The organism is Parafrankia elaeagni, assembly GCF_000374165.1.
Classification (GTDB): Bacteria; Actinomycetota; Actinomycetes; order Frankiales; family Frankiaceae; genus Parafrankia; species Parafrankia elaeagni.
Genome location: NZ_KB893705.1, coordinates 1 through 57671, shown reverse-complemented (window position 1 = coordinate 57671; position 57671 = coordinate 1). Strand labels below are relative to the sequence as shown.

The window sequence follows — 57671 nt, the reverse complement described above, 5'->3', positions numbered from 1 at the left end:
GGACCGTGAACCACTCCGTCAGACACCCATCGGCATGTGGGGAGCGATTGTGACCGCTACGAGCGACGGGCACCAAAAGCATCGGGTCGTGATCATCGGCTCCGGTTTCGGCGGGCTGTTCGCCGCCCAGGCTCTGCGCCGCGAGCCCGTCGAGGTGACTGTCGTCGCTAAGACCACACATCACCTGTTCCAGCCACTGCTTTACCAGGTTGCGACGGGCATCCTTTCCGAGGGCGAGATCGCCCCGGCGACGCGTGAGGTGCTGCGCCGCCAGCAGAACGTACGGACCGTTCTCGGCGAGGTCGTCGGTATCGACCTCGCCGCGAAGACGGTGACGTCCAACCTGCTGGGGCGCACGGACGTGCAGCCGTACGACAGCCTGATTGTCGCGGCCGGCGCCGGTCAGTCCTATTTCGGGAACGACCACTTCGCCGAGCACGCCCCGGGCATGAAGAGCATCGACGACGCGCTGGAGCTGCGCGGGCGGATCTTCGGCGCCTTCGAGGTGGCCGAGACCTCGCCCGACCCGGCCGACGCCGCGCGCTACATGACCTTCGTGGTGGTCGGCGCCGGTCCGACCGGTGTGGAGATGGCCGGCCAGATCGCCGAGATGGCGCATCGGACGCTGCGCCACGACTTCCGGAAGGTCGACACCACCAAGGCCCGGATCATCCTCCTCGACGCCGCGCCGACGGTGCTCGGCACGTTCGGGGAGAAGCTGGCCGGCAAGGCCACCGCGAAGCTGGAGAAGATCGGCGTCGAGATCCAGCTCGGCGCCCGGGTCGTCAACGTCGACTCCCGCGGCATCGACGTCGAGGACTCCGACGGCACCCGGCGCCGGATCGAGTCCGTCTGCAAGATCTGGGCTGCCGGCGTCGCCGCCAGCCCGCTCGGCAAGCAGCTCGCCGAGCAGTCCGGCGCGGTCCTGGACCGCGCCGGCCGGATCCAGGTGCAGCCGGACCTGACCCTGCCCGGTCACCCCGAGGTGTTCGTCGTCGGGGACATGGCCACCCTCGACCGGCTTCCTGGTGTGGCCCAGGTCGCCATTCAGGGCGGCAAGTACGCCTCGAAGACGATCGCCACCCGGTTGCGCGGCGGCCCGCCGATGCGCAACTTCGAGTACAAGGACAAGGGCAGCATGGCCACCATCTCGCGCTTCAGCGCGGTGGCCAGCATCAAGGGCGTGCAGCTCAGCGGGTTCCTGGCCTGGCTGATGTGGCTCGCCGTGCACCTCGTCTACATCATCGGCTTCAAGCACCGGGTGACGACCCTGCTGCACTGGACGGTGAGCTTCGTCGGCCGCGGCCGCTCGGAGCGGACCGTCACCCAGCAGCAGATCTTCGCCCGGTCGGCGCTGCAGCGCCTCGGGGAAGGCTTCATGCCGACCCTGCCCGACGACTGGGCCTCCCGCGGCCCGTCCGCGGTGACCCGCCCGGCAGCGCAGCCGGGGGCCGTCCCCACGGCCCGGAAGGCGGGCGCGGACGCGCCCCGTCTCACTCCGGACGGCACACCGTCCGGAGGCGCGGCCTCGGGAAGCACCTCCACCGGCACCGCCTGACCACGGGCGCGGGCCGGACGGATCCGTCCAGCAGGCCCGGCCCCGGAGCCGAGTGCCCCGGAGCCGGGCCTGCTGCCGTCCCGGCTCGGGCCCCTCCTGCCCGTCCCCGCCCGCCGGTGAGCGACGCTGCCCGCGCGGCGGCGGTCAGGTTCCGGTCAGGAGGAGGCGAGGAAGCGGTCCAGCACGCGGACACCGAACCGCAGGGCGTCGACGGGCACCCGCTCGTCGACGCCGTGGAACATCCCGGCGAAGTCGAGGTCGGGCGGCAGCAGCAGCGGCGAGAAGCCGAAGCAGCGAATACCGAGGCGGGAGAACGACTTCGCGTCGGTGCCGCCGGAGAGCATGTAGGGGACGGCGCGCGCCGCCGGGTCCTCCGCCCGCAGCGCCGAGGCCATCGCCTCCACCAGCGGTCCGTCGAACCCGGTCTCCAGCGCCTGGTCGTTGACCACCCACTCGCGCCGCACCTCCGGCCCGAGAAGCTCGTCGACCTGGCGCAGGAACTCCTCCTCCTGGCCGGGCAGGTAGCGCCCGTCCACGTAGGCGGTGGCCTCCCCGGGAATCACGTTCACCTTGTGGCCGGCCGCCAGCTGGGTCGGGTTCACCGTGTTGCGGATCGTCGCGCCGACCATGCGGGCGATCGGGCCGAGCTTCGCGATCGTGCTCTCGATGTCGCCCGCGTCGAGCTCGATGCCCAGTGCCTCGCCGATCGAGTCGAGGAACACCCGCACCGTCGGGGTGACCACGATCGGGAACTGGTGGCGGCCCAGCCGGGCCACCGCCTCGCACAGCTTGGTGACGGCGTTGTCCTCGCTGAGCATCGACCCGTGGCCCGCCCGCCCGGCCACGGTGAGCTTCATCCAGGCGATGCCCTTCTCAGCCGTCTCGATGAGGTAGAGCCGCAGGTCGTCCGAGACCGTGTAGGAGAACCCGCCGACCTCGCTGATCGCCTCCGTGCAGTCGGCGAAGTGGTCGGGGTGGTTGTCGACCAGCCAGCGCGCCCCGAGGGTGCCCCCGGCCTCCTCGTCCGCCACGAAGGCCACCACGAGGTCACGCGGCGGACGACGGCCGGAGCGGGCCATGTCACGCACGACCGCGAGGGTCATGGCGTCCATGTCCTTCATGTCGATGGCGCCCCGCCCCCACAGACAGCCGTCGAGCTCCTCACCGGCGAAGGGATGCACGCGCCAGTCCGTCGGGTCGGCCGGGACGACGTCCAGATGGCCGTGGATCAGCAGCGGTGAGCGGGACGGATCCGAGCCCGCCAGCCGGGTCACGACACTCGTGCGGCCCGGGGCGGACTCGAGCAGGACCGGCTCCAGGCCCACCTCGGCCAGCTTCTCTGCCACGAACTCGGCGATCGGCCGCTCGTGGCCGTCGCCGTTCCCCCGGTTGACGGACTCGAACCGGAGCAGATCCCGACACAGGTCCACCACCTCGGACTCCGCCGTCAGCGCCGCGCCGGCGCCTGCCGCCTGCCCCGAGGTGGCCACCGGCAGGTCCTCGGCGGCGGGGACGTCAGGGGGATCGAGGGACGCGTTTGCCATGACCCCAGTCTGCCCCTCCGGTCATGCGTTCACCGGAGCAGGGACGTAGCGTCCCCAGAAGGCGTTCCGCGCCGGTTTCCGGCCTGTGAACGACCCGCGGTCGCCTGTCAACGACCCGCGATCGCCCGGCGCGCCGCCCGTGGCCGGCGTGCCATCCGGTAGGAGGACCCGGTCGGCAGGAGGACCCGTTATGACTGTGTACCGATGCCCGCGCGGCGACCTGGGCTGCGCCGCGGTGTTCCCGACCACCGGTGACCTGGACTATCACCTGAAGCTGGCACACGGGTACGGGCGGTTGGCGCGATTCCTCGCCAGCCTGTCGAGAACGACGGTGCTCCCCGGCGGGCCGAGGCCCGTCCGCCGGGTCCCGGACGGGCTCGAGGGCGGCCCGGGGACGCCCACCACCGCACAGGCACACCGCGACGACGCCGGGGTGGTCCAGACCCGGGTGCTGGAGCGGAACAGGCCGGCCCGGCACTAGGAACCGCGGTTCACCACGTCCGCGGCCGGACGGGTGGGTGCGCAGGGCCACCCGGGCTCAGGTCGCTCCGCCGATGCCCGTCGTCACCACCGCGTCCCCCGGGTCGTCATCACCGTGTCCTCCGGGGAGCCGGGAACTCTCCGGGGAACCAGCGGCCCGGTTGCGACGCCGGAGCGGAACGGCCAACGCGACCACGAGCATCAGTGCCAGGACAGCCCCGAGGGCGCCGGTGGGCACACCCACAAGCTTCAGCCCACTGAGCGAGACCACCACGACGACAGCCGGCCGGATAAAACGGCTGGTCGAGCTGCCCGCCGAGATCCGCGCGCCGAGATAGACGCCGGGAAGCGAACCGACGAGCAGCGAGCTGGTCAGTCCCAGCTGGAAGTCACCGAAGATCAGGTGGCCGAGCGACGCCGCCGCGACCAGCGGGACCGCCTGCGCGAGATCGGTGCCGACCAGCTGGGAGGCACGAATCGACGGGTACAGCGCGAGCAGCATGACGATGATGAGCGATCCGGAGCCGACCGAGGTCATCCCGACCACGAGCCCACCGACGACGCCGGTCGCCAGAGTCGGCAGCGGCCGGACCGTGATCGCGGCGGCATCCGCCACCGCGGGGCCGCGGCGGCGGTCCAGCTCCGACTTCGCCAGCATCGCCAGGGCCGCGATGATCAGAATCACGCCCATGGTGATCTTTATCCGGTGCTGGACCGTGTCGCCGTCCCCCAGCGCCCGAAGGATCAGCACCCCGCAGAACCCGGCGGGCACCGACCCGAGCACCAGCCAGCCGACCAGCCCCCGGTGGACGGTACCGCGACGCAGGTGAACCGTCGCCCCCACGGGCTTCATCACCGCCGACGCGACAAGGTCGCTCGAGACGGCCGCGAGCGGCTGTACGCCGAACAGCAGTACCAGGACAGGCGTCATCAGCGCGCCGCCACCCATACCGGTCAGCCCGACCACGAAGCCCACGAGCAGCCCGGCCAGGGCCACCAACGGGTCCATCTCCATCCAGACCACCTTCCCGGTAGGGAGACTACGCATTTCTCCCGACGGATCGGCGGATCATGGATGATCACCGGCGCTCGGCCCGTTCGGAGACGGATCCGATCGGCGGTCTCACCCGATCATCGGCACGCGCGCCGACGATCGGCAGCCGGCCGGGGACGGCGAGGGCTCCGTCCGCGCCGCCGGGCGCCCGCCGCCCGCTCGACACGACCAGAAAATGCCGTTAACCACAGGCACCCTCGCCACAAACAAAGATTCTTTGTTTGACGATGAATCCAACGTGGCAGGCCCCCTGCTGGTGCGGGGCCGCCGCACGTGGATCATTCATGGGGGAGTTATGAGAAAGTCCGCACCACGCAGGATTCTCGTCCTCGCGGCGACGGGCGCGACGGTCGCCGCCCTGGGCCTGGGCCCGGGCGCGGTTTCCGCGCAGGCATTCTGGGAGGACAAGGGCTACCAGAATGACTACGGAAAGGACTGGCGAGGCGACAAGGACGACTGGAACAAGGACAAGTGGGAGAAGGACCGCTGGGAGAAGGACCGCTGGGAAAAGGACAAGTGGGGTAAGGACCGCTGGGAAAAGGACCGCTGGGAGAAGGACAAGTGGGGTAAGGACCGCTGGGAGAAGGACAAGCGAGGCAAGGACGACTGGGACTGGGACTGGAACTGGTGATCTGCTGACCAGGCGGTTTCGGCACAGCTGAAATCGGACCGGGGAACGGAACGTGACGGCGACCGGCATGCCCCGGCGACCGCCGGCGCCCTTCCGCTGACGCGGCGTTCCGCTCCCCGGCGTCTGGCGATCATCCCAATGTCCGGTGGTCAGCCCACCTCGAGGCACCTCAGATGATCAGCTCACTGACGCCCCACGTCGCCACCATCGCGATACCCGCGCATATCTCCACGAACACCCCGACACCGAAGGCGACCGTCGCCGCCCACGTCGACGCCACGGCCTGGCCGGGATCGCGCAGACGGGCGAGTTCGGCCAGGTAGATCCCGGCGAGGCCGCCGACGAGCAGGCCGACGACAGGCACGACGAAGAACCCGATCACGGCGCAGACCGCGCCGACCAGCATCGTCCCGAACGGCGCTCCTGCCGCTGACGCGGCCCGACCCGGCAGCACGTACTTGGCGAGCGACCCGACGACGAACAGTGCGCTGATGACCGCCAGCACCAGCCAGCGCGCGGTACCGCCACCGTCCGCGATCGTCCACCAGACGCCGGCGCCCCAGACGACCAGCAGGCCTGGAAGCACGGGCACCAGGACACCGACGAGGCCGAGCGCCATGACCAGGGCAACCGCGAACAGCTCCACGCCGCTCATGGCGATGACCTCCCGACATCGGCCCGCCTCCGCGGCGGTGGGCCACTCACGCTCCGCCCTCGTGCCCCGCCCCGGCTCGGGGCACCGACACCCGCTCCGCCCGAAAATACCCCCCGCCGGGGCTGCTGACCGCCGATCAGGCCGGGCTCTCCTCGACCCTGCCCTCCGCCACGGTGAGCCGACGGGTCACCCGCACGGCCTCGAGCAGGCGCCGGTCGTGGGTGACCAGCAGCAGGGTCCCCTCGAATCCCTCGACGGCCTGCTCCAGCTGTTCGATGGCGGGCAGGTCGAGGTGGTTGGTGGGCTCGTCCAGCACCAGGCAGTTCACCCCGGCGCCCTGCAGCAGGGCCAGCGCGGCCCGGGTGCGCTCGCCGGGCGACAGCGACGCGGCCGGCCGCGTCATCTGATCCGCCCCGAGCCCGAACTTCGCGAACAGCGTGCGGACGTCGGCGGCCGTTCCTCCGGTGACCTGCTCGGCGACGGTGGCCGCCGTCGCCTCGCCCCGGAAGCGCGACCGGGCCTGGTCGATCTCGCCGAGGAGCACGCCCGAACCGAGCATGTGCTGTCCCGCGGTCAGCGGCTGGCGGCCGAGCAGCGCGGCCAGCAGCGTGCTCTTGCCTGCCCCGTTCGGGCCGGTGATCACCACCCGGTCGGCCCAGGCGACGGTGAGGTCCACCGGCCCGAGCCGGAAACCCGACCGCTCGACGACGGCACCGCTGAGGGTGGCGACCACATCTCCCGAACGGGGGGCGGTGGCGATGGACATGCGCAGCTGCCACTCCTTGCGCGGTTCGGCCACCGCGTCTCCGCTGTTCTCCAGCCGTTCGAGCTGGGTCTGCAGCGTGCGGACCCGGCCCGCGCTCTTGGTCGCCGCCTCGATCCGCGCACCGCGGGCGGACCGGTCCCCGTCCGGCGCCCGCCGCTTGGCCCGCACCGCTCCGCGCACCGACTGCTCGCGCTGCCGCTGCACCTGCCCGACGAGGTCGGCCCGGCGGTCGGCGAAACGCTCGTAGCGCTCCCGGGCCTGCCGGCGAGCCAGGCCGCGGGCCTCCAGGTAGGCGTCCCAGCCGCCCGCGTACCGGGTGACGGAGTGCTGGTGCCGGTCGATCTCGACGACCGCGTCGATCGTCCGGTCCAGGAACTCCCGGTCGTGGCTGACGACGACAAGTGCGCCCGGCATCTGCGTGACGTACTGCTCAAGCCGCTCCAGGCCGTCGAAGTCGAGGTCGTTGGTGGGCTCGTCCAGCAGGGTGATGTCGAAGCGGGAGAGCAGGACACTCGCGAGCGAGCCACGCGCCGCCTCACCGCCGGAGAGGGCCGCGGTGGGGCGGTCCAGCGACCCTGTGGGCAGGCCCAACTCGGCGACGACCTGCTCGGCCCGGTGGTCCAGATCCGCGGCGCCGAGCGCGAGCCACCGTTCCAGCGCCTCGTTGTAGCGGTCATCGGCGCCGGCGACGGACGCGGACAGGTCCGCGGTGGCCCGGTCGAGGGCTTCCTGGGCAGCCGTCACGCCGGTCCGGCGAGCCAGGTACTGCCGGAGGGTCTCGTCCTGGCGGCGGTCGGGTTCCTGGGGCAGCAGGCCGACGGCGGCGGCGGGCGGCGAGAGGTCGACCCGGCCACTGTCCGGCGGCACCTGGCCGGCGAGCGCCCGCAACAGGGTCGACTTGCCCACCCCGTTCGGCCCGACCACGCCGAGACGGTCACCGGGCACGACAGTGAGCGAGATCCCCGCCAGGACGACGGCGCCGCCTCGCAGCACAGTCAGATCGGACGCGACAAGAGTGGCGGACATGGCTCCAGTGTCGCCGGGGGCCGCACCACCCGAGCGGGCTGGTGACACCGCCGCCCGTCAGGCGGGCTGCCGGCCCGTCACGGAAGGGCCGGAGCACCCACAATGGGGCGACCATGCACTCTTCCTGCGCTTCCCGACATGCGCCTGAAATCGGGATCTCCACCACCGCGACCCGGGGCTCGAAATGATCATCGATCGTGCCCGGGTGGCCACGGCGCTGCCCGGCTACGACCTCGGACCCGAGCTCGGCCGCGGCGGATCGGCCGTGGTTCTCGCCGCGACCGACGACGCCGGCCGCCGGGTCGCGGTCAAGGCGATGGCGCTCGGCGCCGAGGAACGAGCCGTGTTCGGCGCCACCGGCGCCCCGAGGGCCGTCCCGGCCGCCGGACCCGACGCCGCGGCCGAGGCCCGGCTGCTCTCCGCGCTCGACCACCCGCACCTCGTGCAGGTCTCCCACCACCTCGTGCACGGGGAACTCGCACTGATCGTCATGGAGCTGCTCGACGGGGGCAGCCTGCAGAGCCGGGCCGCGGCCGGCGTCTCCGCCGAGACAGCCTGCGCGATCGGTCTCGCCACCGCCGCAGCGCTCGAACACGTGCACGCCCGCGGCATCCTCCACCGCGACATCAAGCCGTCCAACATCCTCTTCACCGCCGACGGGACGCCGAAGCTGACCGACTTCGGCATCGCGCACGCCCAGGGTCCCGGCTCCGGACGCCGCGGACCCGCTCCCGGGGGGACTCCCCGATACATGGCGCCCGAACAGTTCACCCTGGACGAACTGGGGCCTGCGACCGATCTGTACGGCCTCGCCGTGGTGCTTTACGAACTGCTCGCCCGCCGCCCGCTGTTCCACGTGCGGCCGCCGACAGCCGAGCACTGGGCCCGGCACCACCTCACCGTCACACCACGACCGCTCGCCGGCGTCCCGGAGCCGGTCGCCCGGGTCGTCGAGCGCGCTCTCGCCAAGGAGCCGGCGCACCGCCCGGCGGACGCGCGCGAGTTCGCGCTCGCCATGGCCCAGGCCATGGCTCGCTCCCGCGGCCCCGGTTGGCTCGCCCGCTCGGGCGTCCCCGCCGTCCTGGACGAGGCGGTCGAGGCCGCGGCCAGCCCCCCTCCCGCGTCGGCCGGGCCGGCACCGGACCACCTGAACCGCCCGGTCCTCACCGACCACGGGCTGGAGCTGGTGCTGGACGACGCCGCGCATCCGGTTCCCGCCCCGATCGACCACGGGCCGCCGGCCCTGCCACCGGCCCTGCCGCTCTCCTGCGGCGCTCCGCCCGTCGGGGGCACACCGTCAGGCGAGGACACACCACCAGCCGACGCCGGCCTGCCCGCGCAGGCCGCTCCGCCGGTTACGAGCGCTCCCGCCGGGGAGGCGGCGCCCACCGGTCCCACTCGACCGGCCGACACCGGGCCGGCAACGGAGCACCCCGCGCAGGCCACAGGGGGCGCTGTGCCCGCGGGTACCCCACCGGGCGCCGAGGCCTCCGAGCGGGACGTGGGCCCGCAGACCCGGACGGGCGCGGGCGGCCAGGCCGGTGCCCGCGCCGCGGTGCGGTCCGTGCCCAGCGCCGGGCACGGACCGGCGAGGCCTGGCGCTGCGGTGCGGCCAGGTGCGCGGACGGTGCGGATCGGCATCGCCGTGGCAGCGATGCTCGTTCTTGTGATGATCCTCTTCCTGACGGCATGACGGATCCGCCACCTCACGGTGCCCATCCGGAGCAGGCTGCCCCGCTGGCCAGAGAGGAGCGAATCCGGCGAGAGATGGAGCGGCGGCCCCGCGACCGTCTCGGCCGCCCGCTGCCGCATGGGTCAGTCGGCGTCCCTCCGTTGCCGGAGCATCTCCCGGACAGCCCGCGTGCGGTCCTGCGGACTGCTCAGAACCTCCTCGACGACGGTCTCTACTTTCAGGCCCACGAGGTGCTGGAGGCAGCCTGGCGAGTGGCTCCGAGCGCGGAGCGTGGCCTCTGGCGTGGTCTCACCCAGATCGTGGTCGGCCTGGTGCATGCCGCGCGTGGGAACCGCCGCGGCGCGGTCGCGCTGTTGCGACGCGGGCTGGCCGAACTCGAGCCCCACCTGCGAGAACTCTGCGAGACGACAGCGCAGGGCACGGATGGGACCCGACCCAGCCCGCGGTCAACCGACTCCGGCAGGGAGATACCGGTCGCCATGCCGCCCCCAACCACCGGACAGCCCCCAACCACCGGACAGCCCTCGACCACCGGAGAGGCGCTCCGGCCCGGCTGGACGCAGGACCTTGATCTGGTTGGCGTGGCGCGGTGGGCCACCACACAGCTCGCCCTGCTTGAGCGGGACTGCCGACCGGCGGCGGAACCCCGGCCACCCCGGCTCCTGAGACGCTGACCCGACAGGCGCCCTGACCGGGGACCTGCGCACACCGGCCGGCGGGCACAGCCGTTCCCGACCGTGTGTCTACTCCCGACTGCCCACCGGCGCCGGCGGCCCGGCAGCCCCGGCCTTCGCAGGGGGCCCCACCGGCGCGGTGGCGAGCTCCGCGACAGGGTCGCCGGGGGCGACCGCCTCCAGCAGCGCGAGGAAGTCCCCCTCGTCCCGGACGGGAATCTCCAGGCGCGCAGCCGCCCGGGCCTTCTCGGTGGCGCTGCCCGGGACATTCGTCACCAGCACGCTCGTCCGGCGGCTGACGTTCGCGGACACCTGCAGACCGGCCGCGGCAGCACGGTCGACGAGGGCGGCGCGCTCCGTCGTCGTCGGACCGGTGAAGACCACCCTCATGCCCTGGACCAGGGGCGCCCCAGGGGCCAGCGGGCCGGGGTTGTGGTACTGGCACGGCGGCGGCCGGCCCGACGCCGAGTAGCGCGGGGGGTACACGGCGATGCCCTCGCACTCGACGCCGCACCGTGTCAGCGGCAGCTCCAGGTACTGCTCCCTGGCCCGCTCGAGAATGCGTGGAAGCAGGGCGGCCAGCACCTCGGCGTCGTCCTCGGCGTCATGGGCGCGGCGCTGGGCTATCCCCCAGTGGGCCGCCAGTGCCGCCAGCCGCAGGCTCGTCAGCTCCAGGCCGAGACGGCTGGCGAGAGTCAGGGTGCACAGCCTCCACTCGACCGGCAGCGTCCGCCCGATGCGCAGTGCCTCCCCGGCGAGCATCCGCCAGTCGAAAGCCGCGTTGTGAGCCACCAGCACCCGGCCGGCAAGCAGGTCCGCCAGCTCGTCGACGACGGCGGCGAAAGTGGGGCTGCCGGCCAGCCGCTGCCTGGTGAGGCCGTGGATATGCACTGGCCCGGGATCGCAGCCGGGGTCGAGGAGGGTCGACCAGCGGCCCTCGACGGTGCCGTCAGGCGAGATCAGGACCACGGCTATGGACAGCACCCTGTCCCGCACCGGGGAAAGACCGGTGGTCTCGACGTCGACGACCGCGTACGGGTGGGTGAACCTGGCGGCGGAGCCGAGGGGGTCAGCATTCTCAGCACTCACAGCGGGGAATCATGACGCAGACCACCGACAGGACGGCGCCCCGCGGCCGGGTGCAGTGCGGCGGCTGCGCGATCCTGGTGCGACCGGAGTGACCCGGAGTGCCGCGCGAGGGAAACAGGCGGACCGCGGCAGGCCGTAATGTTATTGTGTTCCCGTTGTTTATGTGCCCGTCGTCACGCGTACGGACGGCCCGATTCGCGGGTGGCCCTCCGGCGCCGCGAGCGGCGGGAGACAGGGCCTGACAGGTGGTTGGCCCGGTGGTGCCCAGCAGGCCCCACCGGCCGTGCGCCGGTCGTTGTCGGGGACGACCAGGCGCATCCCGCACCTGTTGGGAAACACCCGGAGGCGCCACGGCGGCGCCGTCCGGTCAGGAGTGCGGGCCGAGATGCCGCGGCCAGGTGACACCCGAGCGGTTTCGGGACCAGGCGAGGGATTGGAGGGCGGGGGCGCACACAAAAAGGTGGGACGAATGTTCGTCATACAGCCCGACCACCCGCTTCCTCTACAGGAATCAGTCTCCGAGTCGACGCACCCCCTGCGCCGACTTCGCTCGCTGCATGGCTGGTCCTACGAAACCGTGGCGCGTATCGTCGCGGCCCGGGCACGTGAACTCGGTGTCGCCAGTATGGCGGCCCAGCGTCAGAAGATCTGGCGCTGGGAGAACCGCGGGGTGGTCCCCGATCGTATTTCGCAGCTCGCCCTCGCCCGGGAGCTCGGTGTGCCGGACCAGGAGGTGACGGCCCACCCGTGGCCGGCCTGGCTGCCCACGCTCGGCACACCGTCGTGCGCCCAGCAGATCGCGACGCTGCGCGGCATCCTCGAGCAGCTCCGGGAGGTGCTGCGCACCGGTGACAGCATGACGGCGGCGGTGCTGGTCGAGGAGGGCCTCACCGTCCCGGTCGACGATCTGGTGTTGGACACGACCCTGATCCGCAGCTCGGCCGTGCGCGTTGCGATGGCCCGTGCGGGCTGCCACGGCGGCCCGGCCCGCGCCGGTGCCAGCCGGCTCACGGTGGCGGGGCGCCGGGAGGCCGAGGCCCCCCGGCGCGACCTCGGTGAGCGGGCGCCCCACGGGCGGGCTGTGCGGAGATGACCGCTGCCCGCCCTCAGCGTGCAGCCACCGCGACCAGAGCGACGAGCATGACCGTGAGGCACACGATCATGATCCACAACGGAGTGCCGGGTCCCACGAGCATCCACCCGATCGGGAAATGCGCCTGCCGGGCGCCTCGGTGCGCTCCTCTCCCCCGCCGGGAGGCCTTCCGGCCTGCCGGCGCCACGACGGCCCTGGCCACGGGTCGGGCAGACGTGCCGACGGTCACCCTCTGGGCTGTCTGCCTCTGGGCTGTCTGTCGCCGGGCGTGGGCCCGCTGGGAGTGGGCCCGCTGGGAGTGGGCGCCGCCCGCCCGCCGATGCCGGGGCCGGGCAGGCCCGTGGTCGTCCGCCGCCGCGGTGGGCACCGGCGGAGTGGGCACCGGCGGAGTGGGCACCGGCAGGGTGCGGCAGGGCACGACGGACGTCGCCGAGCCCGTCCCGCCACCCGGGCGGCTTCCCCGGGAGGGAGCGCCACCGGGCTCAGCCCGCCCGGCGGACGATCCTGTTCGCACACGCCCGCTCGCCCCACCGGCTCCGCGCACGCCGAGACCTCGGGTCGGCCGTCCGGAGGCGCCGTGGCGGCCGCCGGCGCCAGCCGATCCACCGGCGCCCCCCGACCTGCCGCCGGCCTCGCGCGGCCGGCCGGACCCGCGAGGCGCGCCGCTTCCCCGCGGCGCGCCAGGTGCGCTGGGCTGGCCCGGATCCGTGGTGTCGGCACTGCCGAGGTGCTGGTCCTCCGTGCGCTGCCGGGGAACCGCGTACCGGGCCGGTTCCCCGGCAGCAGCCCGAGGCATGAAGGCCGACCGGCTCGCCGGAGTCGCCGGAGTCGCCGAGCCGGCGGTGCCGGAGCGGGTCGCCGCGGCCGGCCGGGGTGGCCGGCCGGGGCCGCCGGGGCGGCCCGGCGGTGCCGGCAGCGGGCTGGGGCCGGTGGAGTCCACGGAGTCCACCGGCCTGCGCCCGGGTGCCGGTACGGGTGTCGGCGCCGGGCTCGGAGCACGGACGATCGGCAGCCGCGGCCGGTCGTGTCCGTCGAGGTCGAGGATCCGGGGGTCGAGATGCGCGGTGGACAGCCAGCCCTCCGCGATCACCTGGTTGACCAGGGCTGTGAGATCCACGTCCTCGGTGTCGCTGCTGACCGTCGCACCGATGTCCGACATCGCGAGGACCTCGCGGAGCACCGCGGGGATGCCCGGGCGGGCCCGGGCGTTCTTCGTGAGCGTCCGGGCGAGAAGCCCGTAGAGCCGGCCGGGAACCCCGTCGAGGTTCGCCGGGTCGTGCCGGACGCGGAACAGCACCGCGTCGGCCGAGCCGCCCCCGAAGGGGGAACGGCCGGTGGCCGCGTAGGCCACCGTGCAGCCCCAGGCGAAGACATCCATCGCCGGGTCGCTGAACCGTCCACTGACCTGCTCGGGGCTCATGTAGGCGGGGCTTCCGACCGAGCATCCGGCACCGGTCAGCGAGATGGTGTCGGCGGCCTGCGCGATCCCGAAGTCGACGACCCGCGGGCCGTCGCGGGTGAGGAGCACGTTGGAGGGCTTCAGGTCACGGTGGACGACCCCGGCCTCGTGGATCGCGACCAGCGCCTCGGCCAGGCCCACCGCGAGCGTCCGCAGCGCGTCGCCGGCGAGCGGGCCGTGCTCGCGCACGTACTCGGCCAGGCTGGGACCAGCGAGGTACTCCGTGGCCAGGTAGGGCGGATCACCGTCGGGGTCCGCCGCCAGGATGCGGGCCGTGCAGGCGCCCGCCACCCGGCGGACGACCTCGATCTCGCGCCGGAAACGCGCGCGGAACTCAGGATGATCGGCGAACTCCGCCCGGATGACCTTCACCGCGACCGGCGGGCCGTCCGGACCGTCCTGGGTCCCGTAGTAGACCGTCCCCATACCGCCCGTACCGATGCGGCGGGTCAGCAGGAACGGCCCCAATCTCCGCGGAATCTCCATCCGCCGGTCTCCCCCCGGTCTGACTGGCATGGGGCGCTGCCGTCCGGGGCGGGACGTCCGGTGCCCGGCGTCCAGATCTCCACGGCGCCCCGTCCCGAACCGGGACGAGGCCGACGAGCGCCCAGGAGAAGCGTGCCTGGCCCAGGGGGCATGAGGGGCTTTCGGCCCGGACCGTGCCGCCGCTTACACCCGTTCGGACCAGCCGGCGCAGCCCGGAGCGATCAGGGCCCCGCGGGGCTGCCGGGCCGGCCGAGCACCGCGGCGACCCGCTCGGCGAGGCGCTCGCCGAGGTCCGCGACCTCCACCCAACGGGCACCGGCGACCTCGTCGGCGGCGAGAACGAGGAGGTCGTGGGCCCCGCCCGGCCGGTGGCTGCGGGCACCGGCCGGGCCGGTGCGCGGCGCCGGTTCCACCATGGCGGCGGGAACACCGCCCGGCCCGCCGGCGCTGAGCGCCACCGGCCCCGTCCACAGCCTGGCCGGGCCGGCTCCCCCGGATGCGGTTGGCCGTCCGCCCACCGAAGTGGTGGGGTCCGGCGAGGTGGGGCCCGGCGTGATCGGACGACCGGCGGCGGCGCTGCCGGCGGACAGGTCGTTGCCGCGGATGGTGACCACGAAACGGAAGTCGTAGTGCATGTGGTCCTGCGGCTCACGCCGGTGCGGGTGCGCGCCCACCCAGTGGATGTCGACGTCCACCGGGTAGGGGACGACCGGGTCGACGCCACGGCGGCCGACCCCGGTCTCCTCGGCGAGTTCCCGCAGGGCTGCGCCGAACAGGGAGAGGTCTCGGTCCTCGACATGGCCGCCGGGCTGCAGCCACAGACCGGACGCCCGGTGATGGATCTGCAGGACCCGGCCCTCCCTGTTGACGGCCACCATCGAGCAGGTGACGTGGCCTGGCAGTGTCCTGCGCCAGGTGAGCCGGGAGGAACCGGCGGCGGTGCTGTCTGCTGCCCTCAGCAGCGGTGCGAGCCGCCTGCGGTCACCCGGGTGTCGGGCCAGGCAGGAACGCAGTGCCTGCCCGACCGCCTCGTTGGTGATGCTCATTGCTCCGCCTCCGATTCCGGGCCCGCCGCCGCCGGGATCCGACCACCCCGATCATCGCCCAACCCGGGCCATCGCGGGGGAACAGGGCGGTACCGCGAGCTTTCCCTCGGCATGGAGAACCCTCCTTCGCCACTCGCCGGGCGGGCCGCGGAAGTATGTCGAAGAACTCAGGGTCGCTCAGTCCGATTTACGACACCTTTACGTCGTCCGTGCATTTCCGATACCGCTTGGGCTGCCGGGAGGCGGACCACCCGGACAGGCCGGTGGATTCGGCGGGACGTGCCCGCCGCGGCCGGTGACGTGACCCGGGCGGTTCGGCATCTCGCCCCCGCACCCGCAGTCGCACTGCCCGCGGACCCGCCCGACACTGCACAGGGACCGGGAGAACACTCCGTCATGGTGGTGAACCGGCCGGCGGAGATCTGGTCAGATCACATGGCGCAGCCACCGGGACGCGATCCGCACCTGCGACGGTGACAGCACGGCGCGAACCGAACGCGTACGGTACGAGCGCCGTCATGCCCGAGATGACCGCGAAGATCAGGCCTCGGGCCGATTTTCGCCGGGCTCCGGGACGTCGTACAGTGCTCCGTACCAATGACACGGTCTAAGTAGAGTGCTCGGGAGTCACCCGCTCGGCCACCGGTCAGCGCCACGGCCCGCGATTCCCGGCCCTGACGTAAGGGTAGCTTTGTCGACGATGCGCAGGGACGAATCCGTTCCCAGTCTGGTCCGACGCAACACTCTCCAGATCGGAGAGGTTGCCGAGCGGGTGGGATTGTCGCTGCGTACGGTGCGCTACTACGAAGAGGCCGGGCTTCTCGTTCCGGCCGGCCGGACCCCGGGCGGATTCCGTCTGTATGACGACGACGCCGTCAGCCGCCTGCTCCTCATCCGGAAAATGAAGCCGCTGGGTTTCACCCTCGACGAGATGCGCTCGCTGCTGGCCGTCCGTGATGAGCTCATCGACCCGCAGCTGGCATCCGAGCGGCGGGCCGAGCTGCGGGAGCGGCTCCGTACCTGGGTCGTTCTGGCCGAGCAGAAACTTGCCACCCTGCGCGAGCAGGCCGGTGTCGCGGAGGATTTCGTCGTCGGTCTGCACGATGACGTCGAGAGATCACAGACGACGGTCCGGAGCGAGAGCCGCGACGAGCTGCCGGAGCACTGACGAGCCACCGGAGCACCAGGGCGGTCTGCCGATGGACCGTGCCCGGACGGGCGGCGTGCCCGGCGCCGGGTCGCCGGGTCACGGCGGGCCCGCAATATGCTGGGACGGGTCCCGCCGGCGGCAGCGCGCCACCCGGATCCGGTACCGCCAGCGGTCGCGCCCACCCACCGTCATCTGCCCGCGATACCGACATAAGGGTCGAATTGTCCACGACAGGGAACATCACCCCTTCCGCAGCCCACCGCGGCGTCTACGAGATCGGCGAGGTCGCCACCCTGGTCGGGCTGTCCCTGCGGACGGTCCGTTTCTATGAGGAGGCCGGTCTGCTCGTGGCCGTCGGGCAGGCCGCTGGCGGCTATCCGCTTTACGACGACGACGCGCTCGAGCGCTTCCTGCTCATCAAGAAGATGAAGCCCCTGGGATTCACGCTCGACGAGATGCGGGCGCTGGTCGGTCTCCGTGAGGAGATCGAACGGGACGGTCTCCCCCACGAGCGCCGGGAGGAACTGCGTGAGCGGCTCGCCACCTGGGTCAGTCTCGCCGAGGAGAAGCTGGCCTCTCTGCAGGAGCAGGTCCGCGTCGCGGAGGCGTTCATGGTGATGCTGCACGACGACACCGCGCGGACCCGGCTGCGTTTCGACGGCGACCCGGGCATCTTCTGATCTGACGGGCCCGCCCTGGCCCGCCTCCCCCGTGCCAGGTCGGCCGGCACAGGCGCCAGGTGCCGTCTGCCGCGGGCAGATCTGCCGGGGGCAGACATCCCCTCCCGCGGGCCGCCTTCTCGGCGAGGCTGACTTCGCCGGCCCCTGCACGTGATCCCCGACCCCGCCGGGCCGGCGGGAGGTCACCACAGCCATGAACACCCTGCGCACCGGGCACACCGGACACGCACCCGCCGCCGCGTCCGCACCGTTCGAGGACCAGGTGTTCCAGCGGCTGCTCGCGAACCGCATCGTCTTCCTCGGCGCGGTGGTCGAGGACGCGATGGCCAACGCCATCTGCGGCAAGCTCCTGCTCCTCGCCGCCGACGACCCGGCAGCCGACATCTTCCTGTACATCAACTCACCGGGTGGCTCGGTCAGCGCGGGCATGGCCATCTACGACACGATGCAGTACATCGGGAACGACGTCGCCACCGTCGCGCTGGGGATGGCCGGGTCGATGGCGCAGGTACTGCTCACCAGTGGTGCGCCCGGCAAGCGGTATGCGCTGCCCCACGCCAGGGTGCTGATGCATCAGCCCTCCGGGGGGATCGGCGGGTCGACAGCGGACATCTCGATCCAGGCGGAGCAGCTGCTCGCCGCCAAGCGCCTGATCCAGAAGCTGATCTCGACGCATTCCGGGCAGCCGGTGGCACGGGTCGAGGCCGACTCCGACCGCGACCGCTGGTTCACCGCCGACCAGGCCCGGGAGTACGGCCTGGTCGACGAGGTCATCGACAGCGCCGGCCGGATGGCCACCGACTCACACCGAGACCGGCACACCCCACGTTCCGTGCCACGCACCGCCTGAGCCGCGGGTTCCCGGGTGGGTGCGCACGCGGGCGCGCGTGCGGGCGCGCACATGGGCCGGGTGCCCCGGCCCCGGCCGGACCGCGTGCCGGAGCACTGCCGGGCCGCGCCGCGGGCGATCTGCACCCAGGTGGATCGCCTGCCGGCCCGTGGCCGCACGCGCCTCGTACCGGCCGGCCGGCCGTATCACCCGGGCCCCGCCCACGGCGGCGACCGGACCCCGCGGCTCCGGGCCCGCGACGATCTCGTGGGCGGCGACAACGGCTCCCGCCGCGGGTGCGGCCGGCACGGTGTGTCGTGCCGGCAGCGGCTCATACCGCACCAGCTCGCTCATCGCCGCCGCGAGCAGGTCGACCACCCGGATACCCAGCGCGCGGCAGATCGCCGCGAGCACCTCCGAGGAGGCCTCCTTGCGCCCGCGCTCCACCTCCGAGAGATAGGGCATCGACACCTGGGCGGCCGCGGCGACGTCCCGCAGGGTGCGGCCCTGCTGGCGTCGCACCCTGCGCAGCACCTCGCCGAACAGGTCACGCAGCGGTGGCGTGGCCACCCGGCGCTCGGGTGTGACACCGCTCCCGGCGGTTTCTGCTCCGTCCGTCACCGCGCTGCCCGCCGCCTCTCACCGTGCTCGACATCATCGGCCCCTGCGCGCAGGGTACGCGGGCGGGCGCACGGGCGGAACAGCCACCGAGGTCCGGCACTGCCCGGGAAGGGCCGGGAGCGGCAGAGGCACGGCAGGACGTCAGGGGAACGGCAGGGCGGTCAGCCGCCGGCGGCGGCGTGGAGGCGGTGGGCGAGGGCGGTGTGCCGCTGGCCATGCCCGGCCGAGCGGACCGCCTGGCCGATCGCCCGCCGTGACCCCACCAGCACGACCAGCTTCTTCGCCCGGGTGACCGCCGTGTACAGCAGATTGCGCTGCAGCATCATCCAGGCGCTGGTCGTCAGCGGGATCACCACGGCCGGGTACTCGCTGCCCTGCGAGCGGTGGATCGTCACCGCGTAGGCGTGGACCAGCTCGTCCAGCTCGGTGAAGGCGTAGTCGACGTCCTCGTCCTCGTCCGTGCGCACGGTGAGGGTCTGGTTCTCGTCGTCGAGCGCGGTGACGACACCGAGGGTCCCGTTGAACACCCCGTTCGCGCCCTTGTCGTAGTTGTTGCGGATCTGGGTGACCTTGTCGCCGACCCGGAAGACCCGCCCGCCGAACCTGCGCTCGGGCCGGCCGGGCCGGCTCGGGGTGAGCGCCTCCTGCAACGCGGTGTTGAGCGCGCCCGCGCCGGCGGGGCCGCGGTGCATCGGGGCGAGGACCTGGATGTCACGGCGCGGGTCCAGGCCGAACTTCGCCGGGATGCGCCGGGCCACCACGTCGGCGGTGAGGCGGGCGGCCTCCTCCGCGTCCTCGGCGGTGAAGAGGAAGAAGTCGTCGAGCCCGCGGACGAGCGGCTGGTCGCCGCGGTTGATCCGGTGCGCGTTGGTGACCACGCCCGACTCACTGGCCTGGCGGAACACCTGGGTCAGCCGGACGTGCGGGATGGGGGTGCCCGGCGCGAGCAGGTCGCGGAGCACCTGCCCGGCGCCGACCGACGGGAGCTGGTCGACGTCCCCGACGAGCAGCAGGTGCGCGCCGGGCGCAACCGCCTTGATCAGCTTGTTGGCCAGCAGCAGATCGACCATGGACGCCTCGTCCACCACGATGAGGTCGGCGTCGAGGGGCCGGTCACGGTCGAAGGCGGCGTCGCCGCCGGGGCGCAGCTCCAGCAGCCGGTGCACGGTGGACGCCTCGTGCCCCGTGAGCTCGGCGAGCCGCTTGGCGGCCCGTCCGGTCGGGGCGGTGAGCACGACCTTCGCCCCCCGCGCGCGGGCGAGCTCGACGACGGAGCGGACGGTGAAGCTCTTCCCGCAGCCCGGCCCGCCGGTCAGGACAGCCACCCGGGAGGTGAGTGCGAGGGTGACCGCGGCGCGCTGGGCCTGCGCCAGCTCGGAACCGGTGCGCCCGCGCAGCCAGTCCAGCGCCCGCTCCCAGTCGACGGTGGCGAACGCGCCGAGCCGGTCGGTGCCAGCCCGCAGCAGCCGCAGGAGCTGCGCCGCCACCGAGACCTCGGCCCGGTGGAACGGCACCAGGTAGACGGCGGTGACGGGTTGTTCCGGGTCCTCGCCGGGAACCTCCTCCCGGGTCACCCCCTCCTCGACGACCAGCTCGGCCAGGCTCTCGATCACCGCGCCGGTGTCGACGCCCAGGATGCGCACCGCGTCACTGATGAGGCGGTTCTCCGGCAGGAAGCAGTGGCCGCCGTCGGTCGCCTCGGACAGGGTGAACAGCAGACCCGCCTTGATCCGCTGGGGACTGTCGTGCGGGATGCCGACGGCCTGCGCGATCGTGTCGGCGGTGCGGAAGCCGATGCCCCACACGTCCGCGGCCAGCCGGTACGGCTCGGTGCGCACGACGCCGATCGAGGCATCCCCGTACTTCTTGTAGATCTTGACGGCCAACGAGGTGGAGACTCCCACGCCCTGGAGGAACAGCATGACCTCCTTGATGGCCTTCTGCTCCTCCCAGGCGGCCGCGATCGCCTTCGTGCGTTTCGGGCCCAGGCCCGGCACCTCGATCAGCCGCTCCGGCGTGCTCTCGATGACGTCCAGCGCGTCGGTGCCGAAGTGGTCGACGATCCGTTCGGCGAAGCGCGGCCCGATCCCCTTGACCAGCCCGGAGCCCAGGTAGCGCTGGATGCCCTGGATGCTCGCCGGCAGGACGGTGGTGTAGTCCTCGACCTGGAACTGGCGGCCGTACTGCGGGTGCGACCCCCACCGCCCGCGCATCCGCAGCGACTCCCCCGGCTGCGCGCCGAGCAGCGCCCCGACGACGGTCAGCAACTCGCCGCCGCGCCCGGTGTCGACCCGGGCGACGGTGTAGCCGGTCTCCTCGTTCGCGAAGGTGACCCGTTCCAGGACCGCCTCCAGCACTGCCAGCTGGAACGGTGGGCGCCCGGCCGGGCCCTGCGGGGCGGGACGTCCCCGGCCCGGAGGCGAACCCGCGGACAGTGGCCCGGCGGACGGTGGCCCGGCGGACGGTGGCCCGGCGAGCCGCGAATCGGCAGGCCGCGACCCGGCGGGCGGCGCATCCACGGACGCGGAGCCGGGGGGCGGGCCGGATTCGGGACGGTGCACGTTGTCTCCGCGGGGCTTGGACTGTCCGACTGGTTCCCGCCGGTGCCTGAACCGGCGGACGCGCCGGGCGCGGCGCCCCGGCGGCAGCGGCGGGAATCCCGCCATCCTCGCCCATCGGCCCGCCGGTTACGACTGCCGGGTCATTACCCGACGGCCGCCGGCCCCGGGCCCATGAACAGGTGGGCGCCGAGCGCCTCGACGACCATGTCCGTGGGATCGGATGATCCGGTGACCAGGTCCAGGCTGTGCCGGGCCGCGAGGACGGCGATGCCGTGCAGGTGCGTCCAGGCGAGCAGGGCCTGCCGGCGGGCGCGCTCCGAGCTGGTCGACGGCGGGCCATCCGTCCCCGGACCGGCCACGACGAGACCACTCGTCGGCGGGCCCTTTGGGGGCTGCCCGGCACTGCGCTCGGCGAGCACCGCGGCGACGAGGACCGTCCAGCTCTCGACCATCGGCAGGCTGCGGGAGCGAAGGTTCTCCCCGGAGCCGATCAGGAGGTCGTGCCGGAACATCAGCTCGAACATGCCGGGCCGCGCGCGTGCGAAGCGGACGTACTCGATCCCGACGCGCACCGCCCGGTCCGCGGCCACGCTGCCGCCGAAGGTGACGCCGGTCGGATCGGGGGCCGGCGATGACGTGCTCAGCACCCGGTCGAACCGGGACGAGAGATCGGACAGCCCTTCGGCCGCGATGGCGGCGAGCAGTGCGGCGCGCGTGGGGAAGTACCTGCGGGGAGCGCCGTGGGAGACACCCGCCCGCCGCGCGATCGCGCGCAGGCCCAGCGCACCCAGGCCCTCCGCGTCGAGCATCTCGACGCCCACCGCTATCAACCGTTCCCGAAGGAGCCCGTCACTCGCCATGTAGACAGTGTCTACCACGAGCTGCTAGACACTGTCTACGCCGGTGGCACCCGCCCGGCCGCCTGTCCGTACACCTCACCGATCCGCGGAGCCGGCATGTGGTACTGGCTGTTCAGAATGCTGTTCATCGGCCCGCTCCTCGGGCTGCTGGCCCGTCCCACCGTCTCCGGCGCGGAACACATCCCGCGCCGTGGGCCGGTCATTCTGGCCAGTAACCACCTGGCGGTGTCAGATTCGTTTCTCCTGGTCCGGCTCGTCCCCCGGAAGATCTCGTTCCTCGCGAAACGGGAGTACTTCACCGGGCGAGGGCTCCGCGGCCGGCTGGTCGCGTGGATGTTCACCGCCGCCGGGCAGGTGCCCGTCGACCGGTCCGGCGGCGCCGCGGCGACGGCGGCGCTCACCGCGGGCGTGCGGGTGCTGCGGGCCGGTGGGGTGTGGGGCGTCTTCCCGGAGGGGACCCGCTCCCCGGACGGACGGCTCTACCGCGGTCGCACCGGGGTGGCCCGGGTCGCGCTCGCCACCGGCGCCCCGGTTGTCCCAGTGGTGATCACGGGCAGCGCGCAGGTGAGCCCGCGCGGCAGCCGCCGCTGGCGGCGCGGGCGGGTTCACATCACCGTCTGCCCACCGCTGGACGTCTCTCGCCACCGCGGCGCGCTGGGGCCGGACGGACTGGGGCCGGACGGACTGGAGGCCGCGGGTCCGTTCTCCGCGCGACAGTGGGCCGTCGTCCGGTCGGTCACGGACGAGGTGATGCGCGTCATCGCGTTGCACTCGCCCCAGGAGTACGTGGACACCTACGCGACGGACCACCGTGGGGCACGCGGCTGTCAGCGCGCCCGGGGACACCAGCCGGCCCAGGGTGGCGGGCCCGACGGGTGACCTGTCGGTGCCGGCACGCAGGGAGGCGGGATGACCGTCACACCCGGCGCCGTGACGGGTGGCGCCGCCCCGCCCCAGGGCGATTACCTGGCCGAACCGGAACTGTGCGGGTGGGCGAGCGGGCCCGGAAAGGCCATGCCCCCGGTTTCGGTTATCCACAAAGGCCATCGGGGCCAACAAAAGCCGCACTTCCGCCTTTACGGTGACCTTCGTGCGCGCCAGAAGGGCCTTTGTGGCCGTATTCGCCCTCTCGATCCTTCTGCTTGGGAGCTGGACAGGTCTTTCGCCCGGGATGAACGCAGCCGCGCAGGCGCAGACCCCGGGTACGGCGTGCGGGGGTCGGATCGAGTCCAACGAGGACGTCACCACGATGATCACCGAGCCGGCGGACTGCCCGGGCTCGGTCAACGGCTACTGGCGCGGCCAGCTCGGCACGGCCTGGAGCCAGCCGCACTACGTCCCCTACCGCAACGGCGAGATCCCGGCGATAGCCTGCGCCGAGGGCGTCGACGATCCGCGGGTGTTCGCCGACAACGCCCTGTACTGCACTCTGGACGACACCGTGGCCTACAGCATGGACTTCATGGCCCAGCTCTCCGACACCGGCGGGCCCTCCTACCCGGCCTTCGTGATCATGCATGAGCTGGGCCACCGCGCAGACAAGATCAGTAACACGCTCGGGCCGGTGTCGCGCGCCGAGGAGAACCAGGCGGACTGCCACGCCGGCAGCCAGGCCCGCTACGCCGTGGACGCCGGCCGCCTCACCTCGAGCGAGGCGGTGAACGGCTCGATGCTGTTCTACAGCCTCGGCGACACCCGCGGCGGCTGGTTCGACCAGGAGGGCTCGTCGGCACCGGACGCCCACGGCACCCCGGCGCAGCGCGCGCAGTCGTTCTCCCTCGGCTACCAGCAGGGCATCACGACCTGCCGGCACATCGGGCAGTCGCCGGACGGCAGCGTCAGCACCGTCTGAGGCCGGCGGCTCAGCGGCTCCTGGTGGCGGGGCCGGGGGTCGTCGTCCGGCCGGAGACCGAGTCCCAGTGGATGCGGACCCAGGTCGGCCGCTCGAGGTTCGCCGCCCACGGAGCCAGGCCGGATGCCTCCAGCCGCGCGATCTCGGCGTCGTCGCGGACCGCCTCGGCGTAGCCGTTCATCAGCACGCTCCAGCCGACTCGGACGGTCGGGTCGTACCCGTCCACCTCGAAGGCGACGGTGCTGTGGTTGGTCGCCGCGGACAGCTTCGAGCCCACCCGGGAACGGAACGCGATGGTGTTCCCGTCCACGATGAAGTTCACGGGCAGCACGAGGACCTCGCCGTCGGCGGAGAAGGCGACCCGGCCGATCCGCTCCCCGCCGACAAGCCGCAGGCAGATGTCGAAGGTGAGGACGCCGAAGCCGGCGTGGTCGCGCGGGATGTCCTGCCCCGGGATGCCGCCCAGGTCGGTGGGCGCCGGGGCAGGGGCGTCGGTCCGCGTCATGACGGCCTCCGTGGTCGTGTGGTGCGTGGTCGGGTGGTCCGTGGTCGTGCGGGCGGCAGTCCGCCCGCCGGGTGGCGCACGGGAACGGTTCTGCGTGGGTACGGGGCCACCGTAGGCGCAGGCCGCCCGGCGCGGGCAGTGTCGGTCGCCGTGTTCGGGTGGTTCGTGCGGCCGGCGGCCGATCCGCCGTCCGGCGGTCCGGTGCGGGGCCGGATGGCCGCCGCCCGCCCGGCCGGCCGCACCAACGCGGGCGCAGGCTCGGAGCGACAAAGCGCACGTCCGGGGGCGAAGCCACCAGGTGCCACCACCATCCGAGAACAGGCGACTACTTTCGGTACATGGACCTTCAGTACATGGACGAGGTTCCTCAGGGCGTGGGCCGGACAGCGCTCGCGACGGCCTGGATACGGGCCGAGGCGAGCTGCCGACCGGACCGCCTGTTCGACGACTGGCTCGCGCGGTCCTTCGTGGACGCCGCCGGCGACGCGGTACCCATCCATGGCGCACTGCGGGCTGACGGAACCGACGGAACCGACGGGGCTGACGGGGCTGACGGGACCGCCGACCTGGTCGAGACCATGAGCACCTACATGGTCGTCCGCACCCGCTTCTTCGACGACGAGCTGACCGCCGCGGCCGCCGCGGGCTGCCGGCAGGTGGTGATCCTGGCGGCCGGCCTCGACAGCCGTGCCTTCCGGTTGCCCTGGCCGCCCGGGACGCGGCTGTTCGAGCTGGACCAGCCGGCCATGATGTCCTTCAAGGAGCGGGTGCTCGCCGGGACCGGCGTCCGGCCCCGGTGCGAGCGCCATGTCGTCCCCGCCGACCTGACCGAGGACTGGGCCGACCGGCTGCTTCAGGCCGGCTTCCGTCCCACCGAGCCGACCGCGTGGCTGGCGGAGGGCATCCTCGTGTATCTGGCGGAGGACCAGGCCGAGCGGCTGCTGGCCGAGATCACCGACCTCTCCGTGCCGTCCAGCCGGTTCGCACTGGAGGACGCGAGGAACCTGGCGGGGGGCATGCTCGACCAGATTCGGCGGAGCTCCCCGATGGGCCAGTTCGCCGACCTGTGGAAGGGCGGGCTCGAAGGAGAGTCACCCGCGTGGCTGGGCGCGCACGGCTGGCGCGGGCGGGAGACCCCGTTCACCCGGATCGCCGCCGGCATGGACCGGCCGGTCTCCGCCGCGCTGCCGATCGAGGGTTACTTCGTGACAGCCCGCCGGGCCGGGTCGTGGGAGGAGACCGGGGTCACCCGCGCCACCGCACCGGCCGCCGCGGGCGTCGGCCTCGGCGCGGCCCCCGGACCGGGTGTCGGACCGGGTGTCGGACCGGGTGTCGGAACCCGTTCCGGACCGGGCCACGTGCGGGGCTCCAACGGTCACGGCGGCGACATTTCGTAGCGCACCCGGACTCCGGGCCCACCACACCCGTACGCCCGCACCCCGGCCATCCGCGCCCGCGTCCGCACACGACCAATTCCACTTTCCGGCGGACGTGGGCACCTGGCCGCGCGGAAGTGAATGCGACGCCGCCTGTTCGCATACTCTGACATGGATGTCCGAGAACGAGATCCTTCGACGAGCGAGCTACGGGCCGACCAGTCCGGTGGTCGGGACGCGCGGTTCACGTACACGCGCACGCGTCGTGGAGACCGCACTGGCGCTATTCGAGACCCAGGGCTTCCACGGCACGTCGGTGGATGACATCGCCACAGCTGCCGGTGTGTCCCGCGCCACGCTCTATCAGTATTTCGAGAGCAAGGAGCAGATCTTCGTCGAGCTGCTCCAGGAATGCGGAACCGCGCTCATGCGGGTGGTCCGCCGGATCGGTCCGCTGGAACCCACCGAGCTCGGGTTCGACAATCTGCACTGGTGGCTCGGCGAGTGGGCCTGGGTCTACGACAAGTACGCCACGATGTTCGTCCAGTGGGCGAACATCAGTTCTCCCGGCACGTCCATCCCGGACATGGCCAGCCGCTTCCTGGCCGATTACCACGAGCGGATCGCCCGCCGGCTGGCCTCCTCCGGCGTGTCTGGCATCGACCCCGCGGATGCGGCCGTCATGCTGACGACGCTGGTGAACGCCTGCAACTACGCGAGGCACGCCGGCCCGGCGGCGCGCGGCGGGCGGTCTGGCGGCCATGCCGGCTCCGGCGGTCCCGCCGGCACCCCACCTGGCTCCGCGGCCGGCGCCGCGGGCACCGGCGGTCCTTCCACCCGGGCCGGCGCCGCCGGTGTGATCGGTGCGGAGCAGCTGACCGACAGCCTGGCCGTGATCGTCCAGCTCCTTCTTTTCCCGCAGACCCCGCCGACCGTTTTCGCCCAGCTGGGGCGCGATATTCCGGCGCCGCGGCCGCCCAGCACCGGTGAACGCCTCTGGTCGGCGCCGCCGGCCGCACCGCTTCGTCCCGCGGTCCTCCCGCCGCCACCCGAGGACAGGTTCGCCGCACTCAGCAGCCGCGCCTCCGCCACGGTCGGCCGACTGCTCGACGCGGGCGTCGAGTGCTTTACCGAAAAGGGTTACCACCAATGCTCGGTGGATGACGTCGTCTCGATCGCCGGCTACGCCCGTGGAACCTTCTACAAGTATTTCGACGAAAAACTCGACCTGCTCGTCGCGCTGAGCGACCAGGCACTCCGTACGATCTCCGAACTCGACGACCGGATGTGCCGGGCCGCTTCGGCCGCCGATCCTGATCCGCTGGCACTGCGGAGCTGGCTGACCGACGTCGCCACCTTCGCGCTGCGTTACCTCGGCGTGACCCGCATCTGGCTGGACCAGCAGCCGCAGCATCCGCGGCTGGAGGCGGCCCGGGCCGCGGTGGGCGAGCGGCTGCGCACCGGGTACGGCGGTCTCGTCGGGGCCGGCCGGTCGCCGCACCCGCTCGACCCGCAGGTGGCGAGCATCGCGTTCTTCGCTCTGGTCGAGCAGCTGCCCGAGGCGCTGCTCGGTATGGACCGCGGCCGCTCCGTCGCGGGGATCGTCGATCTGGTCGCGACGGCACTCGAGCGCACCCGGCTCCGCCCGCCCGCCACGCCCGCGGCCGGCCCGGGGAGCCGGGCCCCGTCATAACCGCATAACCGCCGTTCGACCGTCGCTGTTCGACCAGGTCAGTCACCCCGGGGCGTCGCACTGTCGCGGGCAGCGACTTCGCGCGTGATGTACAGAACACGCATAACCTGATGGCCTGTCCCACGCACGGACCACCCGCAAAGTGCACGGCGGGACGCCCGATCGAGGAGGTCACACGGGTGAGCACCCTGGTCAAGCCGGGTACGCGTTACAAGTCCACGGTGTGCGACACCGAGGTGATCATAGTCAAGCCATCGTCCGGCCCGATCGACCTGCGCTGCGGTGGGCAGCCGGTGGTGGAGGTCGGCGCGGAGGTTCCCACCGGGCTGACTCTCGACTCGGCGTTCTCCGGCGGCACGCCGCTGGGGAAGCGGTTCGCCGACCCCGAGTCGGGCCTGGAGCTGCTGGCCACGAAGGGTGGTGCCGGCTCGCTGTCGATCGGCGAGGTGCCGCTGCCGCTGAAGGACGCCAAGCCGCTCCCCTCCTCTGACTGACGGGCGGGAACGCACATGCACCTCGGGATGCTGCTGGAGATGGCGGCGGACGGCCTGGCCGACCGCATCGCCCTCGGGCCCAGTGTGGGCGGGCTCACCTTCGCCGAGCTCGCGCACCGGGCCCGCCGGATCGGCGCCGCCCTGCAGACTCTGCCCGGCGACCGTGTCGGCCTGATCGACCTGAACTCCCCCGCCGTGCCGCTGACGCTGTTCGGGTCGGCGATCGCGGGCAAGCCGTTCGTGCCGATCAACTACCGGCTGGCGGACGAGCAGCTGAGGGCGATCGTCACCCGCACCGCCCCCGCGACGATCGTCGTCGGGGCCGGCGTCGCCGAGCGCCTCGGGGAGATCGACGGCATCCACCTGATCACCCGGGACGAGCTGCTAGCCATCGGGGCGGATCCCGAGGCGAAGGAGGCGGACGGCTGGGGCGGCGACGCCGAGGACATCGCCGTGCTGCTGTTCACCAGCGGCACCACCGGCGAGCCGAAGGCCGCCGTCCTGCGCCACCGCAACCTGACCGAGTACGTGATCACCACGGTCGAGTTCGCCGGTTCCGCCGAGGACGAGGTCGCGGTCGTCAGCGTGCCGCCGTACCACATCGCCGGTGTGTCGGCCGCGTGCTCGTCCACCTACTCGGGGCGCCGCATCGTTCAGCTGGAGAGCTTCGAGCCGCGGGCCTGGGTCGACCTCGTCCGGGCGGAGGCGGTCACCCACGCGATGGTCGTGCCGACCATGCTCGGCCGGATCCTCGACGTCATCGAGGCCGACGGGCAGGGCCTGCCCTCGCTGCGGTCGATCTCCTACGGCGGCGGCCCGATGCCACTGCCGGTGATCGAGCGCGCGGTGACGATGCTGCCGAGCGTCGGGTTCGTGAACGCCTACGGGCTCACCGAGACGTCCAGCACCATCGCCGTGCTCGGCCCGGACGACCACCAGGCCGCGATCAGCAGCGACGACCCGGCGGTGCGGGCACGCCTCGGCTCCGTCGGGCGCCCGCTGCCGAGCCTCGAGGTCTCGATCCGCGACGCCGCCGGCGTCGAGGTCCCGACCGGTGAGCACGGCGAGATCTGGGTCCGCGGCGGGCAGGTGTCCGGCGAGTACCTCGGCATCGGCCGGATCGAGAACGACGGCTGGTTCCCGACCCGCGACGAGGGCCACCTCGATGCCGGCGGCTACCTGTACGTGCACGGCCGGCTGGACGACGTCATCGTGCGCGGTGGCGAGAACATGTCGCCGGGTGAGATCGAGGCCGTCCTGATCACCCATCCGGCTGTCGAGGAGGCCGCGGTCGTCGGCATCCCGCACCGGGACTGGGGCGAGCAGGTCGTCGCGGCCGTTGTCGTCACGGGCGAGGTGACCGAGGAGGAGCTGCGGAGCCACGTGCGGGCCAAGCTGCGCTCCAGCCGCACGCCGGAGCACATCCAGTTCCGCACCGAGCTGCCGTTCAACGAGAACGGCAAGCTGCTGCGCCGGGTACTGCGCACCGAGCTGGGGCAGGCCTTCGCCTGACAGCTCGCGGGGACGGGTCGCCGGGCCGGGCATCGGCCGGTGCGGCGACCCGTCCCCGCGCGGTCAGTCGACGGACGCGTTGACGAACACGCCGACACCGTAGGTGGCCGCGGCGGCCGTGAAGCCCAGCAGGAGCTGGCGCGCCCCGCTGTAGAGCGCCGACCGGTCGGTGAACCGGCTGACGGCGACACCGAGAAGGAACAGCGCGAGGCCGGCGAGCAGCGCGGCGGCGGCGAACGAGGCGAACCCGAGCAGGTACGGCGTCACCGGGATCAGTGCCCCGAGCGCGAACGCGCCGAACGACGCCACGGCGGCGCCGAGCGGCGACGGGAGGTCGTCCGGATCGAGACCCAGCTCGCTCTGCACATGGGCCCGCAACGCACTGTCGGGACTGCGGCCCAGCTGCCGGGCCACCGCGTCGGCGGTCCGCGCCTCCACCCCCTGCTCGCGGAAGAACGCGGCCAGCTCCGCCTGCTCGGCCTGCGGGTACAGCTCGAGCTCTCGGCGCTCGACCTCGATCTGGGCCCGCATCGCCTCGTTCTGGGACCGGACCGAGGTGTACTCCCCGGTCGCCATCGAGAAGGCACCGGAGGCCAGGCCCGCGAGGCCGGCCAGAATCACCGCCGGCCGCGCCGCGGCACCGCCGGCGAAGCCGCTGATCAGCGCGACGTTGCTGACCAGCCCGTCCATCGCGCCGAAGACGGCGGGGCGCAGCCAGCCGCCTCCGGGCCCGTGGTGCTTCCCGTGGTGCTTCCCGGACTCGTGGCCGCTCTCGGACGGTGACCGCTTCGGGTCGCGCGCGTCAGGTGTCACGATGCACGAGGTTACGGATCTCGTCAGCCGACATGCACGAACGGACGGCGCCGGCCTCGAACAGGAGCTCTTCGACGCCTGAGCCGATGAGTTCCCGGTGGCCCGGCGGTCTCTCTGTCTGTGGACAGGTGGCGCCGGTGGGCGAGCCAGCTGCTCCCCGCGGACGGGAGGCCCGGTCATGCCCGACGACACCTCAGCCCTGCCGCCGCTCCCGGCCGCGGGCGGCAGCGGCAGCTCCGTGCTCAGGCTCCCCGCGCTGCTGCACCGGGCGGCCCTGCCCGAGCTGTGCGGGCGGCTGGAGGCACTGCTCCGTGACCGCACCGGCCCGCCTGTCATCCTGGACGCGTCCGCCGTCGAGGGGGTGGACGCCGTTCTGGTCGAGACGGTCGCCCGGCTGACCCTTCTCGCCCGTCGCCACGGCCGGGCGCTGCGGGTCGTCGCCCCGCCGGCGCTGCGCGAGCTGCTCTGGCTGACCGGACTCACCCAGCTGCTCGACGGGCGACCAGCCGACGGCCCACCGGGCGGCGACCGCCCCTGACCGCGCGGGGGCGGGCCGGGTCGGGGCCGGGCCGCCTACTCCGGCGCCGGCAGGTGCCCGGGCAGGCCGAACAGCGGAAACACCCGCGCGACGTCCAGGAAGGTGTTGATGCCGGCGACCCGGCCGGCCGAGATCTCCAGCACCACCAGCCCCCAGGCGTCGTGGCCGGAACCGGTGGCGCTCGGCCGGTACTGCCCGAACGCCGGGTGACCGTTCGCGACGGTCGCCACGAGCCGCGAGCCCGCGCAGCCGTAACCGGTGCCGAGCAGCCAGCCGCGGACGTCGGCGTGGCCGCGCAGCCAGAGGTCGAGCGGGGGCATCGACATCGTCACGTCCTCGTGCAGCAGCGCCACCAGCGACTCGATGTCGTACCGCTCGAAGGCGTCGACGTAGCGGGCGAGCAGGGCGCGCTGCGCGTCGTCCGCGGGGCGCAGTGGCTCCGCCTCGGAGATCCCGGCGGAGGCGATCGTGGCCCGCGCCCGCTGCAGCGCGCTGTTGACCGAGGCGACCGACGAGTCCAGCAGCTGCGCGGTCTCGCTCGCCGACCAGCCGAACACCTCCCGCAGGATCAGGACCGCGCGCTGGCGCGCAGGCAGGTGCTGCAGCGCGGCGACGAAGGCGAGCCGCACCGTCTCGCGGCGGTCGGCCAGCTCGGCCGGGTCGGTGGTGTCGGTGCCGCTGGCGAGGACCTGCCCGTCCGGCGCGGGCACGATCCAGGCCGTCTCCGGCAGCGGGGCGCGCAGCGCGGTCTGGGCCGTGGACGGGCCGGCCAGATCCATCGGGCGGGCCCGGCGCTGCCCGGCGCTGAGCATCGTCAGGCACACGTTGGTCGCGATGCGGTAGAGCCACGACCGCAGCGCCGAGCGCCCCTCGAACCGGTCGAGGCCGCGCCAGGCACGGATCATCGTCTCCTGCACCGCGTCCTGCGCGTCGAACGGTGAGCCGAGCATCCGGTAGCAGTAACCGGTCAGCTCCCGACGGAAGGGCTCCAGCAGGCTCGTGGCCTCGGCCCGGCCCTCGCCGGTGGCGGGCTCATCAGCCCGCGGGTCCGAAAGAACTTTGCTCATCGCACACCCTCACTCCGCTGAGACCGCCCGGCCGACCTGCCCTGATCGCCGGTATCGCCTGGCATCGCCATCCCCACGCCCGCCAGTGTGACTCCCGCCTCCGACAGAAATCGTGGTGGCGGTGACGGCCAACCGACATCCCGGGGCACTTCTCCCCCGTGACAACCCGAGAGAAGATCAACAGCTATGAGCGCCGCAGGCACGCTTCCGGCCGGGGGCCCGGCACCGGGGAGTCCCACCGCCGCGCTGCCCGCTCCCGGCGCCATGCCCGCCGGGTCACACCTGCGCGCGATCGCCGACCGCGGCCACCTCACCGTCGGTGTGCTCGCGGACGTCACCTCGCGTGGGCTGGCCCGGGACCGGCTGACGGGCATCGGCCCGGTCATTCCGATTCCGCGCCACCGGGACTGACGCCGATGTGCGCCCGGCACCTTCCCGCACCCGACGACGACCTGTTCCAGGAGGCCCCACACCTGTTCGCGCGCCCGTCCCCGGCGCAGGCACCGCCGGTGCAGCAGGCATCGCCGGTGCAGGCATCGCCCGCGGATCCCGCGCCGCTCCGGGCCGCCGCTCGACACACCGCCGATGCGGCGCTGGCCCGGCTGCGGTCGACGGCGGCGGCGCTGTCCGCGACGCTTCTCGACCTGGACGGGGCAGCCGAGCAGGTTCTCGGGGACGGCACCGGGCTGCGCGGGCGCACCGCGGAGCGCGCCGTACTGGCCCGGACCGGAATGAACTGGCTGTGGGAGCGCCATCGCGCGCTGAGCGCCCTGCTCACCCGGGCCGAGGAGGTGCGCGGGACGGCGCCGCGGCCCGGAGCGCGGCAGGCCGCCCGCCTCGACCGGCTGCTGAACAGCCCCTGGCCAGGCCTCGGCGCTCCCCCTCCGCCCGGCCTCGGCGCAGCCGCACCGCTCGGCGCGCCTGCCGATGTCGACGAGGTCGCCCGGGCGATCGGCGCGGAGCTCGCGGCGGTGACCCGCGCCCGGGCGGAGCACCACCACCTGCTGGGCGAGGCCGCCCGCGCGGTGTCCGAGGCGGTTGCCACCTGCGCCCGGCTCGGTGTCCCCGACCTGCCGGAACTGGCCGCCGCCCAGGCAGATCTGCGGGTCGCGTTCGCCGGCGTGACGGCCAACCCGCTGGAGATCACACCAGCGGACCTGCGACCGGCGCAGACGTCCGCCGCCCAGCTCGCGGAGCTGGTGGCCGCGCTGCGCGACACCTTCGACGCCCTCGAGGAACGACTCGCCGCCGCCGAGGACCTCCTCGGGCGTGTGGTGGCCACCGCCGCCGCGGGCGAGCACGCTGCCCGCGCCGTGGTGGAGCGGCTCACCGGCGACCGGTCCGGCCTGGTACGCCTGGATGACGGCTGGTTCGACGACCCGCGCCACGGCCTGCGCCCCTGGCTCGACCGGCTCCGGGCGGCCGGTGCCGCCGGCGAGTGGCGGCTGGTGGCCCATGGCCTGCGGGCCTGGACCCGGGTCGCGGAGGCGACCCTCGCCGCCGCGGACGAGACCGTCGCGACGAACCAGGCTCCGCTGCGGCGGCGGAGCGAGTTGCGCGGGCTGCTGGACGCGCTGCGCGCGAAGGCCGGCCAACGCGGCCAGATCGAGTCCGCGGAGCTCGGCGACCTGTACGACCGCGCCGCCACCGCACTGTCCACCGTCCCGGTGGACCTCGACGCGGCCGAAGCCCTCGTCACCGCGTTCAGCGCGGCGCTGGGCACGCTGCCCGCACCGCCACCCGAGGGTGCGGCGCCGGCAGGCGGGCCAGCACGGCGGGCATCCCCGAGCGACGTGCCATCGCTCGCCAACGACGTGCGCCCGCGGACGCTGACATGAGCGGGCCCGCCGGTGGCACCCGGCCCGATGCGCAGGACGGCGCCGCCGAGCCGCCGCCCGGCGACCCTGATCTCCCGCCGGACGCGGATTCCCACCAGGACACCGCCCACTGGGACACCGCCCACCGGGACGCCGATCAGCCTGTCGTCGCCGGCTGCCGGCGCTGCGCCGGTCCGGTGCTGCCGGGGGACCGTTACTGCGAGCGGTGCGGCATGCGGCTGGATGCGGCAGCCCGCTCGGGCACCCGTCCCCTCCGGGCCTCGGACGCCCGACAGCGCGATCTGGGGCTCGCCGCGGGCGCGACGGACCGCGGACTGGTACACCGCGCGAACGAGGACGGCATGGGCCTCGCCCTCCTCCCGGACGGGCAGGGAGCCGTCGGCGTGGTCTGCGACGGAGTGTCCTCCGCTCCCGGTTCGGGCCCGGCCGCGGCGGGTGCGGCGCGGGCCGCGACGGAACTGCTCACCCTGCGGGCGGAGCAGTGGCGGCCCGGGCCCGGCCTCGCGGAGGAGGTGACAACCGCGCTGCGGGACGCCGCCCGGGCGGCACAGGCCGCGGCCGTCGCCGGCGCGGCCGAGCTCGGCCTCACCCCGGCCTGCACGTTCGTCGCAGCTGTCACCGTCGGCGACACGCTGGTCGTCGGCTGGCTCGGGGACAGCCGCGCCTACCTGGTCGACGATGCGGGCACGCGGCGGCTGACCGAGGACGACACCCTCGCGGCCGAGGCCGTCCGGGCCGGGCAGCTGCCGCCGGAACTGGCGGAGCAGGGCCGCGCCGCGCACACCATCACCCGCTGGCTGGGCAGCGCGTGTCCCTCCCCCGTCCCGCGGACCAGGATCGTGCGGCTGCGACCGCCCGGCCGGGTCGTCCTGTGCAGTGACGGCCTGTGGAACTACGCCTCGGCCGCCGCGGCGCTGGCGGCACACATCGCGGAGCCCGGAGCCGGCGCGACGCCGATCGCCGTCGCCCGGCACCTGGTGGACGTGGCTCTGCGCGCCGGTGGGGCCGACAACGTGACCGTGATCGTCATCGACATTCCGGGGAGCGCCTGATGGTCGACTTCAGCCTCGAGGTGAGCCAGAACGAGTACCTGTCGGCGGGAGCCGGCGAGGTCCACGCCGTCATCACGGTCACCGCGCACGACGTCGGCACACCGGCCGGCGGCGGCGCCGGCACGGGCTATGCCGGCACGGGCGACGCGCCGGCCGCGGGCGGACGGGCGGCAGGCGGACGGGCGGCGGGCGGGCCGCGGGCAGCCGAGGTGATCCTGCTGGACTGCTCCGGCTCTATGGACTACCCGCGCACGAAGATCGTCGAGGCCCGGCGGGCCGCCCGGGCCGCGATCGAGACGCTGCCCGACGGGGTCGCCTTCGCGGTGGTGGCGGGCACCTCCTCCGCGACCATGGTCTACCCGGCCGGCCGGACCCTCGTCGAGGCATCCGCGCGGACCCGCCAGGAGGCGGCCGAGGCGGTCGCCCGCGTGCGTGCCCACGGCGGGACGGCCATCGGCGAATGGCTTCTCCTCGCCCGGGATCTGATGGCGACCCGCCCGGACCTCATCCACCACACGCTCCTGCTCACCGACGGGGAGAACCAGGAGACCGCGGAGGTCCTCGATGCCGCGCTGACCGCCTGCGAGGGCCACTTCCAGTGCGACTGCCGCGGGGTGGGCGCCGACTGGAAGGTCGCCCAGCTGCGTCTGGTCGCCTCCCGGCTGCTCGGCGAGGTCGCCCTGCTGCGTGAGCCCGGCGCGATGGCGGACGACTTCCGCTCGATCATCGCGCGGGCCCTCGCGCGCGGCGTCGACCGGGTGGGCCTGCGGCTGTGGGCGCCGCGCGGCGCGGCGGTCCGGTTCCTGCGGCAGGTCTCGCCGGAGATCGACGACCTCACCGGACGGGCGACGCAGGCCAGCCCACTGAGTCACGACTACCCGACCGGCGCCTGGGCCGCCGGGACCCGCGAGTACCACCTGTGCCTGGATGTCCCGCCTGCGCAGGTCGGGGAGGAACGCCTCGCCGCCCGGGTCGGCCTGCTGGTCGGGGACGAGGAGATCGCCCGCACCCGGGTGCGGGCGGTGTGGACGGACGACGTCGAGCTGTCCACCCGCATCGACGGGGTGGTCGCCCACTACACCGGCCAGGCGGAACTGGCCCGCGCGGTGCAGGACGGGCTCGCCGCCCGCCGGGCCGGCGACGAGCAGACCGCGGTGACCCTGCTCGGCCGGGCCGCCAGCCTCGCCGCGCACACGGCGAACGACGAGGCGCTGGCCCGGCTCTCGAGGATCGTGGACATCGACGACGCGGCCACCGGGTCGGTGCGGCTGCGCCGCCAGGTGGACGTCCTCGACGAGATGGACCTGGACGCCGGCTCCACGCTCACCACTCCTGCCCGGCGGTGAGTGTCTCGACGTGCGCCGGGTGCGGCTTCCCGCGCCCGGCGGGCGAGCCGGTCTGCCGGGCCTGCGGCTTCGACACACTCACCGGAACCGGGCCGCGCGCGGTCGGCGTGGTGCCGCTCCTCGGGCCCGGAGCGGGTGCCGCCGGTGCAGGGCCCGCCGCCGATGCAGGGCCCGCCGCGGGTGCACCGGGCCTGCGCTGGGCCGTCGAGCTGATGTCGGACCGGGCCTACTTCGACCGGGCCTGCTTCGACCGGGGGCAGGGCGGCGATCCGGCTGCGTTCCCCGCCGGCGCCACCGCCCGACTCGTCCAGCTGGCCGGCCCGCGCGCTGTCATCGGGCGCCGGAGCCGCTCCCGCGGCCAGGCCCCGGCACTCGACCTGTCACTCCCGCCGCGCGACCCCGGTGTCTCCCGCGCACACGCCCGGCTCGAACGCCACGCCGACGGGACCGTGACGGTGACCGATCTCGGCTCGGCGAACGGCACCTGGCTCGGCCCGGACGCCGATCGCCTCATCAGGCTGGATGCCGAGGCACCCGTCCCCCTCGCCGAGGCGGACCGGGTCTTCGTCGGTGCGTGGACCCGGCTGACCGTCCGGGAGCACTGATCCTCCCGGCCCGCTGACGCCCGGGCACGGCGGCTGTGTCCAGTACGTCCGCGACACCCCCCGAAGCCACTGTTTGTCGGGTCTCATACAGTCACGGAGCCCGGCGGATGCCGCGCGTCCGCCACGCACCTGGCGGACGCCCACGTCGAGGATGTGACAGCCGGTACCAGGGGTACCGACGTCCGCCACTGGCATCGCGCTCCGGACCAGCCAGTGCCACCCTGCGTGGCCGCGACGACGTTCGATGAGGAGCACAGGAAAGGATGATCGGCAATGACACCCACGTGCGGAACAACCGCACCCGGTGGAACGAGATCTCCGACGACTACCAGCGGTTCAACGCCCCGCAGATCCGCGAGCAGGCCTTCACCGGCGACATCACCTGGGGTGTGTGGGGCATCCCGGAGTCGCGCCTGAACATCCTCGGGCATGTCGTGGGACTGGACGTCCTGGAGATGGGGTGCGGCGGCAGCCAGTGGTCGACCGCCCTGGCCCGGCGCGGCGCGCGCCCGGTCGGGCTGGACCTCTCCGAGCGTCAGCTGCACCACAGCCGCACGCTGCAGCGCGAGACCGGGCTGGACTTCCCGCTGGTCCAGGCCAGCGCGGAGGACGTGCCGTTCGCGAACGGCACGTTCGACATCGTCTTCGCCGACCATGGCGCGTTCTCGTTCGCCGATCCGTACCGGGCGATCCCGGAGGCGGCGCGGATCCTGCGGCCCGGCGGCCTGCTGGCGTTCGGTCATGTCAGCCCGATCTACGAGATCAGCATTGCGGACGGCGCCGAGGCCGCCGGTGACCGGCTGGTCGGCGACTACTTCGGGCTGCGCCTGATCTCCGACACCGACGGCCTGGTCAGCGCGAACCTGCCGTACGGTGCGTGGATCCGGCTGTTCCGCGACAGCGGTCTGCTGGTCGAGGATCTGGTCGAGCCGCAGCCGGAGAGCGGGCCGGGCGGCTCACACCGCGACAGCGCCGAGGAGGCCTGGGCGCGGCGCTGGCCGTCCGAGTGCATCTGGAAGGTCCGCCGGGCCTGACACCTGGGGAGGACGACGCACACGATGAGGCCGACCCACGGCACGAGGCCGACCGAGACGAGGCCGGCCGGGCCAGGGCCGACCGGAACAGGGCCCACCGGAACAGGGCCCACCGGGCGGGCGGGCGCATGACCGCTCCCACTCCGACCAGGCCCGGCCCCGAGCTGCGGGTCCGGCTGCCGCAGGTGGCGCCGTCGGTGCGGGAGTTCCTCGCGACCGAGGCGGGCGGCGCGGTCCTGCTCGTCGTCGCGGCGGTGGTCGCGCTGGTCTGGGCGAACAGCCCGTTCTCCGACAGCTACCACGACCTGTGGGAGACCACCGCCACGCTCGGGGTGGGCGACGCGAGCCTGTCGATGACCGTGCACCACTGGGTCAACGACGGGGCGATGGCCATCTTCTTCGCCGTGGTCGGCCTGGAGATCAACCGCGAGTTCACCGCCGGTGAGCTGCGGGACCGGCGGACGGTGGCCGTCCCCGCGCTCGCCGCCGTCGGTGGCCTGGCCCTGCCGGCGCTGGTCTACCTGCTGTTCAACCCGTCCGGCCCGGCCGCGGCCGGCTGGGGCATCCCGATGTCGACCGACACGGCGTTCGTCGTCGGGATCCTCGCCCTGTTCGGCCCGCGCTGCCCGGACCGGCTGCGGCTGTTCCTGCTGACCCTGGCCATCGTGGACGACATCGGCGCCATCGCCGTGGTCGCGCTCTTCTACACCGACCATGTCGACGTCGTCTGGCTCGGCGTCGCCGCCGGGCTGCTGGGCGTGATCATGTTCATGCGCTGGATGGGCGTCTGGCGCCTGACGCCGTACGTCCTGGCCGCGGTCGTGCTCTGGGTGGCCGTCTACTCCTCGGGCGTGCACGGCACGCTGGCCGGCGTGATCATCGGGCTGATCCTGCCCTCGGCGCCACCCCGGCGCGAGCAGATCGACAACGTGCCGATCTACGTCCGGGCGCTGCGGGAGGACTCGACGGCCTCGCGGGCCGCCCTCGCCGTGTCGGCGGCCAAGGCCACGGTCTCCACCAGCGAGCGGCTGCAGTACAGCCTGCACCCGCTCAGCGCCTACGTGATCGTGCCGGTGTTCGGCCTGGCGAACGCCGGGGTGCACCTCGACAGCCACACGCTCTCGGACGCCGCGTCGTCGCCGGTGACGATCGGGGTGGCCCTGGCACTGCTGGTGGGCAACGCCGTCGGGATCACCGCGACGGCCATGATCGCCATTCGGACCGGGCTGGGCGTGCTGCCCGGCGGGGTCCGCTACGGCCACCTGGCGGGGGCCGCCGTGCTCGCCGGTATCGGCTTCACGATCTCGCTGTTCGTGACCGAGCTGGCGTTCACCGACGAGGTGCTCGCCGAACAGGCCAAGATCGGCATCCTGGTCGGTTCGTTCCTCGCCGCCGTTCTGGGCACGCTGCTGCTGCGCTATGTCGGGGAACGCTGGTCGCTGTGCTCGCCCGGCACCGACGAGGCCATCCCGTCGCTACCCCCGCGCCCATGGCATGCGCCTGCGCCGCCGGTCAGCCCCGTCCTCCGTTGACCGGGCCGCGCCCGCGCGGGCGACCGCGGCGCGCAGCGGGCCGAGTTCGAGACGGCCGCGGTAGCGCTCCCCGTCGATGAAGATCGTCGGGGTGCCCTGGACGCGCTGCTCGGCGCCGCCTGCGTAGTCGGCCTCCACCGCGTCGCCGTAGGGCTGGGCCGGGTCACCGACGACGAGGTCGGCGTCGATACCCAGGCCGCGGGCGAAGGCCACGAGGTACTTGTCGGCCAGCCGGTCCTGGTTCGCGAACAGCAGGTCGTGCATCTCCCAGAACCGCCCGTGCGCGCCTGCCACCTCCGCCGCGAGCGCGGCGGTCAGCGCGAACGGATGCAGGCTGAACACCGGAAAGTGCCGGAAGACGTGTCGGACCTGGCCGTCGGACGCATCCACCAGTTCATGCAGGATCCCGGCCGCCCGGGCGCAGTAGGGGCATTCGAAGTCGGCGTACTCGACGATGACCACGGCGCTCTCGGGGCCGCCACGGGCATGCCGCCACGGATCCGTCCCGACCCGCTTCGCCCGGGTACCGGGTGACCGGGTCTGACTTTTCCTCTCCGGCCGTTCCGATTTACCGATGATCAGGGCACCGGGCCCGCCGGAACTGCCGTCCTGGACACCGAGAGCACCATTGAGGCCGCTTTCGGAGGCCTTTTCCGCGCATTCTTCCAGCGATGGAACCGTGCATTCTTCCGACCCGTGGTGACGGGTGACGGCTTTCGTGATTCTCGCCCCGACCTCGCCCATACGACCCATTGTAACCAGCCGCGGTGGGACGGCGATGCGGCTAGGCTGGGGCCCGTGGCGGAACCGAGAACGTCGGACCTACCCGCCCGGAATGCCGGCGTCGCACTGGCCGTCAAAGCCACCGACGTACGCATACGGCGCGGGACGGTCTGGGCCGGCAGGGATGGCCGTGAAATCGTGCACGGCGTGTCCTTCGAGGTCCAGCCGGGCACCGTGACCGGCCTCATCGGGCCCAGCGGATGCGGAAAGACCACACTGATGCGGGCGATCGTGGGAATCCAGCGCGGAGTAAGCGGGGAACTCCTGGTTCTCGGCCGGGAGGCCTGCGAAATGAAGCTGCACCAGAAGGTCGGTTACGCCACCCAGGCGGCCTCCGTCTACGACGACCTGACCGTGGAGGAGAACCTGCGTTATTTCACCGCGCTCGCCGCCGAGGGAACACCCAGCCCGGCGAACATCATCCGCGGGGCGGAGCGGGCGGCGGCCGCGGTAAGCCTTTCGCCGGAGCTGCGGACCAAGGTCGGCCGGCTCTCCGGCGGGCAGCGCGGCCGCGTCTCCCTGGCGGCGGCGGTCATCGGCGGCCGGGAGCTGCTCGTGCTGGACGAGCCGACCGTCGGCCTGGACCCGGTCCTGCGCCGCGAGCTGTGGGACGGTTTCCACCAGATGGCCCGCCGGGGGCTGACCCTGCTGGTCAGCTCACACGTGATGGACGAGGCGTCCCGCTGCGACCGCCTGCTGCTCCTGCACGAGGGACGACTGATAGCGGACGAGACACCCGCGAACCTGCTCGCTCTCACCGGCGCCCGCGACCTCGACCGGGCCTTCCTGCGACTGGTCGACCCCCGTTCCACTCCGCGCCTCGTGCCCGTGCCGTCGGGCCCCGACGCCCACGGCGACCCCGACCCGTCGCCTGATCCGGCGTCCGACATGGATCCCCTGGACCCCGGCGACGACCCGGATGTCGGCTGCGACCCGGCTCCCGACCCGGGCCCGGGCTTCGAGCCCTACCCGCCGGACCCGGATCCGGGTTCCGGCGGCGCCCGGCCCGCCAGCACGGCACCGACCAGTAGCCTGGCACGGGCCGGCGGGGCGGCCCGTGCGGTCGGGTCCGCGGACCGGCTGTCAGCCCAGGATCCCGGCCGGCGTCGGCGCTTCCCGCTGAACCTGCCCCGGACGACGGCGACAGCGCTGCGGGTGATCCGTCAGATACGCCGCGACCCGCGCACGATCGCCCTCGTCCTCGCCCTGCCCCCGGCTCTGCTCGTGCTGCTGCAGGCGATCTTCACCAACAACCCGACAGCCTTCGACCGGGCCGGCGCGGGCCTGCTCGGGGTGTTTCCCCTTATGACGATGTTCTTTCTGACGTCGGTGGCGATGCTGCGCGAGCGGCGGTCCGGCACGCTGGAACGGCTGCTGACGACGCCGATCGGGCGGGGCGACCTGCTCACCGGCTACGGCGTAGCGTTCGGCCTGCTCGCCGTCGCCCAGGCCGCGATCACGACGACCACCGCCGTGGTGCTGCTGAACCTGCGCATCGCCGGGCCGTTGCCGATGCTCGGCCTGCTCGCCGTGCTCGCCGCGCTGTTCGGCACCGCTCTCGGCCTCCTCACCAGCGCCTTCGCGAACTCCGAGTTCCAGGCGGTGCAGTTCCTGCCGCCCGTGCTGCTGCCGCAGTTCCTGCTCGCGGGCATCCTCGTCCCACACAACCAGATGAACCCGGTGCTGGAGACCGTCAGCATGCTGCTGCCGATGACCTATGTCGTCGACGCGCTCAGCCGCATCAGCACCACTCCGGGTGTGTCGATGCTGGTCGTGCGGGACGCCCTCGTCGTCGCCGGATGCACGGTCATCGCGCTCGCCCTGGCCGCCGGGACACTGCGCCGCCAGGGCCCGTAGCACCGCCTGCCCGGGTGCACGGTCAGGCGGTGCGGTCGAGGCTGCCGGCGGCCAGCCGGGCGTAGTGCGCCGAACTGGACAGCAGCTCCTCGTGACGGCCGGCGGCGACCAGGATCCCGTCGTCGAGCACCAGGATCCGGTCGGACGCCCGCACCGTCGAGATGCGGTGCGCGATGACCAGCAGCGCCCGCCGGGCCGCGATGTCCGCCATCACCCGGGTCAGCGCCCGCTCGTTGACCGCGTCCATCTGGGACGTCGGCTCGTCGAGCAGTAGCAGGCCGGGCGCCGCGAGCAGGGCACGGGCCACCGCGACGCGCTGCCGCTCACCGCCCGAGAGCATGACTCCGTGATCGCCCACATCGGTGTCGAGCCCGGCGGGCAGCCGGCGCACGAGTCCGGCGAGCCGGGCGACGTCGACGACCGCGGAGATGTCCGCGTCGGTGGCGTCCGGGCAGGCGTAGACGATGTTGTCACGCAGGGTGCCGCAGAGCACCGGGGCGTCCTGTTCGACGAGGTTGACCTGCCGGCGGGTCCGGGCCCGCTCGACCTGGCCCAGCGGGACGCCACCGAGCAGGATCTCCCCGGCGTCCGGCTCGTAGAAGCGCTCGATGAGGCCGAGCACGGTCGACTTCCCCGCCCCCGACGGGCCGACCAGCGCGACCTGCCCGCGGGCTGGCACGACGAACGACACCCCGCGCAGCACGGGCCGCGGGCCGTAGGAGAACCACACGTCCCGGAACTCCAGCGCCGGGGCCTGCAATGCGTCCTGCACCCCGTTTCCGGGGACGGGGTCGGGGTCGGAGGCCACGGCCAGGTCCGAATCCCGCTCCGCCACGGGGACCAGGCCGGGGTTCGGGCCCGGGGCGGCCGGAACGGTACCGGCATCCGGGGCGGTACCGTCATCCTCTCTGGGCATCGTGAAGACGACGTTCACCCGGGTCAGGGCGCCCAGCCCGCGCTGGATCGTCTGCGCCGACTCGATGAGCTGCGACAGCGGCATCACCAGGTACGTCGCGTACAGCAGGAACGCGACCAGGTCACCCAGCGAGGTGGTCCCGCGGGCGACGAGGACACCGCCGGCGAGCAGCACCAGCAGCACCGAGCCCTGGACGGCGAGCTGCGAGGCGGGCGCGATCACCGCGCTCAGCCGGGCCATGCGCAGCCCGGCGCGGTAGGCCTCGTCCGCGTGCTCGCCGATGCGCCGGCACTCCCGCTCCTCGGCGTTGCTCGCCCGCACGGTGCGGATCGCGGTCAGCGCCCGTTCCAGATCGGCGGACATCCGCCCGACGCTCGCCTGCCCCTGCTCGGAGACGGAACGGACCCGGGTCAGCGCCGTCAGCACGACCGAACCGGCGAGGACCACCGCGATCACGACCAGGCCGAACAGCAGCGGATTCAGCCACACCATCAGCCCGATCGCGGCGAGGACACCGATGGTGCTGGTCACCACACTGGTGAGACTGTAGGCGACCGCGTCACGCACGACCATCGTGTCCGCGTTGGAGCGGGAGAGCAGATCACCGATCCGCGCCTCGTCGAACACCCGGATCCGCAGCCGCAGCAGGTGGCCGATCAGCCGGTGGCGCAGGCCGAGCAGGACCCGCTGCCCCGTCCGTTCCAGCAGGAAGTGGCCCCAGGTGTCGATGGCGGCTTCCAGCAGGAACACCGCGACGAGAACGACGATGAGGACACCGGGCACATGCCCGGAGCCGGCGCCGTCGATGACCCCGCGGACGAGCAGCGGTTGTGCCAGGCCGATGAGCGAGCCGACCGCCGTCAGCCCGGTCGCGAACGTGATCAGGCGGCCGTGCCCGCGCAGCAGCCGCCACAGGTCTCCGAGGCCAGGCCTGGGCCCGGCCGGGCGACCCGGCCCGGGCGGCCCCTCGAATCCAGGCGGCGGACCCCCGAAACCAGGCGGCGGCCCGCCGAATCCAGGCGGTGGACCCCCGGGGCCGGACGGCGGTCCACCGAAACCAGGCGGCGGGCCGCCAGGACCGGACGGGGGACCGCCACGGGCCGGCGGCGAACCCGCGTACCCGGCGGGGCCGGCGGCCGGCGTCACCGGAACCCCGCGGTGTCCTGCTGCTCCCCGTCCCGGTCCCGCTCCCCATCCCGCTGGCGCGGCCGGGAACGGACGGTGATCATCGGCTGGTAGGCATCCGGCGGGAACGACTCGCCGACCGCGAGCCCGTCGGCCTCGACCCAGGCATGCGCCGCGAACGAACCCGCGGTGCGGACTCCGGTCCGCCATGTCGGCCACCTCCCCGAGACCCGGCAGAGCAGTGCTGTCGCGACCGCGCGCGGCAGACAGCCCGACGGGTCGCGACAGGTGCGGCTCACCGCGGTCACCGCCTCCATCGCGGCGAGTGTCTGCTGGTAGCCGGCCGGTCGGGTACCGGCCGCCGCCGCGCCCAGCACCTGCCGCAGCCGTGCCGGGGGCAGCCTCACCAGCCCGCGGGCGACGACGGTGACGGGCAGCGCGACGGCCGCACGGGTCGCCCGCCGCCGGCCTGGCCGCGTCACCCGGGCCGGCCACGTCACCCGGGCCGGCCACGTCACCCGGGCCGGCCACGTCACCCGGGCTGGCCCCGTCACCCGGCCGGGCCTCGTCATCGGGCCAGCCCGGCGGTGCGCAGGCTTCCCAGCAGCAGCTCGACGTCGGCGCGGGCTGTCGCGTCGTCCACGTCGTAGGCCTCGGTCACGGCCTGGGCCGCCTGCTCAGCCGTGCCGCCCTGCGCGAGCACCCCGACCGCGAGGTCGGCACTGGGGTTGAGCGTGAAGTACCGGCCGGTCCGCTCGTCCAGCAGGACGGCACCGTACTCGGTCCGGGTGCGGACGACGTTCTCGCGCAACTGCGTCGACATGTCAGGACCCCTCCCCTCGTCCGGCGCCGGCGGATTGTCCGGCGCCGGCGGATCGTCCGACAGCGGTTCTGCCCGGGCGCGGGGCGGCGGACGCGACCGGCTCCCCGGCGAGCACCTGGGCGTGGATCCGCCGCAGCTCGACGCTCGGCTCGACCCCCAGTTCCCGGGACAGCAGGCGGTAGGCGGTGCGGTAGGCGGCGAGCGCGTCGGCACGGTGCCCGGAGCAGCTCGCGGCGACGAGGTACTGGCCCCACACCCGCTCGCGCAGCGGATACTCCAGCGTCAGCGCCCGCAGCATGGGCAGGACCCGGTCGTACTGGCCGCGGTCGAGCAGGGCGTCGGCGAGATCCTCGTGGACGACGGCGCGCAGCTCGCGCAGCCGGGCCGCCTCGGTATGGACGACCTCCTCGGAGAGCTCCTCGTACGGCTCACCGCGCCACACCGCCAGAGCTTCGCCGAGCAGGCCGATCGCGCGGCTGTCGTCGCCGCCCCACCGGGCGTCCTGCCCGCGGCGGGCGAGATCCTCGAACAGGCAGACATCGATCTCGGTCGCGGCGACGTCGAGTCGGTAGCCCCCCGCCCGGCCCTGGATCCGGCTGAGCCCGGCGGTCTCCCCCGCCGGCAGGACCTGGCGCAGGTCGGAGACGTACGTCTTGATGTTCCCGATGGCCGAGGGAGGTGGTTCGACGTCCCACAGCACCGCGCGGATCTGCTCGGTACTGGTCCACCGGCCGCGCGCCAGGAGCAGCAGGGAGAGCAGCCGCCGTTTCTTCGGCTGCGGGATCGGCACGGAGCTGCCGTCCGCCGCCTTCACCTCAAGCGGGCCCAGGATGCGGAAGGGCAGGTGCCGCCGCGGTTCCATGGCTCCGTATCTCCCCCGGCGGAGACGGCCCTGAACGGTGCCGACGCCGAGGGCACGCGACGATGTCGCCTCCGTTCCCCCCTGACCCGAATGTCCTGCGGGACAGGCAGGCCTCCAACGCCCCGGGAGTCAGCGGAGCGGGCGGCGGTTGTAGGCGGCGACCGTCGGGACGAGATCACCGACCGTGGCGAAGTTGACCGCGAGAAAGGTGGGCCGCAGCCTGCGGGCGGCGCACTGCTCGGCGTGTGCGGACAGCGAGGACGCGGTGTTCACCAGCGCCGCGTCCGCGCGGGTGGCGGCGTGGTCGGTGAGCCAGTGGTTGATCAGCAGCATGCCGGGCCGGGCCGCTCCTCGCCCCACCCGGCAGGTGAACCCGCCGGGGATCCGCACGTCGAACGGGGTGTCGGCGTTCGCTCGGAAGAAGTTGCGGTACCAGGTGCCGGGCACGTCGCCGTTCTCGGCGAACACCACCAGGCGCCGGCCACGGTCGATCATCTGGCCGAGGGTCGGCCACGGCTGCCCCGCGGCCGGGGGGCGGACCAGGTACCGGCCGAGCCCGGCCTTGCGGAACGCCGCCATGACCGGCTGGGGTGGCACCCCGTCCTGCAGGATCAGGGTGATGACCTCGGCCGGGTTGCGCGCCAACCAGCCGGCGACGCCGGTCAGCGCGTCGTCCAGCGCCGTCGCACCGAGCTGGCAGATGCCGTGGCAGAGCCAGAGCCCGGGCCGCTCGGAGCTGGCGCCGGTGGCGAAGGGGCCGAGGGCCGCGCGGGCCCGCGGCCGCAGACCGGCCAGGAACGACTCGACCTCGGCCGGTGTCGTCCAGTGGTGGACGTCGATCATCAGCGCCCGGATCCCGCTGTCGAGCTGGCCGACCAGGTCCGGGTCCTGCACGGCGCCGAGGAAACCCGCCCGTACCGACGCCATGCCGTTGTGGGTGGTCGGGTAGAGGACGTCCGGGTACGCCCGGGCGCACAGGTCGGTGCCGCCGTTGCAGAACGCGGTGCCGGTGCCGGCCCGGCCCGGCAGCACCGCCCACGACCCCGCGACGAACACCGCGGCGGTGGTGGCCACCGCCAACGCGCGACGGCCCCGTCCCCGCGCCCGGTAGAGGCGAGGCAGGGCGGCCGCGGCCGTGCCGAGCGTGATCCCGACGGCGAGCGGCACCATCGCCAGGTCGATCCAGGTCGACCGGACGTTGTCGAGGAGCACGCGGCCCACGTCGGTGGCCAGCTGCTGCCCGGCCGGCGGCAGTGGCGACGCCGGGCCGCGCAGCGCGGACAGCGGGTCCCCGGCGACGGCTGTCACGCCGAGGCTGACGGCGAGCGAGACCAGCCCGGCAGCGACGAGAGCGGCGGACGTCGTCCGCACCGCCCGGGCGACCCACTCCCGACCCGGCTCGGGTGGTGGTCTCGGCCGGAGCAGGGTGAGGGCGAGCGCGGCGGTGGGCACCGCGAAGCAGAGCACCGCCAGGACGAGCGTGCCCGTCCCGCCCACCGTGTGGACGGCACGCAGTGCGGTGCCGGCCGGGCCCCCGGGGTCGTCGGCCAGCGGACGCCCGAGGTCGAGCACGGTGCCGCCGGCCAGCCTGGCTCGCAGGTCGGCCACGGCCGAGACGTCCCCGGAGAAGATCATCGGCCCGACGACCGCCAGCGCCTCGCCCAGGTCCCCGGACCGCAGCGCGACCAGCACCTGCTCCCGCGCGGCCGACCGGCGCGGCTCCGACACCCGGCTCAGCAGCAGGTCGGCCAGCCAGGTCACCTGGTCGTCGGTGAGATCGATCTCCGGGACGGACGCCGGCGGCCGCCCCTGGCTCACCCGGTCGACACCGTCGAGGACGTCCCGCAGCGCCGCGGCGACGTCCTCGGTGCGGTACCGGGGCGCACCCGACACCTGCCCGGCCAGGTACACCGAGGCCAGCCGGCCGATGTTGTCGAGGATGGGGCTCAGGTCGAACGCCAGGACGAACTCCGCCCGGCTGCCGTCGAGGTAGGCGGCGACGTTGTCGGCGACGCCGTCGGTCATCCCGCGCAGCGCCGCGGGCGGGACGACGAGCTGCAGGTTGTCGACGACCAGGTCCGGGTCGACCGGCAGGTCGGCCAGCAGGTCCCCGGTGACGTCGGTCAGCACCGGGTCGGTCAGAACCTCGCCACTGACCCGTTCGTGCACCTGCGCCTCGTCCAGCGCGCCGCGGTAGAACGCCGCGTTCTGGGCGGTCTCGTGGACAGTCAGCAGTGCCATGCCGACCGGGGCGAGAACTGCCGCGGCCAGCACCGCCAGGCAGGCCCCGCGGACGGGTCTGGGCCGAACCGGCGCACCTGGGCTCCGGGCACCGAGGAGCCGGGCCATGGGACGCCAGATTACCGAGCAGCGTGCCCGTCGCAGCGACAAAAGCCGAGGTCATTCCACGTTTGGTGGTGTGACGGGCCGCTGGGTACCCGCAGACGGGGTAAGCCGTTACGGAACGGTCCGCGCACCAGGCCGCGGCCGCCGACCCACCTGAGGTGCCCGATGACCGCACATATCGGCACATCGCGACACACCGGCACGTCGCGACACACCGGCACGTCGAGACACACCGGCACACCGGGACACACCGACATCACCCATCACCGGCCGGTGCTCATCTGGTCACTGACCGCGGTCGTGATCGTCGGCCTGGTCCTCGCGCTGGTCGGGATGATCCTCAACGCCTGGTTGCTGCTCGGCCTGGCCGCGGCCACCGCGGCGCTGGCGACCTTCGCGCTGTGGCCGGCGGGCGTGATGTCCCACGTCACCACCGCGCGATCGCACACGCGGCCGGCCATCGGGCCGCCGACCGACCGCGGACCGTGACGAGGCCCCCGACGGGTCTGACGGGGAGGAACCAACATGGACACAACGGCAACAGACCGGCCACGCGGCCGCGACATGCTGCACGTCCCGCGCACGCGGGGCGCGCTGAGCGGGACGCTGATCGTGGCGGCGGGCATCTGGGGGGCGCTGATTCCCCTTGTGGGGCCGTACTTCGACTTCGGCTTCACCACCGAGGCCTGGAGCTGGACGGCGAACCAGTTCTGGCTCTCGCTCCTGCCGGGCATCGCGGCGGTCGTGGCCGGCCTCATCCTGCTCTACAGCGGCAACCGCGCGACGGCGGCGATCGGCGCGGCGATCGCGGTGGTGGCCGGTGTGTGGTTCATCGTCGGGCCGCCGCTGTCACAGATCTGGAACCCCGGGGCGTTCGGCACGCCGCTGGGCGGCAAGTTCCGCCAGGCCGTGATTCTGGTCAGCTTCTTCTACGGGCTGGGTGCGCTGATCCTCTTCCTCGGTTCCAGCGCGCTCGGCCGGCTCAGCGTGGTCGGGGTGCGGGACGTGGCCGCCGCGCGCAACCGCCGGCTCGGTAAGGCCGAGCCCACCGGACGGCACGCCCGCGGCCACCGCCGCCATGCCCACGCCGGTGAGGCCGCCGGAGCAGGTACCGCCGGAGCAGGTGCCGCCGCCGGAGCAGGTGCCCTGGCCGCCGACCACCCGCAGCGCGCCGAGTACCCGGAGCACGAGTACCCCGAGCACGAGTACCCCGGGCGCGGCGGGCGCGGCGGCGCCGAGCGCGAGCCGCTCGGGGCCGGACGGGATGTGTCCCGTCGCGAGCCCGTCGGCGGCGACCGGTACGACGAGGCGTCGGTCTACCCGGACGAGCCCTACCCGTACGAGCCGCGGCGGTCGCACAACGGGCACGACGAGCGGCGAGCCACCGCCGGCCGCGATCGCGGCGGCTACTCCGCCGGCACACGCGACCAGGCCGGCCGGCGTGACGCCGGCGGACGCGACATCGGCGGACGCGAGTCCGGCAGGTACGGCACCGGCGGCGATGCCGACAGCGAGTACGGCGATGCCGGCTACGGCGATGGCGGGTACGGCGGGTACGAGGTCGGCAAGCACCGGTCAGGGGAGCACCCGGCCGCCGGTTCCGAACACGGTCGTCCCGCGCCCGGTGCCACCGACGGGGGCCACACCGCGGAGCACCGGCCGGAGCCTCGGGGCGACGAGCCGATCGGGGCCGGTTCCGGCGCCCGTTCCCACCGCCACCACTGGTGGGAACGGCACTGATCCGGACGCACAGCGGCGGCCTGCCCCAGGTGGGCCGCCGCTCGTCCGTGCCCGGCACCGGTGGGCTGCCCTGGTGCCGGTGGGCTGCTCTGGTGCCGGTGGCTGCTCTGGTGCCAGGTGCCCCACGCCGGACGGCCCGGGCGGGTGCCGGCCTGGTAGGACAACGCCATGAGCGACGAGAGCACGCCCCCGGCCGGCACGGGCACGGGCACACCGGACGGGCCCGAACCCGATGAGCTGATCTACGTGGTCGAGGACGCGATCGCCACGATCACCCTCAACCGTCCGCAGGTCCGGAACGCCTTCACCCTGACCATGATCGACCGGTGGGCGGACTCGCTGCGGGCCGCCGAGGCCGACCCGCAGGTGCGGGTGGTGGTGGTCACCGGGGCCGGGGGGGCCTTCTGCTCCGGCATCGACCTGGCGGTGCTCAGCGGGATCGAGCCCACCCCGATCGCCCGGCGGCGAATGCTCACCGAGGGCGTCCACAAGGTGGCCCGGGCGGTGCTGGACCTCAGCAAACCGCTGATCGCGGCGGTCAGCGGCGTCGCGGTCGGCGCCGGGCTCGACATGGCGCTGATGTGCGACATGCGTTTCGCCGCCCGGTCCGCACGGCTCTCGGAGGGCTACATCCGGATCGGCCTGGTCCCCGGTGACGGTGGCACCTACCTGCTCCCACGCCTGGTCGGGCCGGCGAAGGCCCTGGAGCTGCTGCTCAGCGGCGACACGGTGGACGGCGTCGAGGCGGAGCGCATCGGCCTGGTCAACCGCGTCTACGACGACGAGGCGGCCCTGCTCGCCGAGACGTACGCCTTCGCCCGCCGCCTCGCCGGGATGTCACCCATCTCCAGCGCGATGATCAAAAAGGCCGTCTACCAGTCCCAGCATCTCGACCTGCGGACGAACCTGGACCTCATCGCCTCGCACATGGCGATCGTGCAGTCCACCGAGGACTACGCCGAGGCCCGCGCGGCCTTCGGCGAGCGGCGGGCTCCGACCTTCGTCAACCGCTGACCGGCTCCGCCGTCAACCGCTGACCGGCTCCGCGCCGGCGGGGCCCGGGCCGGGTGGACCCGGATCAGTGGCGCTCGGCCCGGCAGGCGGCGGATCCGGCCACCCGCCCGGGTGGGACGCCTGGTGCAGCTCGCGGGCGGCAAGCGCCCGACGCAGGTCGTCGGCGGCGTCGACCACCACCCGCGCGAGCACGGGTCCGACGTCCGAGCGGCCGAGCAGCTGGTCCACGGCCGCGACGGTGCCGGCCGCTACCGCGTAGCGGGGAAAGGCCGCCCCCGCCAGCTGGCGGACGGCGTGCGGAGAGCGGTCCGCCGCCAGCCGGGGCATGTCGGCGACGTACCGCTCGACGTAGGCGGCGGTGAGGTCGTCCTGGCCGGGCTGCCAGAAACCCAGCGCGGTGGCGGCGACCAGCCGCACGGAGCTCACCTGGTCCTCGGTGACGGTCTTCCAGGCGCGGGCCTTGGCTGCCGGGTGACCGACGGTGGCGCGGATCCGCGCCGCGTGCTCGGCGCCGCGGGTGCTCGGGTCGCAGGCGAGTTCGGCCCCGATCTCCGCCTCACCCGCGGCGTCCAGGACCACCAGGCGGCCGAGCAGGCGCCAGCGCAGATCCGGGTCGACGACCAGGCCGGCGGGCACGCTGCGGCCGTCCAGCCAGTCGCGCAGCAGCCGCACCTCCGGCTGCTGCGCGCACGAGATCAGCCCACGTGCCGCGGCCAGCAGTCGGCCCTGGCCCTGGCCCGGCCCGGGTCCGGGTCCGGCCACACTGTCGATCACCGAGCGGCAGGTGTCCACCAGGGCCTCCCGCGCGGCCCGGCGGTCCCGTGCCGGCAGGTAGCAGTCGACGACGGTGCCGGCCGTGAAGTGCAGGACGTCCTCCAGAACGGCGACGGAGCGCTCGGTGCGCAACGCCCGTACCGCGAGCGCGAGGTACTCCCCCGCCGGCCAGTCGGCGTCCCGGATCAGGTCGGCCGCGGCGGACCACACGACGGCCCGCGCGAGCGGATCCGCCAGGTCGGGGAGCACCTCGCCGAGGCGCTCCAGGTCACCGGGACCGAACCTGGTCTTCGCGTAGGTCAGGTCCCCGTCGTTGACGAGCAGCAGCCGCCCGGCCGCGGTGCCGACCAGCTCCGGAACCGCTGTCCGCCCGCCGGGAGCGGCCGGCTCCAGGTCGACCAGGACCCGGCGGCGCAGCGTCACCGCACCGCCGCCCGGCGCGGAGTCGTAGACGCCGAGCCCGACCCGGTGCGGCCGCGCGGCGGGCGCCTCGACCGGTTCGGCCCGCACGATCTCGACGGCCTCATAGGTGCCCCGGTCGTCGAGCCGCGCCTGCGGGCGCAGCGTGTCGAGCCGCGGGCGGCGCAGCCACGCCTCGGCCCATCCCGACAGGTCCTTCCCACTGGCCCGGGCCAGGGCCGCGAGCAGGTCGTCCAGGGTGGCGTTGCCGAAGGCGTGGGTGGCGAAGTAGGCCCGCAGGCCGGCGAGGAAGTCGTCGTCGCCCACCCATTCGACGAGCTGGCGCAGCGCGGAGGCGCCCTTCGCGTAGGAGATGCCGTCGAAGTTCAGCAGGGCCGCCGCGGAGTCCGGGACCTCCAGCGGCGCCACCGGGTGGGTGGACGGGCGCTGGTCGGCCGCGTAGCCCCAGTTCTTGCGGCCGACCGCGAAGCTCGTCCAGGCCTGGGTGAAACGGGTGGCCGCGGCCGTGACCCGGGTGCCCATGTACTCGGCGAAGGACTCGTTGAGCCACAGATCGTCCCACCAGCGCATGGTCACCAGGTCGCCGAACCACATGTGGGCCATCTCGTGCGCGATCACGACGGCCCGCCGCTCGCGCTCGGCCTCGGTCACCGCCGAGCGGAAGACCAGCTCGTCACGGAAGACGACCAGGCCGGGGTTCTCCATCGCGCCCATGTTGAACTCCGGCACGAACGCCTGGTCGTACTTCCCGAACGGGTACCGGATGCCGAACAGCGCGTGGTAGTGGTCCAGGCAGGCGGCGGTGAGCTCGAAGATCTCCGGTGCCTGGTCCTCCAGGTACGGGGCGAGGGAACGGCGGCAGAGCAGAGCCAGCGGCACGCCGTCGTGCTCGCGGCTCCACACCTGGTAGGGCCCCGCGACCAGGGAGACCACGTAGGTGGCGAGCGGGGCGGTCGGGGTGAACTCCCACCGCCCGGGCGCCACCCGGGTGCCCGCGCCGTTGGCCCGCACCTCCCAGGCCTCGGGGGCGCGGACCGTCAGGTGCAGCGGTGCCTTGAGGTCCGGCTGGTCGAAGCAGGCGAAGACCCGGGCGGCGTCGTCGAGGAACGACTGCGCGTAGAGGTAGACCTCGCCGTCCTCGGTGTCGGTGAAGCGGTGCAGCCCCTCGCCGGTGTTCGTGCACTCCATGACCGCCCGCACGAAGAGGGTGTTCTCGGCCTCGAGCCCGTGCAGCGGCAGCCGGCCACCCTGCCAGCGCGCCCGGTCGACGTCGACGCCCCGCCCGTTCAGCCGGGCGTCCTCCAGCGCGACCGCCCGGACGTCGACGAACGTGCCGGCGCCCGGGGTCCGGCAGGTGAACGACACGGTGGTGGTGGAGGCGAACCGTGGGCCGTCCGGCGTTCCGGTCAGATCCAGGTCAACCCGGTAGGAACGGACCTGGACGAGCGCGGCCCGCGCCACGGCCTCGGCCTGCGTCAGCGGCTGCATCAGCCGACGGTAGTGCGCGGCCGGGCTCACCTGGGCGGACAGGCCACGGCCGGCCACCGCCAGGCACCGCCGCCGGGCCTCCCCGTGGTCCCCGCCCGCCGCTGCCGGACCGGCGCAGAATGCGGTGGTGACAGGTGATGCGGGAGGAGCGGAGCGGTGATTGGCGGGGCGGTGGCGGGCGACGAGGAGACGGGCGGGACGGGCGGGACGGGCGGGACCGGCGGGACCGGCGGGACGGATACGGGCAGCACCGCCGGTCGGCGCGGGGACATCACCCTCGACGAACTCACCCGGCCCGGCGGTGACGTCCTGACCGACCGCAAGGGCCGGCTCGTCGTGCGTCATGGCGACATCGTCGTCAAGACCCACCTGGCCGAGGAGGAGCCGGGCCCACTGCTCGCCCGGCTGCGCCTCGCCGGGGACCGGCGGCTGGCCGCGCTGCTGTTGCCGCCGCTGCGCATCCGCGGCGGGCTGGGCGGCCTGCTCGCGACCGTCGACGGCCGCCTGGTCAGTGCCTGGCCGGCCGCGACGGCCCTGCGCCCGGATGAGGTGGAGCACCGGATCGAGGCCGCTCCCTGGCCAGCCGCCGCCGAGCTGCTCGCCCGGCTACACAGGACCGATCTCACGGCCCCGGGCGTCCCGCTCGGCGCCGCGGGCGTGCCGCCCGCCGCGGTGTGTGCCCGGCTGCACCGCTCCCTGGACCGCCTGGCAGGTGCGCTCGCCACCGTGCCGGCCGGGGACGGGATCCACCGTCTGGCCGTCGACGTCCAGCGCGCGTACGAGACGCTGCCGCCGTGGCTCGGGCAGTCACCGACCCGGCCTGGTGCCCGCCCCGCGCTGATCCACGGAGACTGGCACCTCGGCCAGGTCGTGCAGGTCGTGCAGGCCACACCGACGTCGCGGCCGGGAGACAGGCCCGGCGGCGCCGCCACGGACGCCACGGACGCGGGCTGGCGGATCATCGACGTCGACGATCTCGGGTGGGGCGACCCCGCGTGGGATCTCGCCCGCCCGGCGGCCTGGTTCGCCGCCGGGCTGTTGCCGCCCCAGGTGTGGGCCGGCTTCCTCGACGCCTACCTGGCCGCCGGCGGGATCGCCCTGGGCCCCGGCAGCGACCCGTGGGCCGCGCTGGACGGGCCGGCACGGGCGGTGACGGTGCAGTACGCGGCGGGCGCGCTCACCGACCTCGCGCAGTTCGGGACGCCGCTCGACGAGGGCGCCCGCGCTTTCCTGGACTGCGCCGGGCGGCTGGCCGCGGGAGCCTGACCCCGCCCTGATCGCCCGGTACGCTGCGACCGTGAGCTACCAGACGATGGTGTGCCCCAAATGCCACGGCGCGATGCGGACCTACAACCGCAACGGCGTCCAGATCGAGCAGTGTGACAACTGCCGTGGCATCTTCCTCGACTACGGCGAGCTGGAGGCGCTCACCCGCCTCGAGGGCCAGTGGGCCCAGGCCGCCCCTCCGCCGCCCCCGCCGCCGCCCGGCGGTCACTACAACCAGCCGGCCTGGGGTTCGCGTGGCCACGGTCCCAGCCATGGCCACGGTTACGGGCATGGGCACGGGCGCCTGACCCGCATGCTGTTCTCCTCCTGAACCCGGGCACCGGGCAGGTCGTCACCGTCGTCGGAATCGGCGACGACGGCTGGGGCGGGCTGCCCCAGACCTCGCGCGGAGAGCTCCTCCGCGCCGAGGTCGTCCTGGGCGCGCCACGGCAGCTGGGGCTGTTGCCGCCCGAGGTGGCGGCCCGCCGGGTGCGCTGGCCGTCCCCGCTGGCGCCGGCGGTGGCCGGGGTGGTCGAGGAGCATGCGGGTGCGCGGCTGTGCGCGCTGGCGAGCGGTGACCCGATGTTCTTCGGGCTCGGCACCACCCTTGTCCGGGTCCTGGGCGCGGAGCGGGTCCGGGTGCTGCCGCATCCGTCCTCGGTCTCGCTGGCCTGCGCGCGCCTCGGCTGGGCCCTGGACGCCACGGAGGTCGTCAGCCTGGTCGGCCGTCCCCTGGCCTCGGTGCACCCGGCGCTGACGGCGGGCCGTCGGCTGCTCGTCCTGAGCGCCGACCGCCACACGCCGGCCGCGCTGTGCCGTCTGGTCACCGACCGCGGCTTCGGTGACAGTGCGGTGACCCTGCTGGAGCACCTGGGTGGCCCTGCGGAGCGCCGGCGGGACACTCGCGCGGCCCTGCTGGCGAGCCCCGTTCCGGCCTCCGCCTCCCCCTCCGCCCGCGGCGATGACGATGACGGCGTCGCCGATCTGAACCTGGTCGCGCTGCACCTGAGCAGCGGGGCGGGCGCGCCGCATCTCCCCCGCGTTCCGGGGCTTCCGGACGACGCGTTCGAGCATGACGGGCAGCTGACCAAGCGGGAGGTCCGCGCGGTGACACTGGCGCTGCTGGCACCGGCTCCCGGCGAGCTGCTGTGGGACGTCGGCGCCGGCTGCGGCAGCGTCTCGATCGAGTGGATGCGCACCCACCCGGCCTGCCGGGCGGTCGCGGTGGAGCCGCGGGCCGACCGCGCCGCCCGGATCGCCCGCAACGCCGGGGCCCTCGGCGTGCCCGCGCTGCGGGTGGTCACGGCGGCGGCCCCGGCGGCCCTGGCCGACCTGGCCGGGGTGGCCGGTGAGCCGGACGCGGTGTTCGTCGGCGGCGGCCTGACCGCGCCCGGCACCGTCGAGCGCTGCTGGGAGGCGCTGCGGCCCGGCGGGCGGCTCGTCGCGAACGCCGTGACGATCGAGTCCGAGACCGCGCTGGCCCGGTGCCACGCGGAGTACGGCGGGGAGCTGATCCGCCTGGCGGTGACCCGTGCGGCGCCGATCGGCGGGTTCGCCGGCTGGCGGCCGATGATGCCCGTCACCCAGTGGGCGGCCACGCGACGCTGATGACACACGGCACCGACGATGTCGCTGGGAGGTCCGCGCACAGCGGCCGGGGAGCGACCACGGCGGGCAGGCCGGGCCACGCCGGGCGTACTACGGCAGGATGACCACGTGGTCATCCCGATTCACGACATCAATCCACTGCGACGCAGGCCGGTCGTCACCTGGCTGCTGATCGCGATCAATGTCGTGGTCTTCATCTTTCTCACCCCGATGGTCAGCTCGGTCGCCGGAGTGCAGACCTCGCAGCCTCAGAACGTCTGCGAACAGCAGCGCTTCTTCCAGGAATGGGGGGCGATCCCCAGGGAGCTGCTGTCCAACGAGCAGCTCCCGGTGGCGAACTCGGGCCGGCTGGCGCTGGACGCGCAGAACCGCGTGGGCTGCCTGTCGGAATCGCCACCGAGCTTTGACAAGTCGCCGGTCCTGTCGGCGATCACCTCGATGTTCCTGCACGGCAGCTGGCTGCACCTCATCGGCAACATGCTGTTCCTCGGAGTGTTCGGCAACAACATCGAGGACCGCATGGGACGGCTGCTCTACCTGCTGTTCTACCTGGTCTGCGGGGTGACGGCCGCCTACGGGTTCGCCCTGTTCGAAGGCAGCACGACCGACACCCTCATCGGGGCGTCCGGCGCGGTGGCCGGGGTTCTCGGCGCCTACCTGGTGCTGTTCCCGAAGGCACGGGTCATCGGGCTGGTCTCGGTGCTGTTCTTCCTCCCGTTCTGGCTGCCAGCGTGGATCGTGCTCGGTTTCTGGTTCGCGCTCCAGTACATGTACTTCACCGGCATCGGGGTGGCGGAGGGCGGGAGCGTCGCCTACGGCGCGCACGTGGTTGGTTTCGTGCTCGGCGCCGTGCTGGTCGCACCGTTCGTCCAGCGCCTGCGTGCGGCCGGGCCGGCGCCGCGCCGGTCCCCGCAGGCACGCTGGGTGCGAGAGCCACCGCGCATGGGCCTGCGGCAGCCGCCCCGCCACCGCGGCTGACCACCGGCGGGCGGCGCCGGTGACTGCCCGGATCGCACGGAACTGATCTGAATGCGGCGGGGCCGTCACGTCACGGCGGGGAGCGGCGGCGCATTGCCCGCACAACACCCGAACCCACGCCCGAACCCACCGAAGCACCCCTCCGAGAGGGTTATAATCTGCGTTCTGCACGCAGGGCTGCGCAGAGATCGCACCAGGTTGTGATCAGTGACGTTCCGTAGCCACGTTGTGGGGCGCCTCAAGGTGCCTTGCGCGGAGCGGAGCGAGTTGGATGCGATCCCGCCACGCTCGCCCGGGATGGGCCGCACAAATCAAGGCCACGCACACCCGGATCAAATTCCGAGGAAACGACGCAGAGCTTCACCGGAGAAACTCCGGCAGCCGAATTACCGAAAACGTGGCCAGCCGTAGTGACGGAAGTGGCCTTCCAGTCGGATGATGAAAGCGCGACCAAACAAA

At 73.5% G+C, this 57671-nt stretch carries 51 protein-coding genes; 31 read left to right on the top strand and 20 right to left on the bottom strand.

The window, feature by feature from the left end:
- Positions 1–34 precede the first annotated feature (34 nt).
- Positions 35–1558, top strand: coding sequence for an NAD(P)/FAD-dependent oxidoreductase (locus B207_RS0106345; protein ID WP_035740160.1), 1524 nt, complete (start codon positions 35–37; stop codon positions 1556–1558).
- A gap of 155 nt (positions 1559–1713) precedes the next feature.
- Here B207_RS0106345 and B207_RS0106340 read toward each other — a convergent pair whose 3' ends face one another.
- A complete protein-coding gene (locus B207_RS0106340; protein ID WP_018635684.1) occupies positions 1714–3102 on the bottom strand; it encodes a M20/M25/M40 family metallo-hydrolase in 1389 nt (462 codons plus the stop codon).
- 190 nt (positions 3103–3292) lie between these two features.
- On the opposite strand from B207_RS0106340, the gene B207_RS32830 reads away from it, so the two are divergent.
- Entirely contained in the window at positions 3293–3583 is a 291-nt protein-coding gene (locus B207_RS32830; protein WP_018635683.1) for a hypothetical protein, read from the top strand.
- Positions 3584–3640: 57 nt separating this feature from the next.
- On the opposite strand, the gene B207_RS32825 is transcribed toward B207_RS32830, so the two are convergent.
- Positions 3641–4597: a sulfite exporter TauE/SafE family protein gene (locus tag B207_RS32825; protein WP_018635682.1), complete on the bottom strand. Its 957-nt coding sequence runs from the start codon at positions 4595–4597 to the stop codon at positions 3641–3643.
- Positions 4598–4874: 277 nt separating this feature from the next.
- On the opposite strand from B207_RS32825, the gene B207_RS0106320 reads away from it, so the two are divergent.
- Positions 4875–5267, top strand: coding sequence for a hypothetical protein (locus B207_RS0106320; RefSeq protein WP_230204871.1), 393 nt, complete (start codon positions 4875–4877; stop codon positions 5265–5267).
- 169 nt (positions 5268–5436) lie between these two features.
- On the opposite strand, the gene B207_RS0106315 is transcribed toward B207_RS0106320, so the two are convergent.
- A complete protein-coding gene (locus tag B207_RS0106315; protein WP_018635679.1) occupies positions 5437–5922 on the bottom strand; it encodes a DUF456 domain-containing protein in 486 nt (161 codons plus the stop codon).
- 136 nt (positions 5923–6058) lie between these two features.
- The gene (locus B207_RS0106310; RefSeq protein ID WP_018635678.1) at positions 6059–7714 is read right to left on the bottom strand and encodes an ABC-F family ATP-binding cassette domain-containing protein; all 1656 of its coding nucleotides are present in this window, start codon (positions 7712–7714) and stop codon (positions 6059–6061) included.
- A 184-nt stretch (positions 7715–7898) separates the two neighbouring features.
- Between B207_RS0106310 and B207_RS41120 the strand changes: the two genes are divergently transcribed.
- Together B207_RS41120 and B207_RS37955 are read left to right on the top strand one after the other, a co-directional pair.
- On the top strand, positions 7899–9407 hold the full coding sequence (locus B207_RS41120) for a serine/threonine-protein kinase (protein WP_018635677.1): 1509 nt from the start codon (positions 7899–7901) through the stop codon (positions 9405–9407).
- Positions 9404–10081, top strand: coding sequence for a DUF309 domain-containing protein (locus tag B207_RS37955; protein ID WP_326828386.1), 678 nt, complete (start codon positions 9404–9406; stop codon positions 10079–10081). The genes B207_RS41120 and B207_RS37955 overlap by 4 nt, the downstream gene beginning before the upstream one ends.
- A 69-nt stretch (positions 10082–10150) precedes the next feature.
- Here the strand turns inward: B207_RS37955 and B207_RS0106295 are convergent, their stop codons facing one another.
- A complete protein-coding gene (locus B207_RS0106295; protein WP_018635675.1) occupies positions 10151–11170 on the bottom strand; it encodes a DEDDh family exonuclease in 1020 nt (339 codons plus the stop codon).
- A gap of 469 nt (positions 11171–11639) precedes the next feature.
- Between B207_RS0106295 and B207_RS41115 the strand changes: the two genes are divergently transcribed.
- A complete protein-coding gene (locus B207_RS41115; RefSeq protein ID WP_018635674.1) occupies positions 11640–12263 on the top strand; it encodes a helix-turn-helix domain-containing protein in 624 nt (207 codons plus the stop codon).
- Positions 12264–12276: 13 nt separating this feature from the next.
- Here the strand turns inward: B207_RS41115 and B207_RS37950 are convergent, their stop codons facing one another.
- Together B207_RS37950 and B207_RS0106280 are read right to left on the bottom strand one after the other, a co-directional pair.
- Entirely contained in the window at positions 12277–14208 is a 1932-nt protein-coding gene (locus B207_RS37950) for a serine/threonine protein kinase (protein ID WP_154675179.1), read from the bottom strand.
- Between the two features lie 221 nt (positions 14209–14429).
- Complete coding sequence (locus tag B207_RS0106280) at positions 14430–15254, bottom strand: NUDIX hydrolase (RefSeq protein WP_018635673.1); 825 nt, start codon at positions 15252–15254, stop codon at positions 14430–14432.
- 700 nt (positions 15255–15954) lie between these two features.
- Here B207_RS0106280 and B207_RS0106275 point away from each other — a divergent pair.
- The 3 genes from B207_RS0106275 to B207_RS32810 all read left to right on the top strand — a co-directional run bounded on the left by B207_RS0106275 (position 15955) and on the right by B207_RS32810 (position 17934).
- The gene (locus B207_RS0106275) at positions 15955–16422 is read left to right on the top strand and encodes a MerR family transcriptional regulator (RefSeq protein WP_051102426.1); all 468 of its coding nucleotides are present in this window, start codon (positions 15955–15957) and stop codon (positions 16420–16422) included.
- Positions 16423–16625: 203 nt separating this feature from the next.
- The gene (locus B207_RS0106270; protein ID WP_018635671.1) at positions 16626–17084 is read left to right on the top strand and encodes a MerR family transcriptional regulator; all 459 of its coding nucleotides are present in this window, start codon (positions 16626–16628) and stop codon (positions 17082–17084) included.
- Positions 17085–17277: 193 nt separating this feature from the next.
- Positions 17278–17934, top strand: coding sequence for a ClpP family protease (locus tag B207_RS32810; protein ID WP_018635670.1), 657 nt, complete (start codon positions 17278–17280; stop codon positions 17932–17934).
- On the opposite strand, the gene B207_RS42755 is transcribed toward B207_RS32810, so the two are convergent.
- From B207_RS42755 to B207_RS0106250, 3 genes are all read right to left on the bottom strand, one after another.
- Positions 17887–18534: a helix-turn-helix domain-containing protein gene (locus B207_RS42755; protein ID WP_018635669.1), complete on the bottom strand. Its 648-nt coding sequence runs from the start codon at positions 18532–18534 to the stop codon at positions 17887–17889. The genes B207_RS32810 and B207_RS42755 overlap by 48 nt on opposite strands.
- 161 nt (positions 18535–18695) lie before the next feature.
- Positions 18696–20891 carry an SF1B family DNA helicase RecD2 gene (recD2, locus tag B207_RS0106255; protein WP_018635668.1) on the bottom strand — a complete coding sequence of 732 codons (2196 nt, stop codon included), beginning with the start codon at positions 20889–20891 and terminating at the stop codon, positions 18696–18698.
- Positions 20892–21238: 347 nt separating this feature from the next.
- Complete coding sequence (locus B207_RS0106250) at positions 21239–21955, bottom strand: TetR/AcrR family transcriptional regulator (RefSeq protein WP_035740131.1); 717 nt, start codon at positions 21953–21955, stop codon at positions 21239–21241.
- Between the two features lie 96 nt (positions 21956–22051).
- Between B207_RS0106250 and B207_RS32800 the strand changes: the two genes are divergently transcribed.
- On the top strand, positions 22052–22834 hold the full coding sequence (locus B207_RS32800; RefSeq protein WP_084692015.1) for a lysophospholipid acyltransferase family protein: 783 nt from the start codon (positions 22052–22054) through the stop codon (positions 22832–22834).
- Between the two features lie 292 nt (positions 22835–23126).
- On the top strand, positions 23127–23807 hold the full coding sequence (locus tag B207_RS0106240; RefSeq protein WP_018635665.1) for a neutral zinc metallopeptidase: 681 nt from the start codon (positions 23127–23129) through the stop codon (positions 23805–23807).
- A gap of 10 nt (positions 23808–23817) precedes the next feature.
- On the opposite strand, the gene B207_RS0106235 is transcribed toward B207_RS0106240, so the two are convergent.
- The gene (locus B207_RS0106235) at positions 23818–24312 is read right to left on the bottom strand and encodes a pyridoxamine 5'-phosphate oxidase family protein (RefSeq protein ID WP_026310741.1); all 495 of its coding nucleotides are present in this window, start codon (positions 24310–24312) and stop codon (positions 23818–23820) included.
- Positions 24313–24665: 353 nt separating this feature from the next.
- Between B207_RS0106235 and B207_RS32795 the strand changes: the two genes are divergently transcribed.
- The 4 genes from B207_RS32795 (at position 24666) to B207_RS0106215 (ending at position 29387) form a co-directional block, all read left to right on the top strand.
- Positions 24666–25709 (top strand): SAM-dependent methyltransferase, encoded by a 1044-nt coding sequence (locus tag B207_RS32795; protein ID WP_018635663.1) that lies wholly within the window; start codon positions 24666–24668, stop codon positions 25707–25709.
- Positions 25710–25863: 154 nt separating this feature from the next.
- Positions 25864–27381, top strand: a complete 1518-nt coding sequence (locus B207_RS36710) for a TetR/AcrR family transcriptional regulator (RefSeq protein WP_051102423.1) — start codon at positions 25864–25866, stop codon at positions 27379–27381.
- Between the two features lie 179 nt (positions 27382–27560).
- On the top strand, positions 27561–27875 hold the full coding sequence (locus B207_RS0106220) for a hypothetical protein (protein ID WP_018635661.1): 315 nt from the start codon (positions 27561–27563) through the stop codon (positions 27873–27875).
- A gap of 15 nt (positions 27876–27890) precedes the next feature.
- Positions 27891–29387: a class I adenylate-forming enzyme family protein gene (locus tag B207_RS0106215; RefSeq protein ID WP_018635660.1), complete on the top strand. Its 1497-nt coding sequence runs from the start codon at positions 27891–27893 to the stop codon at positions 29385–29387.
- 63 nt (positions 29388–29450) lie between these two features.
- On the opposite strand, the gene B207_RS0106210 is transcribed toward B207_RS0106215, so the two are convergent.
- Positions 29451–30200 carry a VIT1/CCC1 transporter family protein gene (locus B207_RS0106210; RefSeq protein ID WP_018635659.1) on the bottom strand — a complete coding sequence of 250 codons (750 nt, stop codon included), beginning with the start codon at positions 30198–30200 and terminating at the stop codon, positions 29451–29453.
- A 178-nt stretch (positions 30201–30378) separates the two neighbouring features.
- On the opposite strand from B207_RS0106210, the gene B207_RS0106205 reads away from it, so the two are divergent.
- A complete protein-coding gene (locus B207_RS0106205; RefSeq protein ID WP_018635658.1) occupies positions 30379–30738 on the top strand; it encodes an STAS domain-containing protein in 360 nt (119 codons plus the stop codon).
- A gap of 35 nt (positions 30739–30773) precedes the next feature.
- Here B207_RS0106205 and B207_RS0106200 read toward each other — a convergent pair whose 3' ends face one another.
- A complete protein-coding gene (locus B207_RS0106200) occupies positions 30774–31805 on the bottom strand; it encodes a sigma-70 family RNA polymerase sigma factor (protein WP_018635657.1) in 1032 nt (343 codons plus the stop codon).
- A gap of 186 nt (positions 31806–31991) precedes the next feature.
- Between B207_RS0106200 and B207_RS40520 the strand changes: the two genes are divergently transcribed.
- The 7 genes from B207_RS40520 (at position 31992) to nhaA (ending at position 39212) form a co-directional block, all read left to right on the top strand.
- Positions 31992–32216 carry a hypothetical protein gene (locus tag B207_RS40520; protein WP_018635656.1) on the top strand — a complete coding sequence of 75 codons (225 nt, stop codon included), beginning with the start codon at positions 31992–31994 and terminating at the stop codon, positions 32214–32216.
- A gap of 5 nt (positions 32217–32221) precedes the next feature.
- The gene (locus tag B207_RS0106190; protein ID WP_018635655.1) at positions 32222–33643 is read left to right on the top strand and encodes a hypothetical protein; all 1422 of its coding nucleotides are present in this window, start codon (positions 32222–32224) and stop codon (positions 33641–33643) included.
- Positions 33640–34695: a PP2C family protein-serine/threonine phosphatase gene (locus B207_RS32785; RefSeq protein WP_018635654.1), complete on the top strand. Its 1056-nt coding sequence runs from the start codon at positions 33640–33642 to the stop codon at positions 34693–34695. Before B207_RS0106190 ends, B207_RS32785 begins: the two co-directional genes overlap by 4 nt.
- Positions 34695–36041: a VWA domain-containing protein gene (locus tag B207_RS0106180; protein ID WP_018635653.1), complete on the top strand. Its 1347-nt coding sequence runs from the start codon at positions 34695–34697 to the stop codon at positions 36039–36041. Before B207_RS32785 ends, B207_RS0106180 begins: the two co-directional genes overlap by 1 nt.
- Positions 36038–36646: an FHA domain-containing protein gene (locus B207_RS0106175; RefSeq protein ID WP_018635652.1), complete on the top strand. Its 609-nt coding sequence runs from the start codon at positions 36038–36040 to the stop codon at positions 36644–36646. Before B207_RS0106180 ends, B207_RS0106175 begins: the two co-directional genes overlap by 4 nt.
- A 263-nt stretch (positions 36647–36909) precedes the next feature.
- Complete coding sequence (locus B207_RS0106170; RefSeq protein WP_018635651.1) at positions 36910–37680, top strand: class I SAM-dependent methyltransferase; 771 nt, start codon at positions 36910–36912, stop codon at positions 37678–37680.
- Between the two features lie 128 nt (positions 37681–37808).
- Entirely contained in the window at positions 37809–39212 is a 1404-nt protein-coding gene (gene nhaA, locus B207_RS0106165) for a Na+/H+ antiporter NhaA (RefSeq protein WP_026310738.1), read from the top strand.
- On the opposite strand, the gene B207_RS32780 is transcribed toward nhaA, so the two are convergent.
- The gene (locus B207_RS32780) at positions 39156–39674 is read right to left on the bottom strand and encodes a DsbA family protein (RefSeq protein WP_018635649.1); all 519 of its coding nucleotides are present in this window, start codon (positions 39672–39674) and stop codon (positions 39156–39158) included. The two genes, nhaA and B207_RS32780, sit on opposite strands and share 57 nt — an antisense overlap.
- A gap of 336 nt (positions 39675–40010) precedes the next feature.
- On the opposite strand from B207_RS32780, the gene B207_RS0106155 reads away from it, so the two are divergent.
- Positions 40011–41852, top strand: coding sequence for an ABC transporter ATP-binding protein/permease (locus tag B207_RS0106155; protein WP_018635648.1), 1842 nt, complete (start codon positions 40011–40013; stop codon positions 41850–41852).
- Between the two features lie 22 nt (positions 41853–41874).
- Here the strand turns inward: B207_RS0106155 and B207_RS0106150 are convergent, their stop codons facing one another.
- The 5 genes from B207_RS0106150 to B207_RS0106130 all read right to left on the bottom strand — a co-directional run bounded on the left by B207_RS0106150 (position 41875) and on the right by B207_RS0106130 (position 47927).
- Positions 41875–43914, bottom strand: a complete 2040-nt coding sequence (locus B207_RS0106150) for an ABC transporter ATP-binding protein (RefSeq protein ID WP_018635647.1) — start codon at positions 43912–43914, stop codon at positions 41875–41877.
- On the bottom strand, positions 43911–44375 hold the full coding sequence (locus tag B207_RS0106145) for a lasso peptide biosynthesis B2 protein (RefSeq protein WP_051102442.1): 465 nt from the start codon (positions 44373–44375) through the stop codon (positions 43911–43913). Before B207_RS0106145 ends, B207_RS0106150 begins: the two co-directional genes overlap by 4 nt.
- A gap of 86 nt (positions 44376–44461) precedes the next feature.
- Positions 44462–44716, bottom strand: a complete 255-nt coding sequence (locus B207_RS0106140) for a lasso peptide biosynthesis PqqD family chaperone (RefSeq protein ID WP_018635645.1) — start codon at positions 44714–44716, stop codon at positions 44462–44464.
- Between the two features lies 1 nt (position 44717).
- The gene (locus tag B207_RS0106135; RefSeq protein ID WP_018635644.1) at positions 44718–45578 is read right to left on the bottom strand and encodes an AfsR/SARP family transcriptional regulator; all 861 of its coding nucleotides are present in this window, start codon (positions 45576–45578) and stop codon (positions 44718–44720) included.
- A 129-nt stretch (positions 45579–45707) separates the two neighbouring features.
- A complete protein-coding gene (locus B207_RS0106130; RefSeq protein WP_230204869.1) occupies positions 45708–47927 on the bottom strand; it encodes a hypothetical protein in 2220 nt (739 codons plus the stop codon).
- 162 nt (positions 47928–48089) lie between these two features.
- Here B207_RS0106130 and B207_RS32775 point away from each other — a divergent pair, with 162 nt between their 5' ends.
- The 3 genes from B207_RS32775 to B207_RS0106115 all read left to right on the top strand — a co-directional run bounded on the left by B207_RS32775 (position 48090) and on the right by B207_RS0106115 (position 50678).
- On the top strand, positions 48090–48413 hold the full coding sequence (locus tag B207_RS32775; RefSeq protein WP_018635642.1) for a hypothetical protein: 324 nt from the start codon (positions 48090–48092) through the stop codon (positions 48411–48413).
- Between the two features lie 36 nt (positions 48414–48449).
- Entirely contained in the window at positions 48450–49664 is a 1215-nt protein-coding gene (locus tag B207_RS41105) for an MFS transporter (RefSeq protein WP_026310736.1), read from the top strand.
- Between the two features lie 168 nt (positions 49665–49832).
- Complete coding sequence (locus B207_RS0106115) at positions 49833–50678, top strand: enoyl-CoA hydratase/isomerase family protein (protein WP_018635640.1); 846 nt, start codon at positions 49833–49835, stop codon at positions 50676–50678.
- A gap of 12 nt (positions 50679–50690) precedes the next feature.
- Here B207_RS0106115 and pepN read toward each other — a convergent pair whose 3' ends face one another.
- Complete coding sequence (pepN, locus tag B207_RS0106110; protein WP_051102439.1) at positions 50691–53360, bottom strand: aminopeptidase N; 2670 nt, start codon at positions 53358–53360, stop codon at positions 50691–50693.
- 156 nt (positions 53361–53516) lie between these two features.
- Here pepN and B207_RS0106105 point away from each other — a divergent pair, with 156 nt between their 5' ends.
- From B207_RS0106105 to B207_RS0106090, 4 genes are all read left to right on the top strand, one after another.
- Positions 53517–54626, top strand: coding sequence for a phosphotransferase family protein (locus B207_RS0106105; protein WP_230204868.1), 1110 nt, complete (start codon positions 53517–53519; stop codon positions 54624–54626).
- A 46-nt stretch (positions 54627–54672) separates the two neighbouring features.
- Positions 54673–54957, top strand: coding sequence for a TFIIB-type zinc ribbon-containing protein (locus B207_RS0106100; protein WP_026310734.1), 285 nt, complete (start codon positions 54673–54675; stop codon positions 54955–54957).
- A complete protein-coding gene (locus B207_RS0106095) occupies positions 54954–56234 on the top strand; it encodes a bifunctional cobalt-precorrin-7 (C(5))-methyltransferase/cobalt-precorrin-6B (C(15))-methyltransferase (RefSeq protein ID WP_026310733.1) in 1281 nt (426 codons plus the stop codon). Before B207_RS0106100 ends, B207_RS0106095 begins: the two co-directional genes overlap by 4 nt.
- Positions 56235–56342: 108 nt before the next feature.
- Positions 56343–57212, top strand: a complete 870-nt coding sequence (locus tag B207_RS0106090) for a rhomboid family intramembrane serine protease (protein ID WP_018635635.1) — start codon at positions 56343–56345, stop codon at positions 57210–57212.
- Positions 57213–57671: the final 459 nt, after the last annotated feature.

Coding starts and splice junctions, on each gene's coding strand:
- B207_RS0106345 (WP_035740160.1), top strand. CDS start 35: ATGTGGGGAGCGATTGTGACCGCTACGAGCGACGGGCACCAAAAGCAT.
- B207_RS0106340 (WP_018635684.1), bottom strand. CDS start 3,102: ATGGCAAACGCGTCCCTCGATCCCCCTGACGTCCCCGCCGCCGAGGAC.
- B207_RS32830 (WP_018635683.1), top strand. CDS start 3,293: ATGACTGTGTACCGATGCCCGCGCGGCGACCTGGGCTGCGCCGCGGTG.
- B207_RS32825 (WP_018635682.1), bottom strand. CDS start 4,597: ATGGAGATGGACCCGTTGGTGGCCCTGGCCGGGCTGCTCGTGGGCTTC.
- B207_RS0106315 (WP_018635679.1), bottom strand. CDS start 5,922: ATGAGCGGCGTGGAGCTGTTCGCGGTTGCCCTGGTCATGGCGCTCGGC.
- B207_RS0106310 (WP_018635678.1), bottom strand. CDS start 7,714: ATGTCCGCCACTCTTGTCGCGTCCGATCTGACTGTGCTGCGAGGCGGC.
- B207_RS41120 (WP_018635677.1), top strand. CDS start 7,899: ATGATCATCGATCGTGCCCGGGTGGCCACGGCGCTGCCCGGCTACGAC.
- B207_RS37955 (WP_326828386.1), top strand. CDS start 9,404: ATGACGGATCCGCCACCTCACGGTGCCCATCCGGAGCAGGCTGCCCCG.
- B207_RS41115 (WP_018635674.1), top strand. CDS start 11,640: ATGTTCGTCATACAGCCCGACCACCCGCTTCCTCTACAGGAATCAGTC.
- B207_RS37950 (WP_154675179.1), bottom strand. CDS start 14,208: ATGGAGATTCCGCGGAGATTGGGGCCGTTCCTGCTGACCCGCCGCATC.
- B207_RS0106280 (WP_018635673.1), bottom strand. CDS start 15,254: ATGAGCATCACCAACGAGGCGGTCGGGCAGGCACTGCGTTCCTGCCTG.
- B207_RS0106275 (WP_051102426.1), top strand. CDS start 15,955: ATGCGCAGGGACGAATCCGTTCCCAGTCTGGTCCGACGCAACACTCTC.
- B207_RS32810 (WP_018635670.1), top strand. CDS start 17,278: ATGAACACCCTGCGCACCGGGCACACCGGACACGCACCCGCCGCCGCG.
- B207_RS0106250 (WP_035740131.1), bottom strand. CDS start 21,955: ATGGCGAGTGACGGGCTCCTTCGGGAACGGTTGATAGCGGTGGGCGTC.
- B207_RS32800 (WP_084692015.1), top strand. CDS start 22,052: ATGTGGTACTGGCTGTTCAGAATGCTGTTCATCGGCCCGCTCCTCGGG.
- B207_RS0106240 (WP_018635665.1), top strand. CDS start 23,127: ATGAACGCAGCCGCGCAGGCGCAGACCCCGGGTACGGCGTGCGGGGGT.
- B207_RS0106235 (WP_026310741.1), bottom strand. CDS start 24,312: ATGACGCGGACCGACGCCCCTGCCCCGGCGCCCACCGACCTGGGCGGC.
- B207_RS32795 (WP_018635663.1), top strand. CDS start 24,666: ATGGACGAGGTTCCTCAGGGCGTGGGCCGGACAGCGCTCGCGACGGCC.
- B207_RS36710 (WP_051102423.1), top strand. CDS start 25,864: ATGTCCGAGAACGAGATCCTTCGACGAGCGAGCTACGGGCCGACCAGT.
- B207_RS0106215 (WP_018635660.1), top strand. CDS start 27,891: ATGCACCTCGGGATGCTGCTGGAGATGGCGGCGGACGGCCTGGCCGAC.
- B207_RS0106205 (WP_018635658.1), top strand. CDS start 30,379: ATGCCCGACGACACCTCAGCCCTGCCGCCGCTCCCGGCCGCGGGCGGC.
- B207_RS0106200 (WP_018635657.1), bottom strand. CDS start 31,805: ATGAGCAAAGTTCTTTCGGACCCGCGGGCTGATGAGCCCGCCACCGGC.
- B207_RS40520 (WP_018635656.1), top strand. CDS start 31,992: ATGAGCGCCGCAGGCACGCTTCCGGCCGGGGGCCCGGCACCGGGGAGT.
- B207_RS0106190 (WP_018635655.1), top strand. CDS start 32,222: ATGTGCGCCCGGCACCTTCCCGCACCCGACGACGACCTGTTCCAGGAG.
- B207_RS32785 (WP_018635654.1), top strand. CDS start 33,640: ATGAGCGGGCCCGCCGGTGGCACCCGGCCCGATGCGCAGGACGGCGCC.
- B207_RS0106180 (WP_018635653.1), top strand. CDS start 34,695: ATGGTCGACTTCAGCCTCGAGGTGAGCCAGAACGAGTACCTGTCGGCG.
- B207_RS0106170 (WP_018635651.1), top strand. CDS start 36,910: ATGATCGGCAATGACACCCACGTGCGGAACAACCGCACCCGGTGGAAC.
- nhaA (WP_026310738.1), top strand. CDS start 37,809: ATGACCGCTCCCACTCCGACCAGGCCCGGCCCCGAGCTGCGGGTCCGG.
- B207_RS0106140 (WP_018635645.1), bottom strand. CDS start 44,716: ATGTCGACGCAGTTGCGCGAGAACGTCGTCCGCACCCGGACCGAGTAC.
- B207_RS0106135 (WP_018635644.1), bottom strand. CDS start 45,578: ATGGAACCGCGGCGGCACCTGCCCTTCCGCATCCTGGGCCCGCTTGAG.
- B207_RS0106130 (WP_230204869.1), bottom strand. CDS start 47,927: ATGGCCCGGCTCCTCGGTGCCCGGAGCCCAGGTGCGCCGGTTCGGCCC.
- B207_RS32775 (WP_018635642.1), top strand. CDS start 48,090: ATGACCGCACATATCGGCACATCGCGACACACCGGCACGTCGCGACAC.
- B207_RS41105 (WP_026310736.1), top strand. CDS start 48,450: ATGGACACAACGGCAACAGACCGGCCACGCGGCCGCGACATGCTGCAC.
- B207_RS0106115 (WP_018635640.1), top strand. CDS start 49,833: ATGAGCGACGAGAGCACGCCCCCGGCCGGCACGGGCACGGGCACACCG.
- pepN (WP_051102439.1), bottom strand. CDS start 53,360: ATGCAGCCGCTGACGCAGGCCGAGGCCGTGGCGCGGGCCGCGCTCGTC.
- B207_RS0106100 (WP_026310734.1), top strand. CDS start 54,673: ATGGTGTGCCCCAAATGCCACGGCGCGATGCGGACCTACAACCGCAAC.